The sequence below is a fragment of the Proteus vulgaris genome (genome assembly GCF_033708015.1).
GTDB lineage: Bacteria > Pseudomonadota > Gammaproteobacteria > Enterobacterales > Enterobacteriaceae > Proteus.
The window spans coordinates 1,499,456-1,557,126 of sequence record NZ_CP137920.1; the positions used below are offsets into that span (position 1 = coordinate 1,499,456).

The following is a 57,671-nucleotide window of genomic DNA, read 5'->3' on the forward strand; positions in this document are numbered from 1 at the left end:
ATTGATTTTGGGATAGATGAGTTTCCAGTGTTATCGGTAGATGACATAAGGATAGAGTAATGATTGATATTAGAGATACATTACTCAGCCAATATGCCAACTCCCCCAATATCCTCGCAATACTAAAATCAGCAAATCAATCCATCGACCCACGAAACCATGTAGAGGAATTCTACAATATGGCGGTGAACTTACATTCTGCTGTTGGGTTCGGACTGGATATATGGGGGAGAATAGTTGGCATTGGCAGAGGACTTTCAATTCCAGATCCTGACGATAACTACTTCGGGTTTGAAGGAACGGAAAAATTTAGCCCTTTTGGACAAGCGCCTTTTTTCGGAGGTAATCCGGGCGATGTGACTTATGAAATGTCTGATGACACTTATCGTGAGGTTATCATCATAAAAGCCTATTCAAATATCCTTTATGCAACGGCACCAAATATTAACGCTTTTCTTAAAGCCTCATTTTCGAGAGGAAAAGCCTATTACCTAATCACTGGTCACATGCAAGCAAGATATGTATTTGAGTACCGGTTATCAGAATTCGAAAAAAACTTAATATTTCATCACAACATTTTACCTCGACCATCAGGTGTTGATGTCGGCGTAAATGAGCTTCCTACAAATGAATATTTTGGATTCTACGGCAGTGGATTCCAACCATTCAACCAAGCTCCTTTCACTAAATAGGTAAGAAATGAAAAATCCAAAATTAATATCTAAGCCTTTCGCACAGAACGGGCAGAAAAACGTCATCCCTGAAAAATACGAAACTAGCATGGAAAGCAACCAAGCGACATGGGATCAGGGGTTTGGTCAGATAACCATGCTGCCAGTTAGTGCAGGTGGCTTACCTCCTAAAGGGCAAGATTTTAATGGCATACTAAACCAGATGTGTGAAACCATCGTTCACATCTCAAAAGGTGGTGTTTTTAAATTCTCTGCTGATTATGCAGCAGCTATTAATGGCTATCCCAAAGGGGCAATTCTTCAATCAGAAGATGAGAAAAAATACTACCAGAGTTTGATTGATAACAATAAAGTCAATTTCAACACTGCAAGCCAAGATCAAGTAAAAGCATCTTGGAAGCTGGTAATGACGGATGACGTACTTGATCAGTTATCAAAAAAACTAGAATCAACAGCAATAGTACAATCCACAGGAACTTCAACAACAAGCGTAATGAGTCAGAAGGCATCTACTGATGCATTCCAACCCAAGGGCACATACCCAACAACATCAGAGATGAATGTTGAGCTTAACAAGAAGGTTGATAAAGCTAACATCTCTCAGCAATTAGCAAATGATGTTAATAAAGTGCCGAGCTTGGATTTAGTAACTAAAGAATTAGGGAAAAAACAACAGACAGGAGATTATGCAACAAGTACAGCACTGAAAAACGGGCTAGAAGGTAAATTAGACAAGTCATCAGTAGCTCAAACTACGGGCACATCAACAACAAGCGTAATGAGCCAAGATGCCGCTACAAAAGAATTTATGAAATTTGGTGATTATGGGTGGGCCGGGACGAAGGGGGTGAATGCTAGTTATAGTGATACTAATAGTTTCCTGAGTTATTTAAAAACGGCAACAACAAAAACTCAAGTAATGAGGAATGAAACACCAACTGGTGTTTCTGCAGGATCATCCCCAGTGGCTTATTTTCGTACTGGCGATACATTTATGGCTTTAACTGCGGCATTTTTTGGTAGTAGCGTGAGGGTTATTGCGGGAAATAATGAGAGCCAATTTGTACATGAGATTTATACAGACAGGAATACATCAAAAGATAAGAATGGATTCATTCGCGCTTCTGGTAGTGCTGATACATTAACTACTGGTAACGTGGTTCAATTCGCGGGTGCGTCAACAGAGAATGTAATGAGCCAGAAAGCCTGTGTTGATTACTTTCAGAAAAAAGGAGACTACCAACCTGCTGGAAATTATGCGCTAAAATCAGAACTTAATGATATTGAGCTAGTTCCTCACCCTATCCCATGGTCACTGACCACGGCACCTGCTGGCTATCTAATTTGCCAAGGGCAGACATTCAACAAAGCGACATATCCTAAACTAGCTATTGCATATCCATCTGGAAGACTTCCTGACTTACGTAGTGAATTTATCAGAGGTGCGGATGCAGGGAGAGGGATTGATACGGGGCGCGAGGTGCTATCTTCCCAATCAGGAAATAGCTTATTAAGCGCTAGAGGAATGGGGGGAAACAGTGAGTTTTCTTTAAAAATGAGTGCTGGTTCTGTTGGTACCGATAATCAGGGGCAACGTGAAATTTATCAACAAATCGAAGGGCAGAACGGTAACGAAACTCGTCCACGTAACATCGCATTTTTATACATAGTGAGAGCAGCATAATGAACAAATATAATTTAGATATTCAAAATGGAAAAATTGGTGAGAATGGTTTAGCGGAAGTTGCTGGTTGGATAAAATGTTATTTATCACACCCTCAGACTCGTGAATACATGGGCGCAACAATGGAAAACGTTATGTTTGATGTTTCTCTTCAATCGGGTGCGTACCTAGATGAACCTAAGTTGCCAAAAAAAGAAAATCAGGCAATAAGACGCAAGATTGATGGTAGCGCATGGGAAGTTGTCGATGACTATCGCGGACTTGTTGCATATCACATACAAACAAAGCAACCAGTAAACATTGATTTTATCGGATCATTACCTGAAACGTTAACACTATTACAGCCGGTCGGTGAGTTCGATAAGTGGAATGGTGAAAGCTGGGTTGCTGATGAGCAAGCTATTAAAGAAGCACAAATTAACTCAGCTAAGAAACAAAAAATAGAGTTATCACAAGAAGCTGAAAATCGCATTGTGCAATTAGAGCGGAAAATCAAATTAGAAATGGCAAATGACGCAGAAGTTGGGTTGCTGAAATCATGGGAAATTTACACAGTCAAGCTTGATGATGTAAATCCAGAATTAGCGCCAGACATTGAGTGGCCACAAAAACCCGAGTGATCACTCCGCTTTCAAATACTGCACCGAGCTCCCATCTGGCAACTTCTTACTTCTCTCACGATAAAACGCTAGTCGTTCATTAAAGTACGCTCTCAAATGTGCTGGCTGTTGTCGTTCAACTTCGGACGCGACACCTGAAGCTACTAAATCGACATTAATCTTGTCTTTTTCTTCTTGAGTTAAGTTTGCGAGGTTCATAGTAGATCCAGTTAGTTTTTGGAGAGTTTGGAGAGTATAGCAGGGTGTGGAATTAAAAAATCAGAGGTGGTATAAAAGTATCACCTTTCTTTTTTCTGCATTCATATCTTATCAAAAAATAACCTCTAAAAATCCAAAAGGGGTATTTATGGGGGTATTAAAATTTATTTGTATATTTATTTCTATATAAATCATTGTGTTAATCTCTTTGTTTTATTCTCTCCTCCTCCGCCACTTCAATGTCTCCTAACATCTCTTAAAGTCTACTTATCCCAGTAAAATCAAATCTTCTCATTTAATCATTGTCTCCTAAAGTCTCTTAACGTCTCTTGAAAGCGCTATCATTTGTTGGGTAGTTTTTTGCCTTTAAATGGAATTCTAAGGGTTTAATAAATTTTGTATTAATGTTGGTGTACCAGTGAAGAGAACCATAATCGCTCCGATTGATAAGTTATTTGATTGGAAGTGGCTGGCTGGCTTTTTTCTAGGAATATTACTTATAGTAGTTATATGACTTGATGGATATTCTATAAAAAATCAATAATTGAGATCATGAAAATGAGTACACTTTCTCGAATATGCAATTTATCGTTAGTAATTATAGGGTTATCGGTGATATCTGTTTCTTATGCGGATCCAAATAATGGACATGGAAGGGGACAAAATAAAGGCTTCCAAGGGGAAAAACCAAATAAATGGCATAATAAATCACAGAATAATCACTTAGGTAATGAAGCGCTTTTCTCTGTTTCTTTATCTTATAATGAAGCGAGAGCGTTTGCGTTGGAAGGCGGATTTACGGGATATTCATCGCTCCCCCCGGGTATTGCTAAAAACCTAGTAAGAGGGAAACCATTACCTCCAGGTATTGCAAAAAAAGCGGTTCCTGAAAAAATGCTTAGACAATTGCCTTATTATCCAGGTTATGAATGGCGGATTGTTGGTAATGATTTGGTATTAATTGCATTAAGCACCGCAATAGTAACTTCCATTATTAATAATGTTTTTGACTAATAAAGAGATAAATATATTGTATATCTGACATGAATAAGCATGTTTTTTTTGTAATTGGATACTTAACTGTCCACTTGATAAATATCAACAAAAATATGTGGTACTCGTAATTGGCTTATGTAGGTTTTAGCTGAAGTTATTATAAATTTATTTGCTATTATTTAGCTTCGTTAGAATTTAAATAATTGGTAACTTAGTTTTCATCAGTGAGGGTAATTATATTATGGTCAACTTTAGTCTATTTTATTACGAAAATAAATTAAATTAAAGTAATTGGCTTAATAAAGTTAAAATAAGGAAAATATCAGCAATAACAAGTAATACGCCAATAAGTGTTCTTGCTAAAAGACATGAAAGTGTTGTAGGCGGAGCTTTAGGAAATAATGCAGAAAAACTCCAATAGGCTAATATAGTGGTCAAAAAAATTGCAAAAAATATAGAACTAATAAAAAAGATCATTTATTGATACTCTTTTTATATAATTGATAAATAATAGTTCGGTTATCACTTTATTGTTAAACATCTACGAAAATTATCGTTCTACACTGTTTTATTAATATTTTCCAATACGCATTAAAGCATCTTCAACATCTTCATCATGATCAATGGTAAAAGCAATAAAATCTTCAGTTTTTGGGATTTTTTTGTAAGTCTCTGTTTGCTTAAACAGAGTTAAACATTCTGAAAATATTTGAATAATTCTTGTTAAAACATGAGGGTAAGAACCGTCTTCATAAGATTTTTGATAAAGTTGTTCTAAGTATGTTTCATTGATGGGGTAAATGGTGCCAAAACATTGATATTCCCAATCACCAGTATTGTACTTTAAGCTATTTATCTCGTCTTGTGAATGATAATTGTTACCACCAGATTTATTTTGATAGTAATTTAATGTTTTTTGAAAATATTCTTCTGTGTTTAAACAAAGATTTATTTCTCCATATGCGGCGTTTAAATCAAACGCAAAGGCATAAAAGACTTCGCTACATTTATCTGTTAAAAATTTTTCTGTCTCTGTTATCGCAAAAGAAACAATATCATTTTTTATTTTTTCAATAACTTCATCATTTAATGTCATAGTTAACTCATAATTCAATTAAATATATTGATAATACTCTTATTAAGATAGTATTCGGAATGTAATCATAAAAATTTCTCTGTATGAAAATAATAATAGCATTATATTAATATTATATACCTAATGATATGAAATAATGCTCTTTACTTTTGAATAGTGATAGAAAACACCTAATGATGGTTCAAAAGGTGTTTTCGCATAGTGGTTAACGCGAGATAACTCGTTTACCTTTATAATTAAACCAATTTTCACGTAATTTATCGTAACTAAGATTAAATGCATAGGTATAGAAAAGAAAAAAGGCAAAAAAGCCGACTTCTAATAAGAATGCATTCCACAGTGACATATTTAATAAAAATGCCAATATCGGTAAACCAATGATTACAAAACTTAATTCAAATCCAATAGTATGCATGATTCGTACTTTTGTTGGTCTTGGACCTTTGATTAAGGGCCAATAGCGGTCAAAAATCATGTTGTAAAATAAATTCAATAACATAGCTAATGTTGATAAAACAATAGCTACGGTTCCCATTTGAAAAATTGAGCGACCCAAAATCCATGCACTAAGTGGCGCTGTTATTGTGATGGCTATTATTTCAAATGAAACAGCGTGAAAAACGCGCTCAGTAAATGTTTTTTGATATTGGCTCATACCCCACCTCAAATTAATTATTTAGCAAAAACGAGTGCAATTATTGATAATATTTTGTATATATACAAAATAGGAGCCATCGAAAAAGCCGATACTATAATGAACTATTCCATAGAAACTTTGCGTACATTTATTGAAGCAGCTTCGTTAAAATCATTTTCTGCCGCTGCGCGAAAATTAAATAAAAGCCAATCTACTGTCAGTAGTACGATCAGTGGATTTGAAGATGATATGGGTTTTGAACTATTTGAACGTAAAGGAAGAGAATCAACGCTGACTTTTGCAGGGCAAAAGGTATTAAGTTTAGTTGAAGACATATTAGCGGCGGATGAACGTTTACAAGCACTAAGAATAGAACTATCTCCAGAAATGGAGCCCCGTCTAAGCTGTGTTTTTTCGGATATGTATCAACCCCCTCATTCTGAGCAACTTTTAAAACTTCTAGATAAAGAATTTCCTCATATTGAATTTGAATTTCTTGTTGCTGAAAACGATGATGTCATCAATATGCTACAAAATAATCAGGCGCATATTGGTATGATGGAATCACGAATAGAGTACCCCGTTGATATCGCTTTTGCCCGTTTACCTGTTAGTGGTGAATTAGGATTATATGCACATAAAAATCATCCTCTTGCGAAAGAAATTAAAATTAACTATCAGCATTTAACGATGCATCGTCAACTAAGGCTAAGTAGCCGTGCTCAATTTATTATTAATAGTGAAAAAAATTGGTTGGCACCTAACTATTTGTTACTGCTTGAAATGGCGGAGCAAGAAATGGGATGGGCAATATTACCCACTTGGCTCGTCGAGCAATTTGGGCATGAGTTATTAGTTAGCCTTAATTACGATCAGTTTCCGAAAAAAATTGATATTGATTTAGTGTGGTCTAGAAATAATCCACCAGGAAAAGCGGGATATTGGATGATAGATAATCTTTTGAAAAACAACATTCCGCATTCTATTTAGTTAAAAAGAAAAACCATCATTAACAATGCAATAATTGATTGTATTGTTGAATAAAATCTACCTCTTTTAATAGGGTGTTTAAAATGCACCTTTTTAAAAAAAGGGGATAATGGAGCTTTCGGTTGATTAATATCTTGCTTTTTGATTCAACTTTTTTAATTGAAGGTTATTTTTTAGGCATTTGGTTGGTGTTATTATAGAACTTTTACTCATCAACATAATTTCTTTGTTCTATAATTAATCAAGTCTAGGGTATTAATATTTAATTCATTATTTAACATAATTGAGATGTCACTATGGAATTAAAGGATTACTACGCCATAATGGGTGTCAAACCCACTGATGATACTAAAACGATTAAAACTGCTTATCGTCGTTTAGCAAAAAAATATCATCCAGATGTCAGTAAAGAGCCAAATGCTGAAGAGCGCTTTAAAGAAATTGCTCAAGCATGGGAAATATTAGGTGATGAACAACGTAGAGCCGAATATGATGAACTTTGGGCTCATCGTAACGATCCTAAATTTAGGCAATTTACACAACAACATTCAAATAAGGAGCAAGGAAGTTTTAGCCAAGAAGATTTTGATGATTTTTACGCTTCATTTTTTGGTCAACATTCGCCATTTGAAGGGCGTCGATCTCGGCAGGCACCTAAACAGCGTGGGCATGATTTAGAAATAGAATTAGCTGTTTTTCTGGAAGAATCACTGGAAGAGCATAAGCGTACGATTAGTTATCACTTACCTGTTTATAATGTTTTCGGAGTTTTGGAAAAAGAGATCCCTAAAACTTTGAATGTGAAAATTCCAGCCGGTGTTATTGATGGGCAACGTATCCGTTTAAAAGGTCAGGGAACAACAGGTGAAAATGGTGGAGAGAATGGTGATTTATGGTTAACAATTCGTATTGCACCTCATCCCCTATTTGATATTAAAGGTCACGATTTAGAAATAGTCGTCCCAGTAGCTCCTTGGGAAGCTGCATTAGGTGCAAAAATTCCTATACCTACAATAAAAGAAAAAATATTGTTAACGATCCCTGCTGGAAGTCAAGCAGGACAAAAGTTACGTATTAAAGGAAAAGGGTTAGTTAGTAAAGGGGTTAGCGGTGATTTATATGCAATTTTAAAAATTGTGATGCCACCTAAACCTGATGAAAATATACGAGAATTATGGCAACAAATTGCAGATAGCCAGACCGATTATAATCCACGTAAAGACTGGGAGAATAAATAATGGGTCAATTAACAACAACCGTATTTACTGTCACTGAGTTTTGTCATCATACTGGAATATCAAATGATGAACTCAACGAGTTTGTAGCGCTTGGTATGATAGAACCGCTAGAAATTGAAACTCAGGAGTGGTTTTTCGATGATAACGCTATTGTGGTGACTCATCGTGCATTAAAACTTCATAAAGAGCTTGCATTAGATTGGCATGGTATCGCTATTGCACTGACTTTATTAGATGAAAATGAGCAGTTAAAACAAGAAAATAAGCAATTACGGCAGCAGTTAATGCGTTTTATAGATGAATAAAAATTAATAAAATAGCCACTAAAGCAGTAAATAAATTCAGTGGCTATTTTTATACCTAAAAATTTATTTTTTTACTTTGTTTATCTGTTTTGTTTTTAATTTAGAGTGCAGTGAAGGTTTATTTAATAATAATTTATAAAATTTATTTAATAAGTGGTTCTTGATCATTTTATTTGTAAAATACAGTTTTCTAAATTTAGGAAAATATAATTATATAATCACTCCAATAAGAGTCGTTAAATTAAAAGAAGAGTTTTAACAACTGGTTGAAATTATAAAATAAAAAATAAACTTATGGTTTCTGATAAAAATCTCTAGAAAATAAAATTAAAACGTTTTTTAGAACGGTACAATAAAATTAACATAAGTTATTATTAAATTTATTGTATCGTTATCATCTTTAACATTAACAGTCATTTATATAAATGACATTGCTATTAATTACATGAAAATAATGTCAATAACAAATCTCATCTTGATTTATTTGTCTTTCAAATATGTTTTCTCATGAAATCATCTAATATTAATATGATGTGTATAATTAATGTTTTTATTTTAAAATATAATAATCATTGAGATGTAAATCACGGAAATCTATACTTTTTCATTGCTAATATTCCGCATCAAATTATCTATCTGGTTTTTTTATTTTAATTCTAAAAAGAGACTTAATTGTTTTATAAATTATAAATAACAAGCAAATGGAGAGTTTTATGTCTTTATTTAAAAAGGGTATTATTGCCTTATCTATTAATATTGCATTAGTATCTTCAGCTTTAGCCTGTACAACGTTATTAGCGGGAAGTGAAGCAACAAATGATGGTTCGTTGATTATTGCTCGTAGCGCAGATAGCGATGCATTAAAAGCACAACATTTTGTTATTCATCCAGCTAAAACGAATCAAACGGGTATTTACAGTACCAAAGAGCATAACGGTGCTAATAATTTTACATATCCATTGCCTAAGAATTCATTACGCTATACCACTGTACCGAATTGGAAAACGCAACTCCATGGTGCCACAGGGTTTAATGAATTAGGTGTGGGTGTCAGTGGCACTGAATCTATTTTTGCTTCACCTAAGGCACTCGCTTTTGATCCCTATGTTGAAGAGACTGGAATTACTGAAGATGATATTCCAGATGTACTACTTTCAAGAGCAAAAACAGCTCGTGAAGCAGTGGAATTATTAGGAAGCATTATTGAAAAACAAGGTGCCGGTGAAGGATTTGGTGTTGCTGTTGTTGATAAAAATGAGCTTTGGTATTTAGAAACTGGAACAGGGCATCATTGGATTGCACAAAAATTACCTAAAGATAAATACTTTGCAACAGGAAACCAAGGGCGACTACAACACTATGATACTAACAGTAATGATGTATTAGGATCTAAAAATCTAGTGGAATTTGCTGTTGAGAAAGGGCTTTATAATCCTAAAAAAGAAGGCGAGTTTAATTTTTCAAAAGCATATACTCGGGATGACGAACGAGATCGTACTTATAATGATCCGCGAGTATGGGTTATTCAGCAGCAATTTAATCCATCATTAAAACAGGCTGTGGATGATGGTCGCAATTTTGCACCTTTATTAACACCAGAAAAAAAAGTCTCTGTTGAAGAAGCTAAAGCGATGTTACGCAATCACTTTGAAGGAACAGAGCATGATCCATATAGCAATGGAGTAAATGGCAAAGAACCATGGCGCCCAATTAGCGTATTTAGAACTTATGAAGCCCATGTGATGCAAGTCCGCCCTGAACTGCCTCAAGAAATAGGTGAAGTCACTTATGTCGGATTAGGTATGGCGGATTTAACTGCATTTGTTCCCTATTACAGTGGATTGAAAACTTATCCGCAACACTATGGGATCGGTACGAATAACGCAGATAGTGATTCTATTTATTGGAAATATCGTAAATTACAGACATTAGTGATGACAGACTATCCAAAACTTGCACCAATAGTGAAGAAGGCCTATCAAGAATGGGAAGATAAAACCGCATTAGAGCAAAAAGAAATGGAAGCTAACTATCTCAAAATGGTGCAAACAGATAAAGTTGGTGCAGATAAAATGCTTAACGAGTTTAATCTACGAGTCATGGCTGATGCTGAAAAATTAACTGAAAATTTAATGAATGAAGTGTTTACAATAAGAACAAAAGATATTCAAGACGATATTTTCTTTGCAAATAAATCTAAAAAAGACTAGTTGAAACTTCTTATTTGAAATACAACTTAAATAAAAGATCCCAGTTCATTTTTTGGGATCTTTTCAATTTGGGTTAATTAAAGAACAGGAATGTAGTAACTTATTTGTTTTAAGTATTGTTCACTTTGCTCAAGTAATTTATCGTAACTTACCGATTGTTTTAGTGTATATTGTTCAATATCAGGACCGGGTCTACGTAATAAATTCATTTTAGGTAATACTTTAGTATATACGGTGTAAATAATGTCATCGTAACCAGTTAGTGAGCCTAAAATTTCATCCATATGAAAAGTAATTGCTAAATATTTACCACTCGGTAATTCTAATTGTGACATTGCTGATAGATTAGATGTTGTTGATAATTTTTCTTTATCAACAGCGGTACTATAAATGTACATTGTATCTTCTAATGTACTCGCAGATGCTCGATGCATTGCATATAGTTCTGTGGGTATTGTATTCACATCCTTCAAAAATTTACGCCAAAATTCTTTTCTAAATTTTTTCTTGTCTGAATTCCACGTTGAAACGGGTTTGTTGTATTGATGAGACATACCCGCTAATTTTAGGGAAGGAAAGGTAATTATTTCATATTTAGCGCTCAGTTCGACAGTTTCTAGAGCTGGAAAAATCAGTTCACTAATATCCCAACCTGGCTTTTTTCTGTATTCGGAAGGCGTGATATTAAACTGTTTTTTAAATGCGCGGCAAAATGTTTGTTGAGAATCAAACCGATATTTCAATGAGATATCCAGCAGGCTACAACGTGTTATGCGTAAAGCGTAAGCACCACAAGATAAACGGCGGGCGAGTATGTATTTTCCTAAAGATATTCCTGTATATGCTTTAAATAAGCGCTGAAAGTGCCATTTTGTATAGCCTGATTTTTCAGCAACAATATCTAGTGATAAGTGTGAATCAAGATTTTGCTCAATCCAAACAATAATATCTTTAACAACATTCTCTTGGAGCATGAAAATTCCTATTATTTTTCTTTATCGATATTTTTCAACAAGATCGACTTTATTTATTGAACTACAATAAATTTATAGGTACTAGGATAATAGCATATCGTATAGTGATAATTACATTGAATAAAGTAAAATAGGCAGGCAATAATGTAAAGTTATGTATTGCAATTTATTTGAATTTAACTAAAAACTGTATTTTGACTCAACCATCAATGATTGATTATTTTTTATTAAAACATTCATATATGTTTTTAGACTTAAGAAAATGCGGAGATATCCTATTTTATCTTTAAAAGATAAAATCTAGTCTAATTTTATTAGTAAAATCTTATTTGGCTATTTTAGGAGATGTAAATGAATAAGTTATTTTCTATTTCTGCTATTGCTTTAGTTTCTTTATTAATAACAGCTCCTGCTTTGGCGGCTAAAACGGATACTTATAACTGTGAAGGTCAAAAAATTAGAGTTTCTTTTCCTACTGAACAACTCGCTGTTATGTATTACAACAATGAAATTATTGTTTTAAAAGAAGCCATTGCGGCTAGTGGCGCTCGTTATGTCGGTGAGAATTTTCAAATTTGGGGTAAAGGAAAAGGTGAGTTTAATTTAGCTACAATTTCAGAAGATGATGCAGTTAATGGACGTTTTGCTGAAGATAAAGGGCGCACTTGTGAATTAGTAAAATAAGGTAAAACTTAGTCATAAATAAAGAAGAGGACAATTTATTGTCCTTTTTTATAAGAAAAAGATTAAGTAAATATAATAATTTAAAGTAACAATAACGAGTATAGAAAAAATAATAACACATTTTTTATCACATAAATTAGATGGTCATAAAAAAATAAATCAGTTATAAATAGAGTCTTATTGTGATTTTTAAAGGTTTTTTATGATTATTGAATATACATCTAAACATACTTGTCACTTATCTAAAATAGAGAAAGAAATACTGTATTCCTTATTAACAGAAAGTTTTGGTGGTGATTTTTCATTAGACGATTTTCAACACGCATTAGGTGGCATGCATATATTTGCTTATGATCAAGAAAAGATAGTAGGGCATGTTGCTGTAGTTCAAAGAAATATGGCGATTGATAATAATCCTATTGTAGTGGGATATGTTGAGGCAATGGCTGTTTTGAAGGATTATCGTCGACAAGGAATAGGTAAAGAGTTAATGATCCAAGCAAATGGTATTATCAAATCGTGTTATCAGCTTGGACTACTCTCTGCTTCAGAAGAGGGTGTACCACTATATTCTCTATTAGGATGGCATAAATGGAAAGGTAAGCTCTTTGAATTAAATCAAGGTGTTTATAAACAAACAGAAGGAGATGATGAAGGAATTATGGCATTAAGCATTCTAAATGAAATAGATTTAACTTCGTCACTATATTGTGATTTTCGTTGTGGGGATCAATGGTAGGTCTCTTACTTATTATGACAAATTCGATTATACTCATAGAAAGTCGTGTGAAATTTATTTATTTTTAAAAACAAAAATAAATTTTAGTTTATTTATCTGTAACGAAAAAATTATTGCGAGTTTATATGAAATCTTACCCTTAGCTTGTCTTAACATTAGTTTTTAAAAGCAAAATTTAGAAATAATAGACATTGCTATCTAAATTGGCAGGCAATGTATTATCAAAAATTAATAAAAGACAAAACCTAATGAAAATTAAAAACTCAAGAAAATATAATGTATCATTACCAGATAATAGAATTTTAACGTGGTATGAATCAGGTCCAGAACAAGGTAAACCCGTATTATTTTGTACTGGTGCTGGTATGAGTGGTTTATTAGGCGTAAATATTGACCTTTTAAATAAGCTGAATATTCGGTTGATTATCCCCAGTCGTCCAGGGTTAGGCGATTCCACTTTTGATCCTCAAAAGTCGTTAAAATCTTTTTCTAAAGATATTTCATTTTTATTAGACCATCTTCGTATTAAAAGTATTAATGTAATGGGGTTTTCACAAGGCGCTGTTTTTGCTATGGCCCTTTGTGTTTATTGTCATGTTGATAAATTACTTATTGTCGCAGGACAAGATCAATTCGATTACCCAGCTACACAAAATAAGCTACCAGATGATGTTGTTAATATGCAACGTCAAGCTGTGGGTTCACCTGATTCTTTAGCCAGTTGGATTAAGCAAAATATAACAGCAAAGTGGTTAATGGATTTTATTCTAAATTACAGTGCTGATGTTGATTTGGCTATTTATAAATCAATTGATTTTCTGCCAGTTTATCAAGAATGTATGGCTGAAGCTTTTAAACAAGGCAATGAGGGATACACTCAAGATTTGCTGATTGCGATGCAACCTTGGGGATTTTCACCTGAAGAAATAAAGACACCAACAACCTTATGGTATGGAATGAAAGATACCAGTACAGTTCATTCTCCAGACTTTGGGGATTTATTGTTTCAACGCTTTCCTAACGCTGAACGGCGTTTATGGCCAGAAGAAGGTGGTTCACTTCTATGGGCGAAAACAGAAGAAATTTTATCAGAACTCGCTGATTAAGATGATGTAGTACATTAATGATAAAGTAGATACTGTTTATCTTAAAAAATAACAGTATCTGCTTTTTTATTCATGTTCTTAAATTAAAATAATGGGATAGGTAAAATAGATAATTATTTTTATCTTATAATTATTTTCTAATTTGGTATTCGAAAAAAATTATTCAAAATAAAAATGAAAATAATTTGCTATAAAATGAATTATATGACTTAATAGCGCTACTGGTTTGGAAGTACAGACCTATTTATGTTAGTGCAGTTTTAAGTAGTTCACCGTTTAGCGTTATCCCTGATACCTCTTCGTTGCGAATTCCTTCAAATAGTTACCATAAGTAAAAATCCGAAATCAAACCGCAAACTATGCCTTATGGCTAAATAATTAATTAAAGGAAATCTTATGTCTAATACAATGACTGGTACAGTAAAATGGTTTAACGATGATAAAGGTTTTGGCTTTATCACTCCTAAAGACGGTAGCAAAGACGTATTCGTACACTTTTCAGCGATCCAAAGCGATAGCTTCAAATCACTGAAAGAAGGTCAAGAAGTTTCATTTTCTATCGAAAATGGCGCTAAAGGCCCAGCAGCAGCGAATGTAATCGCTCTGTAATTTACTGAGCTATTATTACTGTATACATTTTGCTTATTGCAATATCAATATAAGTAATCGTGAAAAAACCTCACTTCGGTGGGGTTTTTTTATAGAGATTTCTAGTGCTGTTTAAAATTGAAGCCTATTTATTAAAGTGTATAAAAATAGGTTTATTAAAGTTATGTAAGTTTTTAATCTAATTTATCCTAAATTTTAGAAAGCTATTTGCTTTAATACTTAATAATTTTTACAAGAAAATAAATTAATAGATAAATAAGTTATTATAATGGCAGAATAAAGGCATCAAGATATTGCCTTCTCGATCAAAAGAAAGAAAAAAAATTTATTAAAATGAAAAGATATCAGATAAATCATAAAAATAATTTAAGATAAAAATTAAATTAATAATTAATGACTTATTCTAAATAATTACTGTCTAATTCAATATGACTTAAATGCTTTTAGTTCCTAAAGGACAAACTTGTGTACGCTAAAAATGTTTTTACATTACATCTATTACATCCAAAATATTTTTTAACTTGGTTTGGTATTTTTATTCTCTTTTTATTAGTACAACTCCCTTATTCTTGGTTGCTTTTTTTAGGTAAACATCTTGGGTTGTTATCTCGTTTCTTTGTCAAAAGAAGAGTCTCGATAATAAAGAAAAATTTAGAATTATGTTTCCCTAATAAAGATAAAAATGAAATTAACAAGCTTGTTATGGATAATTTATCATCACTCGGTGTTGCATTATTTGAAACAGGCATGGCGTGGTTTTGGAGTGATCGCCGATTAAAAAATCTCTTTGAAGTACAGGGGATTTCCAATTTTACTGACGCAAATGATAAAAATGCTGGAATTTTATTAATTGGTATACACACTATGTCACTAGAGTTGGGTGGACGCATTATGGGACTTTGTTTTCCTGTGAATGCGATGTATAGGCCACATAATAATAAAGCGATGGAGTTTATCCAAACTAAAGCAAGATGCCGATCAGATAAAGGTATGATAGATAGACGTAACTTAAAGTTTATGGTGATGGAGTTAAAAAAAGGGAAAGCAATTTGGTTTGCGCCTGACCAAGACTTTGGTTTAAAAGGTACAACATTTTCTCCATTTTTTTCTGTTGAAAAAACATCAACCTCAAAAGGTGTTGCTATATTAGCAAAATTATCAGGAGCACCTTCTTTGACTGTTACTTTGGTTAGAAATGAAAATCAAAACAACAAAAAATACAGTTTAATTATTGGTAAAGAACTGAATAATTATCCTTCTGAAGATATTCAAAATGACACGGATAGGATGAATAAATTAATAGAAACAGAAATTATGCGAGCTCCAGATCAATATCTATGGGCTCACCGTCGTTTTAAAACTCGACCAGCAGGTGAAGCCAGTTTTTATAATTAATTATTAATGTATTGTATAAAAAAGACCAATACATGATGTATTGGTCACAGTAAATACTGGAAGCAATGTGAGCAATGTCGTTGTGAAAAGCCAAGTAAAATACTTAACTACTCACAATGTAAAGGATAATCATTATCATTTAACTTGTCAACCTCAAGATTTGTATGGAATTAGAAAAAAGAATAGAGGGACAAAGTAAAGATAATAAGATAAAAAGATAAAAATTTTAATAAATAAGTTAAAAATAGAGTTAGCAGATATAGAAGTAAACTATATCTGCTTAATATATTATAACCATAATAGAAAGTATCATTTATATAGTAATGAATTCTAATTTTTGGAAAATATATACTCGTTATTTAATTGAGATTAATCTTTATTAAAAAATTAATATTTTAAAGTTATGATATTAATTATACATAATATCCATTATTCCTACATTTTCTTTGATCCAATTTATGCTCATTGAGCCTTTATTTTTACTCAATTGAGTATTGAATATTTTATTGGGTTCAATTTTATGTAAAGTTTCTTCCATTTCAGTACCATTCCAACAATTTGTTTTAAAAGTATTGTCTACTGAGTTGGTGATACAATTTCCATCTACAATTGAACCTGTAAATGTAATTGTTCCTGAGCCGATTACTTTATTATTATTTGCCATGGTTGGAGCTGATAATAAAAATGATAAACACATTCCGATAATTAAAAATTTTTTCATTCTATATTCCTAAAATATTTTTTATTTGATTGAATTTTTGATTTGATATTTTTGTACAATGAATAAATATCTTCGTATCGAGTTGATGAAAGGAATATTAGAGGAAAAAAATATATCAATCTGTAAAAAATATTGATGGTTAATGACAGTTATATAAAGGTTTATGAATGATTTCATGGTTTTCTTATTGTCGTACTGTTAATTTAAATTGATTGATTTGTTTGTATTTATTTGAAATAAAACAAATAAATACATCTTTGATTATTTTTGTTAATAAGTTAATGTTTTTTGATATTAGTTAAATTACTTAATTTTGTAATGATACATTTTGTCGTTAAAATAGAAAACTGATGAAATGAGTAATTTCAGAGTTCCAAAAATCTTGTCAAAGTATTACTAAGAAACAGCGATTAAGAAGAAAAAAACATCTTTATTTGATGATTTTGAGTGGATAAGCTAGGGCGCTGAAATAGCGAACATTTAGTGATGAGAAAGAATAATGTAAAAAAATCCCCGCACGGGGCGGGGGAAATTAAATATCTATCAGTGATGAAATACTGAAACCAATAATAAGGGAAAAAAATATATCAATCTGTAACAAACTTTTTAAAAAAATAATAAGAATAAGTTCAGTATTAGCGTGGCTTTCTAAATAAGTACATAAATTACTATTTGAGTTTTTATTTAGCTATTTGATTTTATTTGATTTTTAATTTAACAAAGAGAGTAAATAATCCAAACTAAAGTTATCATTAGTCTAATGATAACGTGGTTGTTTTAAGATCTTTGATAGTGATAGCTAGATACAACATTATTATCTTGCGTTAAATTCACTATAAACTATTTTGGCTTCAATAAGATGATAGTGTTTTGAAGGAAGCTATATTCTTCACTCACTTAGCGAAAAACGCCGTAAACCCTCGCCCAGTGCGGGTGGGGATATAAGGTGAAAAGCCCGCAGGGCTTTAAAGATCAATCAGGCGTTGACTGGCTCTGAACGTAGGCTCTGAGTGTTTCAATCGTTGCCCCTCCAGAGCTACAGACAAAGTACGACCTTGACCACAAAAGTCCTGTTTTACTTTGCGTCCGTAAATGTGTGTTTTGCTGGCGCAGCAGGCGCGACGATACTGATTTCAGATTGTTGACCATCACACTGACCGCCAGTTTTGGCGGGTAAGCAACCAGCAGATGCACATGGTCAGGCTCTCCGTCCATCTCAATAATTTCGCATTCAAGTTTTGCCGCAGCGGAGTCAAATGCATCACGCAGTTGAGCGAGCATCAGTCCGTCAAATAGCTTACGTCGATACTTTGTCGTAAAGATCAGATGCACGACCAGTTTACTGACACTGTGCCGCTTTCTGAGGGATCCCGCCAGTAAATCATCATGATTACTCAATTGATATATTGCCCTAACATGTTAAAATAAAAACATTATATCAATGAGCGCTGATGATGTTAAGAGCAACAAAAGTACGCATCTACCCAACACCAGAACAGGCTGAATATCTCAACGCTCAGTTCGGTGCGGTTCGTTTTGCGTACAACAAAGCGCTGCACATCAAGAAAGACGCTTACCAGCGGCACGGCGTAAATTTAAACCCGCGTAAAGACCTTAAACCGCTGCTTGCAGTGGCGAAAAAATCCCGCAGATATGGGTGGCTTAAAGAATATGACTCCATAGCATTGCAGCAGGCGGTGATTAACCTTGACGTGGCTTTCTCCAACTTTTTTAATCCGAAACTAAAAGCCCGTTTTCCCACGTTTAAAAGTAAGCATGGCAGACAATCTAGCTATCATTGTGTCGGGATCAAAGTCATTGATGGCGCGATAAAAATCCCGAAAATCGCACCGATTGAAGCGCGTTTACATCGTGAAATTACGGGGGCGCTGAAAAGTATCACACTGAGCCGCAGCGCAACCGGAAAATACTATGCGTCACTACTCTGTGATGACGGGGTAGAAGCACCGGCAAAGCCAACATTGATATCAAATATCACGGGGCTTGATGTGGGGCTGAGTCATTACGCCATCAAATCAGACGGCAATAAGATTGCTAATCCGCGCCACCTTATCAATGCCAGCCGTCACCTACGTCGAAAACAAAAAGCCTTATCTCGCAAGCAAAAAGGGAGTGCTAATCGCCGTAAAGCCCGAATACAGCTTGCAGGTGTACACGAACGGGTAGCCAATGCCCGTGCTGATTTTCAACACAAACTCTCTCGTGCAATTGTTGACGAAAACCAAGCGGTAATTGTCGAGACACTGAAATCGGCGAATATGATGAAAAACCACTGTCTGGCTCGCGCTATCGGTGATGCAGGCTGGCATGGTTTTATCACAAAGCTGGAATATAAAGCCGCAGAAAAAGGCGTCCATCTGGTAAAACTGGATCAATGGTTTGCCAGTTCGAAAACCTGTCATTGCTGCGGTCATAAAATGTCAGAAATGCCACTACATAAGCGTATCTGGCAATGCCCTGAATGTGGAGTTGAACATGACCGAGATATCAATGCGGCAATCAATATCCGACACAAGGGCATATTGGAATTACACGCGGCGGGACTCGTCGTTTCAGCCCATGGAGACCCGCGTAAATGCGTCGTACAGAGGGTTGCGGTCTGAGAAGTGGGAAGCCTCGCCGTTTACGGCGGGGAGCAGTCACGATGAAATCGAATATGGAATAGTATAGATAAAAAAAGACCAACGCTAGGAGAGTTGGTCAATAAATACTAGAAGCAATGTGAGCAATGTCGTTGTGAAAAACCGAGTAAAACACTCAACTATTCACAAGTTAAAAGATAATCATTATCATTTGTTGTGTCAACCCTACAAAGATTACGGTTACTCTTTATTCACACTAAGGGTCAATAAATAATTCTATTTTACAGAGACTAAAATTAAAATTTTATTATTAATAACAATAAGATCCTGCTTTCTAATTTAGTATTTATTGTATTTTTAACAGTATTTATTTTTTATTTTATTGACTAAATTTTTAAAATACTGGAACGCAAATGTATCGTTTTCTTAACCATAAGTTTTCTCCTTATTAGTGGTAGTTCTAACAATAATAATGACCCTCCTTAATTGCAATCGATAATCATTATTATTTGTGTGGGCGAACAATAAAGTGCTAATAGCTGGTAAATGCTACGATTTATCTGTATTTTTTGTATAAATTTTCTTATCTTCACCCTTTTAAAAAAGTGATAATATGAGCAATAAAAGAAACTGACAGGGAATTCTGGCGATGGCTTATGATTTAACGAAGAGATTAGTCTTAGGACTCTCCTCTAGTGCATTATTTGATTTAGAAGAATCAGATAATATTTTTCGCACGCAAGGGGAGGAAGCTTATCGGAAATATCAGCATAAAATGCAGGATGAGCCTTTGAATAAAGGCGTTGCATTTCCTTTTATTCGTCGGCTTTTGAAGTTAAATAATATTAGACCAGATGATCCGCTCGTTGAAGTTATTTTATTATCCAGAAATGATCCCGATACTGGATTAAGAGTGATGAATTCTATTGAACATTATAAGCTAGGGATCACTCGAGCTGTATTCCTTCAAGGGAAATCGCCTCATATTTATATTCCAGCATTTGATATTGAGTTATTTTTATCAGCTGACCATGACGATGTTTTACAAGCAATTCAGGCAAATTATCCAGCAGGGCAGATATTAGCAGGTCATGTTAATGATGATGATGCCGATGAATTAAGAATTGCGTTCGACTTTGATGGTGTGATTGCTGATGATGAAGCTGAAATTATTTATAAAACTTCAGGTGAGTTGTCTCAATTTCATCATCATGAAGCGAAAATGGTTGATGTACCTCATAATCCTGGACCATTAAAAAAGTTCTTACTGCGTATTTCTGATATTCAAAAATTGGAGTTAGAAAAATTAAAACAAGATCCTACATATATTCCATTACTTAAAATCTCTATTGTTACTGCACGTAATGCACCCTCTCATAAGCGTGTTATTAATACGATGAGAGCATGGGGAATTTCTGTTAATGAAGCCTTTTTTATGGGAGGCGTAGAGAAATCGAATGTATTAAAAATTTTACAACCACATATATTCTTTGACGACCAAAAATTACATTTAAAATCTTCATCTGAATTACCTTCTGTGCATATTCCATTTGGAATAGCGAATAGTAAAATAGATAATAAATAAATTATGTATAATAAACAGGATGCGCGATATTTATATCATACACCTGTTTTTTATTTTGTCTAATATTGCCTTTATTTGAGGTTTTTAATTATTTTATTTATTTTTCATAAAAATAAGAACAAAGTTGGATCTATTTTTATAGAAGTAGTATGGTGTTAGGTGATTTATATATATTATAAATTAATAACATTTTATTTATAATTTATTTCAAGAGCTTATTTAATTAATAAAAAGTAAATGAGGGAAGAAATGGATAATAACCATAGATTTTTTTCTGATGAAGTATGTCCTAAAACTGCATTATATGGTCAATTTTATGGTGATAATCAATATGCTGGACGGGATTATGAAAGAAAAATATATAACGGAAATAAATTTCCAAAAACTAAAAAAGGATTTTATTTTAAAAAGTTAATGAATTTTAAATAACAAAACAACAAGCAAATAATATAGAGTCATTTTAACTAAAAAATAAAGTTGATGATTGCATGGTGATTGTATTTAACTTATTGAAAATAATGGTTTTTTAAATTCAAATACTAATAAGTTAATATTATTATCATAAAGTTTTGAGGTTTTTACTAATGATATTTTGTATTAATCAAATATTATATAAATAATTGATTAAAAATATGCAATCATCAACATTTTATATTATATGCCGTTATCTATTTGCCTCCTGTAAAGTTTCCTACTTATGATAATGAAAGTTGTACCTAGGAATATTATAAATATAATAAGTAAGTTAAATATGGAATAATTATTATCCATAGACAATAAAATCATAAATGAAGGTAATAGGGAGATTAAAAAGAAAATTTTATTATTTTTAACTATTATATATATAATTGAGATAATCAATGATATAAATAAAAAAATAAAGTAAGCAGTGAATAAAGCAACCAAATGCCAACTATTAAGAAAATGAGATGGGACACCTTCTTGATAAAATATCATTATAGATACGATTATCGTCGCTAGAAAACTCGTATAAGTAAATACAACAAGGACAAAGAGATTTGTTTCTATAAAGAATAGATATCTAAGATAGATAACCCTTATAATAATTTCTGTGGTAGAAGAAAAAATTAATATACTTAGAAAAAAGATCAAAAAAGAAAGAAGTGAGAAAGAAATATTTTGAGAATCAATAAGTATAGTCATACTAAGATATAAGGCAACCAGTACAGATAAAAGTGGAGATATAAAAGTCAGTAATTTTTTATCTTTCTTCGTTTTGACTATCATTAATTTAACCTTATTATACTTTTCCTTAAAAGGTTTAGCATATCATTAATACAGTAGTAAGATCTCAATTGGATACGCTCTATTAAGTAATTGAAGTAAAATTGTATCGTAGGCATAAGGCGAGAATTGGACTTTACACAAGGTAAACCTGATGTGAGTTTTACCCCACGTAAATTCCAGACATAAAAAAATCAATCCTAAGCGGTTGGTTTTCTTAATTAAAAATGGTCAGCATGATAGGATTTGAACCTACGACCCCTGACACTCCCATGAAACCGGCTTTCACGCTTCACCTAAATCGTGGCAAGAAATTCATGGTACCGAGATTGAGTTATTAGAGTAAGTTGCCATTTTAGTAATTTCACCAACTAACCCAGCCAATGTGCTGGGTTTTCTGTTTTTATCTACAGATAAAACTTATACTTAAGTAAACTACAATTTTAATATCTTACTTGAGGGTAAGTTAATGTCAGACTGTGTTTATAGTTACACAGCACTCATGAACAAGATAGAGCATATCATCAATAGCAACAGCCTCTAGGGTGATCGGTGCGGAGTTAGAAACTAAGCGATTTGATAAGGCTGGTAAATTAAAAATAAGGAATTACTTGGTGATTAACAATACTATTAAACTATCAATGATATTCGCGGTTATTTTTTCCGTTTCATCCTATGCAGAACCAATCAAAATTGAATGTGAAAGATCGCAGAAGGTGCCGGATGTAGAAGTAGATAAGAAAAAAAGTTTATGGTCGCTAGATTTCGATAATGCAACTTCTGAAGTTGATGATAAAAAGATATTCGTAATAAAATCAGGATCTATTACATGGACGGACCCTTGGGGAAGTGAATACACCTATTTTATTGATGATAATGTTCCGCGTATGAAAGGGTATAGAATAATGCAGACTTATAGTAAAAATGAAAGTAATATTGAGCGTGGCATTAGTTATTTTGAAGAAAAAAAAGTGCTACGAGAAAGCTATCATTACAATGGTGAAGATTTCGCAATCTGGCGCACAGGGTGTGAAATATTTGATCCAGAAATAGATTAGGTGTTTCTTCACATTTCACATAAAGCTAAATAAGATTAACCTTTTCTGTATACCAAACAACTGATTTTAAGAGGTCGCCTAGTGCGGCCTTTTTCTTTATCTAAACACAAGGATCTATTATGCCAAGTACCGCGACTGGTGCCACAGTCGCTGTTATTGCCTCTAAAGATAACAATAAGAAAAAGCTTCTATTATTTATTCTCTCATTTATTACTAGGGCTTTAGTTACTGAGCCTATAGATCAATTAATAAAGCAAAAACTTGATTATGAATTGGGTGGCACTTTAACGGTCATTCTAGTTTCTGCTCTATTTATCTCCGCATTACTGATCATTGCCAAGAGTGAAAGCCTCACTAAAGCAATTTCATGGTTTTCAAAACTGATAGAAAAAAACTTTACCACGATTATCGATGTTTTATCGGGAAAAGGGCGGGATAAGAAATGATCTACCTCTTGGCAATTTGGAACGATAAACAGCTTTTATTGAATTGGGCTAATGTTGTGATCATCACGGCAATAGTGGTTCGATTGTTTTTTGTCAGTACAAATCTAATAGAGATTCATGGGTTGGTACCGTATTGATCATTCTTTGTGTGTGGAAATATCTGAGCTTTTATCGGCTAAATCTATGGCAGGGTTATCGAGTATAGCGAGCAATTTATTTTTATGTGCATTAGTGATTGCCGCTAAAGGTAATGTGATGCAGGTATTTAAGAAGGTAAAACAATGAGGTAAGAATTTTATCCAAAGTAACAGAACTCGAATGCGAAATGGTTTGGCACCAAGGGCTAGATATAAAGATCGTGTTGGAGGGATACGTTCCTTTTAGCTTCACCATATTAAGCCTATTATTGAAGATGGTGGAGTTTATGATATGGATAATATCCGCATTGTTACCCCTAAACGACACATTGATATTCATAGAGGAAAATAATCATGGAACTGAAAAATAGTATCAGTGATTATACTGAAGCTGAGTTTTTAGCTTTTGTAAAAAAATATTTAATGTTGAAAATACATCAGAAAAAGAAGATATAAAAAATATTCTTTTATTTAAGAAATTGACAGAACATCCTGATGGTTCGGATTTAATTTATTACCCTAATGATAATCGAGAAGATAGCCCTGAAGGGGTTGTAAAAGAAGTTAAAGAATGGCGGGCTAAAAATGGTAAGCCTGGATTTAAAAAAGGTTAGTCATTACTCTTGTTAAATTAATCGAGGCCTCTTAACGGAGGCTTTTTATTCCAAATAGGACCTAGAAAAAATTAGAGAGTTAATCAATCTTAACACACTCGCCTTCAATAAAACTCTCTCCATCGAATGACCTCAAAACATGAGTAATCACTCTGTTTTCAAATACTGTACTGAATTTCCATCCGGCAACTTCTTACTTCTCTCGCGATAAAACGCTAGTCGTTCATTAAAGTGCTCGCGTAAATGTGTTGGTTGTTGTCGTTCAACTTCTGAGGCAACAACTGGCATATTGAGGCGTTCTTTATATGCGACACCACTTGCTGCCAAATCGACATTAATCTTGTCTTTTTTTTCTTGAGTTAGTTCAGCAAGATTTTTCATTTGATAAGCTCTATTAATGAAATGGAGGGTAATTATAGCATAAGCATAGGGCGAGGATTGGAACTTAAACAAGGTAAATCTGATGTGGGTTTTACACCAGTATTACACCAGTTTTACACCAAGCAAATTCCAAACATAAAAAAACCAACCGTAATTGGTTGGTTTTCTTAATTAAAAATGGTCGGCATGATAGGATTTGAACCTACGACCCCTGACACCCCATGACAGTGCGCTACCAGGCTGCGCTACATGCCGTTTGTGCCTTGTATATTACTGTTTTTGACTGCTAAAGCAACCCTTTGTTAATTAAGTGGTGTAATTTTATACGTTATTTAATAGTGCTAGCGTTCAATGAAACGCTTTTGCTCAGCCAGAACTTGCAGCAATAATTTTAAATCCGGTTTTGCTGAGCTAATCTCTTGCCCTGATTTATCAAATAAAGCGTACCGACCATGCTTATCTATCAATAAGGTATTATCGGGTAAAAAGACGACAAATGCCTCGTCATCACCTGTAAAAATCCATGGATGATTACGGGTGCTTGCGAATAAATCTTCACCTTGTGAATAGTTATCTGCTGGACTAATGACATGTAAAACATGCTGCATCAAGGTTGTCATAATATCTTGATGGCTTGTCATTCGCTCAATAACCTGTGGCGTCATATTTGGCCAATGTATTATCAATGGTACTTGTGACTGGCTTAAATTAAAGGTGGTCTTATTTGAAAGCCACTGATTAACTTGCTTCTTATTATTGTCTTGATGATAGCTAGAAGTGACAACCACAACCGTATTATCGAGCACTTTGGTTTCTTGTAATGTCTTAAATATTGTCTCTAATTGGTCATTTAATGTGGTGCGTTGCGATGCATTATTGGTATGACCATTAATTTGTAAGAAAGAGAACCAAGGAGCTATTTGGCTGTTTTGGACCAACCAACGATCCCAACTATCAATTGTGGCATTGTTATCACCACTACGTGATGTTGGGAGTGAGAAATCGGATAGCACAGCTTGTTTAAACAATGGTGTTTGAAAACCATTAGTGGAAAACATGGCTAATTGGTAGTTTCGATAACTTAACGCATCGAAAAGTGCAGAGTTTTTTCTGCTACTTAATACACTGTCTAAATAAGACGGTGAAATACCATAAAATAAGCCAAATAATGCTGTATCATTATTAATACCTGATGAATAATGCCTTGAGAAATAAAGATTATCTTGTGCAAATTTTTGCAGACTTGGTAGTTCAGACACTTCTTCGTTACCTAACCCATCAATGACAACCACCAGCAAGTTATAAGAATAGGTATCCTTGGCATAGATTAATGGAGCAAGAGGATAGGTGATACCTTGTGCTGCTGGGTTACCTTCACTGATAACGCGTTGCTCATATTCTGATTGATTAATAAAGCCATGGCGCTCAAGGAATTTACGTGCTGTCATTGGATACGATAATGGTAAATTAGCACGTTGCATGGTGATTGGGCGGTAGAAGTTAGCATCAGCCCAAATAGACATAGAGTGAGATAATATAAAGCAAGTAATAAAGACACCAGCTAATGGTTTACCCCAACGCTGGCGATTTAAGCTGCGTAATTTTTGCCAGCTCCATGTTGCAAAAAGCATTTCAATAAGAAAGATGATGGGAATGCCAATAAAGATAAGTTGCCATTCACGTGCCATTTCGCCTTCATCTGGATTAATTACAAGATCCCAAACAAGTTGAGTCAAATGGAGCTGAAATTGCTGGTAAACGGCGATATCAAAAATAAGGATAGTTAATCCAGCACTGGCAAGGGCGCAGGAGATAACTCTAAGTAGCCGTTGAGAAATTGCTATAAAGGTGAGGGGAAAAAGGATGAGTATATAGATAGCAAAGACAATAAAACTAAAATGTCCCATCCAACTCACAATAGCGTAAAAACGACCAGCAAAAGTTGCAGGCCAATCAGAAATAAACAGGTAACGGCTCCCAAGCAGTAAGCTTAGAATAATATTAAATAGCGCAAACCAGTGACCCCAACTGATCATTTGGGATACTTTTTCACGATAGGACTGAGGTCTCGTTACCATGTCTATAAATAATTTTTCTATGTTTATTAGTGAATATTGCCTTCATCAATTGAAGCACGTAATGCGTGAACAAAAGAATCAGCAATCAGCATCCGTTGAGCAGGGGCAATACTTGTATTAATTAAGTTTGTCACCATGTTCCCCAACACCATCAAAGAAAGATCTGTAGGAGTATGATGTTTTTCAAGAACGCTGACAAGTTCTGCAAGTAATTGCTCAACTTGTTCATCACTATAACGGGATTTTTGTGGCATAAAATCTGAATTCCTACTAAATGTATAAAACGCTATATGTTACCGTATTACTAGGTCTTTTTCCGCTATTAAATTAATTAATTTTCCCTTGATACTGAAAGTAGGGAGTGTTTGAATACGCGCACGGAAAGAGACGCAATAGAAGAGGACGACCATGAGTCTAGATATTAACCAATTAGTTTTGCATCAACTTATTAAGCGAGATGAGCAGACATTAGAAGTTGTGCTACGTGATTCACTCTTAGAAATTGAACCGGTTGTTCAGGAGATGGTTGAAGAGTTGCATCGCGTATATAGTGCAAAAAGTAAAGCTTATGGTCTGTTTAATGAAGAAAGCGAATTAGCAGAAGCGTTACGTTTACAACGTAAAGGTGAAGAGAACTTTTTAGGGTTTTCACGAGCTGCAACTGTGAGACTAAAAGATGAATTGGCAAAATATCCTTTTGCAGAAGGTGGTACGGTTCTATTCTGTCACTATCGCTATTTAGCTGTGGATTACCTTTTAATTGCTGTATTGAGTAGTTGTAACAGTATGTGGGTAAATGACAGCCTTGATGTATCATCGACACGCTATTTAGATATTCCTCATGCAGACATTATTGCTCGTATTGATTTAACTGAGTGGGAAACGGCGCCTGATTCTTTACGTTATTTAACGTTTTTAAAAGGTCGTGTTGGACGTAAGGTCTCTGATTTCTTTATGGATTTTTTAGGTGCTCAAGAAGGTTTAAACGCTAAAATTCAAAATAAAGGTCTCTTACAAGCGGTTGACGATTTTTGTGAAGCATCAGAAATGGGCAAGCAAGAGCGTCAAACTTGTCGTGAGCAAGTATATAGCTACTGTAACGAGCAATTACAATCGGGCGAAGAAATTGCCTTAACAGAGCTTGCTGCAGAATTACCGTCTTTGGGTGATCAAAACTTTGCTCAATTTACGGAAGAGAAGGGTTATGAATTAGCTGAAACATTCCCAGCAGATCGCAGCACGTTGCGTCAACTGATGAAGTACTCAGGAAGTGGTGGTGGATTAACCGTGAATTTTGATGCGAAATTATTAGGAGAGAGAATATTCTGGGATCCAGCAACAGATACGCTCACGATTAAAGGTACTCCGCCTAATTTACGTGATCAGTTACAACGTAGAGCATCAGAAAAATAATTAAGTAGTAGAAACAAATAACGCCACATTAAGTGGCGTTACATGCTCGGCGTCCCGAAAATAAAGCTCGAAGGGTGGCTTATTAAGCGCGCAGGAAGTCGATGTGAGTAATTTTTGGCTTATACTCGTGACGTTGCACTGCTTTAACTTTAACTTTAGTTTCTTTGCCATCGATAACCAGGTTTACGAAATCTGAATAGAATTCTGATTTGTGTTCTTGGTTGATAACTTCGTTGTGATCTAAATCGATAGCGATTGGCTCTTCATTTCCGCCATAAACGATAGCAGGAAAACGGTTAGCCACACGCAGGCGGCGGCTCGCACCCTTACCCTGCTCTTTACGTACAGTTGCATTAATAGTTAACATCTTTTTTCTCTTATAAAAAAGAAAGAAAATACATACTTGTTACAGGCGACCCAGCAACAAGCTCGAGATTTGGTTTATCTAAAAATAGATAAAGCGGGGCGCATTTTAACGAAAAAGTCCCTTAACAGCAAATATAAATCCAGATTAATACAGGGTATTTGCTTTTCGGTAGCGACCGGCATAGTCAAAAATCTTATTTCTTATTTTCCAGAAGTTCTCTTTTTTACCTTTATGAGCCACAATAAAGTCAGGATGACGCAACAAATCGAACTGTTTAATGATGTCGTTGGCATTATGCCAAACGAAAGGAACGCCCGGTGCGCGTTGATGTTCACGTAAAAATTTTACTTCAAAGACTTTTCGTTGAGCTGGTGTTGTTAGTCGAAAACGTTCAGAGACAGAAGTGCCTTCTTCATCGTAATAATTAATTTCTAACCATTCACCTTTAACATCATTTCCTGATTTAAATTGCATCCCACCACAACGCAGAACTAATGCCCCTTTGAGTTTTAATGCCGCTTTGAGCATATCATCAGGATCAACTAAGATCTCATCACAATGAATACAGCGACGTGCTGCAATATCATTTTCTTCATTACAGTGGGGGCATAACTTAAAGCGGAATCGAAATTCACATTGTTGTTTTTGCCCTTTTTTATTGAGTTCCCAGCCTTGGCAACGGCGGCCATAGTGTTCAATGATGTCTCCATCAGTATCTACAATACCCCAAAAGGTATTGGCAAATTGGCAAATTGGGCAAAAAACTTGTACAGGCTGACTATTTGGATTGGGTTTTTTAGTACCGACTTCGGGTAGATAGAGATCATGAGGATTACCAGCATAATCTAAAATGAGACATTCTGTTTTTCCTGCAAATAATCTTAATCCTCGTCCTACAATTTGTTGGTATAAACTCACAGATTCAGTAGGGCGTAAGATAGCAATTAAATCGACATGAGGTGCATCAAAACCGGTTGTTAGTACGGCAACATTAACCATATAACGTAATTTTTGTTGCTTAAAACGGGAAATAAGATCATCACGTTCATAAGATGGTGTATCCGCACTGACTAATGCCGCTTCATCTTGTGGTAAAAGAGAAAGGATCTCTTTTGCATGTTCAACCGTTGCCGCAAATATCATTACACCTCGGCAATTTTTTGCATATTCAACAATTTGAGCAACAATATGAGGTGTAATACGTTTTTGCCTTTTTATTTCACGGTTTAGATCTTCTTCATTAAATATTCCATTTTGACTTGCTCTGACTTGGCTAAAATCATATTGCAATATAGGCATATCTAGACGAGTTGGCGGAACTAAAAAATGATTGCTTATCATATAGCGCAAAGGTAATTCATAGATACAATCACGGAAAAAGCAGTTTTCATCGCCTCTGATCATACCGTGATAATGATATTGATAAATCCAACCCGTCGGTAAACGATAAGGTGTTGCCGTTAATCCTAAGATCCGTAATTGGGGATTAATGGATTGCAATTGCTTAATGACTTGCTGATATTGGCTATCTTCAGACAAACTAATGCGATGGCATTCATCAATAATAAGAAGAGAAAAAGTATCACTAAACTGCGATAAATTACGGGCAACAGATTGCACACTACCAAAAACAACTTTTCTGCTACTCTCTTTTTGTTGCAATCCCGCCGCAAAAATATCCGCAGATAGACCATAGGCCTCATATTTGCTATGGTTCTGTTCTACTAATTCTTTTACGTGTGCTAGCACCAATACACGTCCGCGCGCTCTTTTAGCGAGTTCTGCAATGACTAAACTTTTTCCTGCGCCAGTAGGTAATACAATTACCGCAGGTGTATTGTGTTGGCGAAAATAAGAGATTGTCGCATTAACTGCGTCAAGTTGATAAGGTCTGAGTGTAAAAGCCATAACTTTATATAAGAAATCAAACGGACGGTCAGCGTAACATTTTTTTATGGGGAGCGCGAACAAGGGGGAGTTAAGCGCGTGATAGTTTATTTATAAATTAATTAGTTGTTTTATTGTTAATATTCATTTTTAATAGATGCCTCATATCAGATGGTATTCTTCCATTTTTCAGAGAAATTCATGCGATTAGATAAATTTTTATCCCAGCAATTGGGTATTAGCCGTAGCTTGATCCTTCGTGAATTAAGAGCAGGGCTTGTAACAATTGATGGCGAAATAGTGAAAAGCGGCTCAACCAAAATTGCACCAGAGCAAGAAGTCGCGTATGACGGCAATGTCTTAACTCAAATTTTGGGGCCTCGTTACTTTATGTTGAATAAGCCAATCGGCTATGTCTGTTCAACTGACGATCCTGTTAATCCAACAATTCTCTATTTTATTGATGAACCTTTGGCACATAAGTTACATGCTGCTGGGCGTTTAGATATTGATACAACAGGGCTTGTTTTATTAACGGATAATGGTCAATGGTCACATCGTATTACGGCACCTAAACATCATTGTGAGAAAACCTATCGAGTTACGTTAGAAGAGCCGATTGGAGAGTCTGTTGCCGAACAATTTCAAAAAGGTGTTCAACTCAATGGTGAAAAAAATCTAACAAAACCCGCTATGTTAGAAATTATTACCCCCACAGAAGTCAAACTTACTATTAGTGAAGGCAAATATCACCAAGTAAAACGTATGTTTGCCGCTGTGGGTAATCATGTCAGTGCATTACATCGTGAGCGTATTGGGGATATCACATTAGATGAGACTTTAGCTGAGGGCGAATATCGTCCATTAACAGAAGAAGAGATCAACAGCATTCACCTACCTCAATAATTATTATTTATCCTGTCGTTTTTGGGAGTTTATCTGCGTGCAACAGCAACGTTCGTCGTACCTTAGTCTCATTTTAATACTGGGACTTATTTCCATGCTTATGCCATTGGCTATAGATATGTATTTGCCAAGTTTACCCACGATTGCGCAAGATTTTGGTGTGCCTAGTGGCAAAGTGCAAATGACATTAAGTATCTATATTTTTGGTTTTGCTATTGGGCAATTAGTTTATGGTCCTATGGCTGATAGCTTGGGTCGTAAGCCTGTCATTTTGGGCGGCGTAATTGTTTTTGCTTTTGCCTCTAGTGCATGTGCATTATCTGAATCAATAGATGTGCTAATTGGAATGCGTTTTTTACATGGTTTTGCTGCAGCTGCGGCAAGTGTTGTTATTAATGCATTGATGCGAGATATGTTTTCTAGAGATGACTTCTCTAGAAGTATGTCTTTTGTTGCGCTTGTTATGACGATTGCACCTTTATTAGCGCCACTATTAGGTGCTTGGGTAATGAATTGGTTTTCATGGCATGCTATTTTCTGGAGTATCGCGATAGCTGCAGTAATTGCATCTGCATTAATTGCTTTTTATATTCCAGAAACGTTACCCAAAGAGCGTCGGCAACGCTTTAGTTTAAGAGTGACATTTAGCCAATTTATTAGTCTGTTTAGAACACGTCGTGTCCTTTGCTATATTTTGGCTTCAGGTTTTTCTTTTGCGGGAATGTTTTCATTCCTTAGCGCTGGCCCTTTTGTCTACATCGAACTACATGGTATTCCATTTGATCAATTTGGATTATATTTTGGTTTTAATATCATATTCTTAATTGTGATGACAAGCATTAATGGGCGATATGTTCGTCGATTTGGTGCGTTGAATATGTTACGCCTAGGATTAACGATCCAGTGTTTTATGGGGCTCTTTTTATTGCTGGTGGTCGCGCTTAATCTACATTTCTATTTCCTTGTTGTGGGCGTAGCAATGTATGTGGGAGGGATCGCGATGATCACATCGAATGCGATGGCTGTTATTCTTGATGATTATCCTCATATGGCAGGGACGGTTTCTTCTCTCGCGGGAACCGTGCGTTTTGGTGTTGGTGCGTTAGTTGGAACGGCTATTGCTCTACTACCTGCAAAATCAGAATGGCCAATGGTGAGTTCTATGGCATTCTGTGTACTGTTTGCTATGGGATTTATTTTGCTTGCTCGTCGTTATAAATAAGAATATCACGCTATAAATAGCAGAAATTTATAGCGTGCTCCTCTTTTCCTGTCTTTATTTCCCCTAAAAATGCCATATTTTCCTCTGCTGTATTTCATGAATCGTTTCAAATAAGTGTGATTTTTTGATTTGAATCAATACTTGATGTTGTTATTTTGTTAAATTAAGTAAAATTTATTTTAATAATCATCTGTTGTTGTTTTGTTGATATGAAGTATCGTGATAAAAATTGATGGATTGTTCTACTTGAATGCGTAATATTTTATACAATTATTTTATATGGTTGATAAAATGTTAAATAAATGAAAGAATAATTGAAGAGATTGAGTATTGCAGGCATGAATATCTGCATACACTAAGCTAAATGAATACTTTAATGCGTCTTTTCGCTTTTTTGTAAAGCAATTGTAATATTCATGTTCTACAATTAACAAAGTTTTAATATGCGTGTGAGCAAGTCAGTTCAAACTCGTATTGATGATGTATTAAATTAACGTGTTGATGAAACAGGATTGATTTGTGGATAATGTACAACTTTCGGTAGTTCACAAGCTGCCGCTGAGTTATCGGTGGCTAGCGGGCTTTGCGGGCACAAGAGTAGAAATACTGCCTGAAAATGATGCTGGAAAGCAAAATACGTTGATTGGCTTAAAACTATTAAGTCATGATGGTATGACACTGGATGAAGCAATACAGAATTTGCGTCAGTATCTGAGTAATCTCCATATTGATAGCGTTGTGATTGAATGGGATGGTACGCCTTGTCTTTTCCTTCATAGCGATGATGAATGTGCTGCATTATGTTGCTTAAAAAACGCGGGTGTCGCTATTGCGGAGCCATTTCCAACGGCATATTCTTATTTATAACAGCAAGTTAATGTTACAAACTTAACATAGTTACTGTACGGTTTTATCCAGATCGAGAATATAAAAAAAGCCTCATTTATTAAAATGAGGTTTTTTTTTGCAATAAGATATAAGGGAATTAATTATCTTAATACATTTTTCGAAAGGTTGTTTTCAACAAGTGTTGTGTCATTTTTATCAATAACGCGTCTTGCTGCATAAAAACGTTTATTCCAGTAGGTATTAGACATTTCTGACACGGTTACACCATTGCTGGTGGATGCATGTACAAATTTATCATTACCGATGTAAATTCCAACATGGCGCATAGTACGTCCTGTTTTAAACAGAACGAGATCACCTGCTTGTAATTTTGATTTATTAACCTGAGTACCAGAGAACTGTTGATCTGAGGTTGAGCGAGGGAGTTCTACACCGAATTGGTCAAGAAAGGTTCTTTGTACAAAGGCTGAACAATCGATGCCTTTTTTAGTATCTCCGCCTAGACGATAAGCGACACCTTTCCAGTCTGCATATTGGTCAAGTATCTTAGATTTTATATCGAGATTCTTCACCAATGATTCAAATTCATCTTGTGATGCTTGGGAAATAGATGTGCTTGATGATGTATTAAGTGGGGTAGTGCTTGAATTCGCTAAGCGTGAATTTGCGTTCTGTGAGCTACATGCTGATAGCGTAGCTACAACAATGAACGCCGGTATGAGCTTAAGCATTCTCATATACGGTTTTGTTCTCATTGTGACAGATTTCCCTTACATCCTTACGTGCAGAAGTGCACATGAATCATTCACCAAATAACCAGAGAATATAGTGTAATTTAGCTCTGGCAACCCTATTTCGCGAAAAACGTGCTCTAAAGCACGTAAATATCCACATTAAACAATAAATAATGAGGAAACTAGAAAAGTGTACAGAAAGAGAGACTAAATGGCGAGAGGAAAGATGCTTAATTTACAAAACATTAGATAATAAGGTGCTAATACTTAAAATAGATCTCATTTTGTCATAATAATATCATTTAACTGTTAAAAACTGACCAAAAGAATAAGTGCAATATTACACTTATTCTTTTTTAAAAATGAGTGTGTTTCTCTTTTATTTTTTAAAAGGAAGATATTTTTCTAATTGTCTGACAATAATATCTGATAATGGTGTGATTAATAACCAACTCGTGGTGATTAAAGTTAAAGAAATAGAACCTACTAATACATCTGATGCCCAGTGAGCGCCAGCCATAATCCTTGGTAAGGAAAATACAACCGTAATAATAAGAGCACATAAAAACGAACGAAACGAGAGGTAACGTAATATAAAGCTACAAAAGATGAGTAGCATTAAACCATGATCGCCAGGGAAGCTATCACCTGAGGCATCTTTTGTGGGGATACCTGTTACATCACCGACTCTATGCGCATCTTGAAAATAAAGTGTCGGGCTTGCTCTTTCAATGGGAATATTTTGTCCAATTTGATTAATAAGTACCGCACTTATTACCATCACTAATCCTACAATTATAAGATGGCGTTTACCCATATAATCTTTTTTACGGAATGTATTGTAATAAAGTGCGCCCATCGCGAGCAAAATGACCAAATCGAACTTTCTATTATTGGTATAAGCCACAAAAGAGGCAAAAAAAGTATCAGGTAAAATATGCTGATTAAAAAAATAAAAAATATGGCTGTCAATTGATAGCCAATATCCATGTTGTGCTGGAAGATACCAAGAGAAAAAAATAATTAGACCTGCAAGATTGAGTAAAAAAATAGCCAGTGCTTTTTGGTGAAAATTAGAAAGTTTCATAGTAATAAAATGATAAGTTTGTGTGCATTTAGTGATCTAGATCACAATAATTTTAAATTTGATTATAGGACTATAACCAAAATAAAAAAATAGATCTTTGCAATTTACTGCTCATGCAAATGTTATTCTTTAGTTTCATTTCTGTTAGATTTTTTCATATCCACTTAACTCAAATTTAGAATATTTTTTTTTGATGCTCTTAATTTGAGTATTATATAATTTTTTTCTATTCTTTAATTAAAGATAAAAATTAAATAAATAAAGTAACAGGCCGATATTAGTTAGGACTTTAATAACATATTGGCTTGTGGAATTCACACACCCAATAATCAGAGGAGATTAATTTTGAATAAGTTCTGTATTGCAGCTACCTGCCTGACTTTATTATTAAGTACATCTAGTTTTGCCGAGGAAAATAAAGTCATTGGTTCTGGGATTATAACTTTTGTTGGTACAATTGTTGAGGGTAATTGTCAAATGAATACGGAGAAAAATACTTTTAAAACAAGTTGTTGGAATGGACGTGAGATGCAAGAGTCTCAATATCAATTAGAAAGTAATCAGCAATTTAACTCTAAATTGATTAACAATAAAGGTTCTATGGATATTAAATGGATTAATGACAAATTAGCAGTAATGAACATTGTTTATAATTAATTTTCCATAGATTCAATAATAAAAATAATTGTATTAATTAAATAATATTTTAATACTTTTATTGAACTGTTATTAAAGTTAAAAATATTTGACTTAAGTTTGATCAACGTTGATTTCTTATTTATAAATATCGAACACTTATATTTGATAGACATCAAATATTCTTCTTATGTCTATATAAATGTCATCTTTTATTGCTATGATAAAAACATGTCGGGTAGGTGTGATCCCCATACCTGCTAGCGCAAACAAGAAGTGAGGTCGTTATGAGAAAATATCTGACCGTAGTATGCAGTCTTCTCGTTTCCAGTTCGATATCATTAGCTTGGGCATCTGATCCCATGCAAACAACAGGACAGATTTATCTACGGGGTGCGATTGTAGATCCTGCATGTGAGATGAATTTCACATTTGATAAAGCTGAATACCAATGTTACAAACACAACAAAGTGTTTACATCTACTCAATCTATTGTTCCCGCATCTTTTGATAAATCCCAACAAACTATTATTTTACCTCAAGATATGGGTAAAGCTGAGATCCGTTGGATGGATAATACCCAAAAGAATGGTGTTATTGACGTTCAATATTTTTAAGGTGTTTGTGGATAAAAAGAGGTAGGTAGCAAAAGATAAACAAGTCAAATAATCGTTTGTCACATTGGGTTTCTTACGATTATCTGACCTATTTAAAGCAACATTAGTGATACGCTAATGAGTCGGGTTTTTGACTGTTGATTAGTCAGCTCGCCCCATATAGCGACGTTCGGCAATATGAATACGAATTTTATCGCCAGTAGAAAGGTATTCAGGAACCTGAATAACTAACCCTGTTGGCAATGTTGCTGGTTTAGTACGAGCACTTGCAGAAGCACCTTTAATACCTGGAACAGTTTCAACAATTTCCATATCAACAGTTTGTGGCAGCTCTAATGCTAAAACTTGCCCCTCCATTGTTAATACTTGCATGCCCGCTAAGCCTTCTTCAGGAATAAACAGCAATTCATCTTCAATTTGATCTTTTTTGAAGGTATAGGGTGTGTAATCTTCATTATCCATAAAGATATATTCATCACCATCAATGTAAGAAAAGCTAACAGCACGACGCGTTAAGCTGATGGTATCAATCATATCATCGCCTTTAAAACGCTCTTCTACTTTCTGGCCTGTACGGATATCAGTAAAACGCATTTTGTACAGGGTACTTGCTCCACGAGCACTTGGTGCTTGGATATCGATATCTTTTACCAGTAATAACTTATTGTTATAATTAACAGCCATACCACGTTTAATTTCATTGGCTTTTGCCATATAAAACCTTCCATTAAATAACATTGACGATAATGGCGACAAAATTACTCGCAGTGCAGAAACTTGGCAAGTTATTCACACATTTTTTTATAAAATTTGATGAAAAATAAAGCCAGCGCAATAATAGGCTGGCTTTTAGATGCTGGTTTATTAGCAAAGAAGTTAACGGTAGATAGGAAGAAGATTAAAGTTCGCTAAAATATGTGCAGTCGCATTGATAACACCAAATAATATGACGAAACCAATCATAAACATACCACCAGGCGCTTTAAAGCGTTGACTTTGATTACGCTCACGACTTGCTTTTGCCATTAATGCTGGAATAATTGCGGCCCAAATTGTTGCCGCCAGTCCTGCAAAACCAATGGCATATAAGAAACCATCAGGAAAAATAATTGCCAAAATAGTCGGTGGTATAAACGTGACTAACGCAGATTTAAATCGACCGCTTCCTGTATTTGAAAACTTAAAGAAGTCGGCGATGTAATCAAATAATCCTAATGATACCCCTAAGAATGAACTTGCTAATGCCATATAAGAGAATAAGTCTAGTAACATTGATACAGAGGCATTGGCGGTTGTTGAACGCATTTGCGCTAATAAATTACCAATATTCCCACCATCAGCAATGACTTGCTTAAAACCTTCGCGAGGAATATTACCTTGTACAACAAACTGCCATAAAATATAAATCGCCAGTGAAATCAATGTACCAATAAGCAAGCTTTTCATGACAGCTTTGCCATCTTTACGATAATACGTCACTAGGCCTGGAATATTGCCGTGATAACCAAATGAAGTCAGTAAGTAAGGTAATGCAGCTAAAGCATAAGGTAAGTAACTTGCATTGCTTTCATTGGTATTAAATAACACGGGCATTTTTACTTCTGTAAATAGACCGCCAATTGCCAACACAAAGGCTATTACCATACCCCCAATCAAAATAGTGCTTAATCTATCCACTGCGCGAGTGGATAACCAAACAAAGAAGGCAACAATTAATGCAAAGACTAAACCTGCAATAGCTTGAGGTACACTGATCACCGTTGCAAAATTTTGCACAATAATGGAGCTACCTGCAGAAATATAAGCATACGTTAAAATATAAAGAACAAACGCAATCGATAGTCCATTAATAGTACTCCAGCCTTTACCTAACAAGTCTTTGGTGATGGTATGAAAGCTTGAGCCTAAAGGATAATGAAGGTTTACTTCTAAAATCATTAACCCAGACATAAATAAACAAAACCAAGTGTAGATCAGAAGAAAAATAGAACCGGTAAACCAGACACCGGAAGTCACAATAGGAATAGAAAACATGCCTGCACCCACAGCGGTGCCAGCAATGATCATTGCACCACCAAGTATCGATGGGCGCTTTGTTATTGGTGTGACTTCTGACATAGGATGTCCTTATAAAATTGACTCAATGTACTAGCTTGATGGTGTAAAGAATACACGTTTGCAATAAAGGTGTAAATAGAGGTTATTGTGCTTTATAAAGAAAAAAGTGAGTAAAAATAATACAGTAGAAAAAGGGAGGTATATAAATCAATAGATTAGTATGAGGATTATTAGAAATGATAAAGAAATACCATTATCAATAAGTGAGATTTTGCGTAAAAATAGACAATCCGAACATTATTCTGAACAAAAAACATCCAGAATAATGAAAGTGATAGGGCGATTTTAATTAGCTTTGATAAAACTGCTTACTTTTCCATAATGCAATGGCGTTGCGACTTGCTTCGAAGTGTGGCTCAGGTAAATTATCTGGAGAGCACCAGCGAAGTTCAGAACATTTATCTGGCTCCATCAATTTAGGTTCGTCACCTTGATGTTGTGCGATCATACAAATAGAGACTGTGTGTTTACCTTCTAATTGGTAAGTTTCTAGATTATTACTAAGACCAATCACTTGTGGTTCGGTGATTGCAATACCAATTTCTTCTTTTATTTCTCGAATAGCACATTGCTCAAAAGTTTCACCCTCATCAACATGCCCACCAAAAATTGACCAATAAGGGGCGTGTTTTCCACAACGTTTTCCTAATAATACTTCACCATTTTCATTGGTGATAATGACGCCAACGCCGACTACGACTGACATTTGAGACTCCTTTTTTCTTTTTTATATAGTTAATGTATAAAATAAGTCGTTTTCTACGGACGATATTCTCCATTCACGATAGATAGAGTGCAAGGAGAACAAGTGCAATTTCACTGAATAAAAGATTAATTGATGCTATATATAGCACCCTAAATATTCATAATAAAAAATGATTGGGGAGTGAAGGCATGAGCCGCCGTGTCGCTACGATCACCTTAAATCCTGCTTATGATCTTGTTGGTGCTTGCCCAGCGATTGATGTAGGTGGGGTTAATTTAGTCCGAACAGCTGGACTTAATCCCGCGGGTAAAGGCAATAATGTCGCGAAAGTCTTACGTGATTTAGGTATCGATATTACTGTTAGTGGGTTTATGGGGCGTGAAAATCAAGAAGAGTTTCAGCACTTCTTCAGTGAAAATGGAATGGCAAACCGTTTTTATCTCGTGTCAGGACGAACTCGTATTAATGTGAAGTTAACGGAGAGAGAAGGGTTAGTCACTGATTTTAATTTTTCAGGATTTACCGTATCACCGCAAGATTGGCAGCGTTTTTCAACGGATTCACTGAATTGGCTTGGTCATTTCGATATGGTGGTTGTTAGTGGCAGTTTACCTAATGGTGTTGATCTTGATGCGTTTGCTCAGTGGATGATTAAGTTAAGAAGATTATGCCCATGCATTATTTTTGACAGCAGTCGGGATGCTTTAGTCGCAGGGTTAAAAGCGGCACCTTGGTTAATAAAGCCTAATCATCGTGAATTAGAAGCATGGGTTGGACATTCATTAGCTGAAATGACAGATATTATTAAAGCGGCTCATCAATTGCGAGATAAAGGCATTGCACATGTCGTTATTTCACTGGGTGAGAGAGGGGCTTTATGGGTAAATGCATCGGGGGCATGGCTTGCAAAACCACCACATTGTGATGTGATAAGTACCGTGGGTGCAGGAGATTCAATGGTTGCGGGATTAGTATATGGCTTATTAATGAGCCAAACGAGTGAGCATACATTGCGCCTTGCAACCGCTATTTCTGCATTATCAGTCAGTCAGCCTGATGTAGGTATAAAAGACAGGAGCCAGCTTGCTGAAATGATGACTAGGATTGAGCTAACGCCGATTAAATAAACTTATTTGCGGTTTATTGTTATAAAACGAAAATTGTATAAACCGCAAATCTTATGACTGTTAGTTTTGTTGTGATTTCAACCAAGCAATTTCGTCAGGCCAAATATCAGGATTAATGGTTTCTAAAATCAGTGGAATACCATCAAAACGTTTATCCTGCATAATGTAACTAAACGGCACTTTACCAATATTACCTTCACCTAAACTATGGTGGCGGTCTACACGACTGGCTAATTCGCTTTTTGCATCATTAAGGTGCATTGCTTTTAGGTATTGAAAGCCGACAATCTTTCCAAATTCAGCGAATGTTTTTTCACAATCTTCAATCGTTCTTAAATCATAACCTGCTGCAAAAGTGTGGCAAGTATCAATGCAAACACCGACACGAGATTTATCTTCTACACCATCAATAATGGCGGCGAGGTGTTCAAAACGATAACCTAAATTTGTCCCTTGTCCTGCTGTATTTTCAATTACAGCAGTAACATTCTTCGTTTTTTCTAAAGTGATGTTAATTGATTGGGCAATTTTTTGTAGGCACTGATCAACATCAATTTTATTTAAATGACTTCCTGGATGGAAATTCAGTAACTCAATACCCAGTTGCTCACAGCGCTGCATTTCATCTAGAAATGCGTCTCTTGATTTGTTGAGAGCATCTTCTTCAGGATGACCTAAATTAATGAGATAGCTGTCATGGGGTAAAATTTGAGAAGGGCTATAATTATAAAGTTCACAGTTCTTTTTAAATTTATCAATAACTTCTGTGGATAATGGTGCCGCTTTCCACTGGCGCTGATTTTTCGTAAAAAGGGCAAACGCAGTCGCTTTTATTTCATGTGCGCGTAATACCGCCTGATCGACGCCACCAGCAGCACTGACATGTGCGCCAACAAATTTCATGATTTCTCTCCTTAGATTTATTTCACACCATGATAACAAACATTCAGCGTATAACATCATATTGAGGTGATAAAAGCAAAAAAGCGCAACTAAAAAGAGTTGCGCAATTGAAAAGTACTTCTCAAGGCGAAATTTTAAAGGGGATTAATTTTTATCAATCTTCCTATTAAGACATCAACACAGTTTGAATAAAGATATTAATTATCGCACCACCAAGGGTTAACCAGAAAAATAAGAATAATGCTAACAATAATGGTTTGACGCCAGCTTGTCGGATAGCACTAATATGCGTTGTTAAACCTAATGCCACCATGGCCATTGCTAATAGAATGGTATCGATAGTCACAATATAATTAACAATAGACGCTGGAATTAAATTTAAAGAGTTAAAGCCCGCCATTACAATAAAGAATACGGCAAACCAAGGAATAGTAATTGGGCTTTTCTCCGTCGCTTGTGCACCATTGTTTGCCTTGCTTTTCTTTTTACTTAAATAAGTTGAAAGAATAATTAAGAACGGCGCTAGCATCATTACGCGGATCATTTTACTAATAACCGCCGCATTTTCAGCATCAGGGCTAATTGAGTGTCCTACGGCAACAACCTGGGCCACTTCGTGAATTGTTGAACCTGAGAAAATACCAAAGGTTTCTTCTGTAAATGGTAGCCAGCCTGCAAACGCATTTAAGTGATAGAACCAAGGATAAAGGAAAATACCAATAGTACCAAAAATCACAACAGTAGAAACAGCAACAGCCACTTGGCTTGCTTGTGCTTTAACAACGGGCTCTGTTGCCATTACAGCGGCCGCACCACAAATACTGCTACCTGCGCCAATTAAAATTACCGTCTGTTCATCTAAGCCAAAATATTTTCGACCAATCCACATTGCAATAAGAAAAGTCGATATCAACATAATGGCGTCTATAATTAAACCTGTTGCGCCTACATCTGCAATTTGCTGAAAAGTCAGTCTAAAACCGTACAGAATAATACCTGTACGTAATAAATAGTGTTTAGCGAATTTGACACCTTCGTCACTATAAGGCTTTGCAATAGGATAAAAGGTATTACCCACAATAATACCGAATAGGATCGCCAACGTTAATGCGCCTAAACCCATGCTAGAAAACCAAGGAATATCACCAATATAAATAGCAAGCGCAGTTAATACGCCTGTTAGGAGTAAACCAGGAAGCCAGCGATAGACTGGAGTAAAACATTTTTTCGCCAATGTAATAGGTTGACTTTGCTCTGACATAGAAAAACCTTGCTTATATGAATTTTGCATAAGCATATAACAAGGAAACTTATTTATTAAATTCATTATTTTTATAATAATTACCAATAAAACTAATATAGGTGTATTTTCTTAAATGTACTTGGTATGTTACTGGTTTGTGGATAGTATGTTATTACAATGACAGCTCAAAGGTGGAATGGATATGCGAATTACGTTGCGGCAACTGGAAGTCTTCACTGAAGTTCTCAAGAGTGGTTCTACAACGCAAGCATCACAACAGCTTGCTTTATCTCAATCTGCTGTCAGTGCATCTTTAACTGATCTCGAAAGCCAACTAGGCGTACAGCTTTTCGATCGCGTGGGGAAACGGCTTGTCACAAATGAACATGGGCGATTACTTTACCCCAAAGCACTCTCTTTACTTGAACGAGCAACCGAGGTGGAGCAGTTATTCCAAGCAGGAAATGGTGCTTTACGCATCGCTGCAAGTACAACAATAGGTAATTATATTTTGCCTCAAATGCTGGGAAATTTTCATCGCAATTATCCCGAGATCCCGCTAGAAATGAGTATCGGAAATACCGAAGAAGTCGTTAAATTAGTAAGCGAATTCCGTGTTGATTTAGGGTTAATAGAAGGTGCTTGTCAAAGCTCTGAATTGATTAGCCAAAAATGGCTATTAGATGAAATGGTCGTTTTTTGCTCGCCCGATCATCCGTTAGCTAAAACACCAAAAGTGACTTTAACTGATTTACAATCGGCGCCTTGGATTTTACGAGAAAATGGTTCGGGAACTCGAGATGTACTTAACCATCTTTTATTCGCTTCTTTACCAGGCTATCGCATTGAAATGGAATTAGGTAACTCAGAAGCAATAAAACACGCCGTGATGTATGAAATGGGGATCAGTTGTTTATCTCGCCGAGTGATTGAAGAGCAGATTAATAACGGCTCATTAAAAGAGATAAAAGTAGAAGGATTGACCTTACAACGTACCCTATATCTTGTTTATCATCGTCAAAAACATGTCTCTGATGCACTGAAAAAACTGCTGATGTATTGCAACGCTGAACACTTAATCGGCAATTTCTCATAAATTGCTAATAATTGACGCCCGATCATGAAGGTATCTTATAATCCTTGATCCTTGCTATTCACGAACGACAGATTTGCTACAATCCTCGTTAGGAAAGTGAATATAAAAGTGGAATGTTATGTCAGAACAACAAAATAGTACTGCTGGTTCGGGCGCAGTACGCACTTTGCGCAGAGAGTTAAAAGCGCGACATTTAGCGATGATCGCTATTGGTGGTTCAATTGGTACAGGGCTTTTTGTCGCATCAGGTGCCACTGTTGCTCAAGCAGGTCCAGGTGGGGCATTACTCTCTTATGCTTTAATTGGATTAATGGTCTATTTTCTAATGACAAGCCTTGGGGAATTAGCGGCATTTATGCCTGTTTCTGGCTCATTCTCAACCTACGGCTCTAAGTATGTAGAAGAAGGTTTTGGTTTCGCATTAGGCTGGAACTATTGGTATAACTGGGCAGTTACCATTGCTGTTGACCTTGTTGCTGCGCAATTAGTGATGCTTTATTGGTTCCCTGATGTTGATGGTTGGATCTGGAGTGCTTTATTCCTTGGGGTTATTTTCTTACTCAACTATATCTCTGTAAAAGGATTTGGTGAGGCAGAATATTGGTTCTCATTAATCAAAGTTTCCACAGTAATTATCTTCATTATTGTGGGTATTGCCATGATCACTGGCATTATGAAAGGTGCCGAAAACGCAGGTTGGCATAATTGGGAAATTGGTGATGCACCTTTTGCGGGTGGCTTCGCTGCCATGATTGGTGTTGCCATGATTGTTGGCTTTTCATTCCAAGGTACAGAGCTAATTGGTATTGCGGCGGGGGAATCTAAAGATCCGGCTAAAAATATTCCAAAAGCGGTGCGTAAAGTCTTCTGGCGTATCTTATTATTTTATATCTTCGCGATTTTAATTATTAGCTTAATTATCCCTTACACTGATCCTAATTTATTGCGTAATGATGTGGGTGATATTAGCGTTAGTCCATTCACGCTAGTCTTTAAAAATGCGGGATTATTATCTGCGGCAGCCATCATGAATGCGGTTATCTTAACGGCGGTACTTTCTGCGGGTAACTCAGGCATGTATGCATCAACGCGTATGCTGTTTACATTAGCAAGAGAAGGCAAAGCACCAAAATGCTTTGGTAAATTATCTAAAAACGGTGTGCCACGTAATGCGCTTTATGCGACAACAGTAGTTGCTGGTCTATGCTTTTTAAGCTCAATGTACGGAAACCAAACTGTCTACTTATGGTTATTAAATACCTCGGGAATGACGGGTTTTATAGCATGGTTGGGTATTGCGATTAGTCACTATCGTTTCCGTAAGGGGTATGTTGCACAAGGTCGTGATTTAAATGACTTACCTTATCGCTCGGGGTTCTTCCCAATTGGTCCTATTTTTGCCTTTATATTGTGTTTAATTATTACATTAGGTCAAAATTACCAAGCTTTCCTAGAAGATAAGATTGATTGGTATGGTGCAATTGCAACCTATATTGGGATCCCATTATTCTTATTAATTTGGTTTACTTATAAGATTGTAAAGAAAACCCGTTTTATTCGTTATAACGAAATGGAATTTCCAACACATACTGCGAATAAAAAATAACCCATAATTTAATATAAAAAAACGCTCGTTTTGTGACTTACGTCACATTAAAACGGGCGTTTTTTTATTTTTCAATTTAATCATTTTAGAAAACATACAAAAAACCTAATTATATTAGAAATCGCATTGATAATTATTATTATTTGCTTTATTGTTGGCGCGTAATTTATTTGTTAACGAATAAAATCACAGCTATTGGCTTGATTAAGTAAATCATTAGGTGTCCTTTGTTTAGATAGTAACCCTCTGGCTTCGATAAACTTCGGCAACGCGCCCAAAATGTAGTCTATTTGTCATAAATATTGCCAACGGGTGTTTATTCAGATGTTTTAGGAACCATGACGGTGATGCAGTGTGTTTCTTCTTTATTATTGGACAAGCCATTAAACGCATTAGATCTTAATGACCAATAACATTCAATGGATTTAGTGGGTAAAAGAGAAAAGAAGTAAATATAGGAATGCAGTAAATAGGGATATAAAAAATAATATTAAAATAACTAAGGGGAACCAAATTTATGCCCCTAATTTCTGAGCAACTGTCGATATATCCATCTATATAAAACTTAAAGAATATATATTCTTGGAGAATCGGGAATGGTAGTGTTAAATAAAAATAAAATCGCGCTTGGCGTTGTTGCTGCTATTGCATCAAGTTTTGTTATGACTGCATCAGCAGAAAATGTAGAAAAATTACTTGTAACAACTGCTTCAGGGTTTAAACAAACTGTTGAAGATGCGCCTGCGTCGGTTTCTGTTGTCACTCGTGAGCAGCTTGAGACCAAATCTTACCGTGATGTCACGGATGCACTAAAAGATGTACCGGGTGTATTAGTCACCGGCGGTGGAAGTAGTTCTGATATCAGTATTCGTGGTATGGATGCAAAATATACCATGATCTTGGTTGATGGTAAGCGTGTTGCCTCGCGTGAAACGCGCCCTAATAGTGATAACGCAGGTATTGAACAAGGTTGGTTACCCCCTTTACCTGCCATTGAACGCATTGAAGTTGTGCGTGGTCCAATGTCTTCTTTATATGGTTCGGATGCCATGGGTGGGGTGATCAATATTATTACCCGTAAAGCGCAAAAAGAGTGGAATGTAAGTTTACGCGCTGATAGCACGCTGACAGAACGTCAAAACTCAGGAAATACTGAACAAGGCAGTTTTTATGCCGCGGGTCCATTGATTGATAATTTGCTGGGTTTGAAAGTTCAAGGTCAATATTCGCATCGTAGTGAAGACAAATTTGTGAATGGCTATAATCGTCAAATTACCGCAAGTGGTGGTGGGACATTAAGCTGGACACCTGATGACAAAAATACGGTTGAATTTGAATTTAAAAAAGACAGCCAACATCGTGATGCTCGTTGGGAATATTCAGCATCTGAGCGTTCTCGTAAATCTAAGAATAGTGATTTCAGTAAATATGAGTTAACACAATATGCATTGACTCATGATGGTATTTATGACTTTGGTACGATGAATACGTATATCCAACGTGATGAAAATAATAACCCAAGTCGTAAAATGAAATACAACGATACTACTGTACGTAATCAAACGGTATTTATGTTAGATGCGCATACATTAAGTGTTGGTGCTCAATATCGTTACGAAGAGTTAAAAGATGAAGGTAATAAACTTAAAGATAGCAATAAATTAGACCGTTACAGCTGGGCACTCTTTGCTGAGGACGAATGGGCGATGACCAATGACTTCGCTTTAACGGGCGGTCTGCGTATGGATAAAGATGAAAACTACGGTACGCATTGGACACCTCGAGTCTACGGTGTTTGGCATATGGCCGATGAATGGACGTTAAAAGGGGGTGTTTCTACCGGTTACCGTTCACCAGATTTACGCCAAGCAACAAAAACATGGGGACAAGCAACAGGTGGCTCAGGGGGAAATGCTGTTATTTACGGTAACCCAGATCTGAAACCTGAAAAGTCAGTAACGGAAGAAATTGGTATTATTTGGGATAACCGTGATAACTTAACGGCAAGTGTGACTATTTATAATACTGATTTTAAAGACAAAATTACTGAACGTCGTATTTGTGATGATAAAGGTGTGTTACCTACGTGTACCAAAGAGCAAGGATATGGTCACCAATATGACTTTATCAGTACGCGCGAAAACGTAGATAAAGCTAATATGCGTGGTATTGAGGTTACTGGTAACTGGGTAATTTCACCAGAATGGAACTTAGCCGCTAACTATACCTTTACCGATTCAGAACAGAAGAGTGGTGCATTTAGTGGTAAACCACTGAATAAACAACCACGCCATATGGCGAATGCAACCTTAAACTGGGAAACCACGCCAGAAATGGAAACATGGGCACGAATTAATTTCCGTGGTAAAACCTCTGATTACTTATCACGTACATCGATGTCACATGGTACTCCTTCTTATGCGTTTGTTGATATTGGTACCAGTTATAGTTTAACCAAACAGCTTAATGTGATTGGTGGTGTTTATAATGTACTTGATCGTCGCATCAACTATGAAAACTTTAATACCACATTAGAAGGTCGTCGTTACAACATTGGTTTGAACTATAACTTCTAATTTATTACCCTCAGTTTGTGTCATTAAGACTCCACTTGTGGAGTCTTTTTTTATCTCTGATTTTCTTTTATTTGCTCAAAATTAATACTGGAAAGTTTTAAGATTGAGGTTTATATTTAGCTCAATAACTCATCTTATCAATTGCTCTATTCTGACTACTCTATTGTTATTTTTACGTATTTTGTTTGTTTTTTCCTTAATGTGTTTTCTTACATTTTTATTGTGTGAAAGAGGTCTATAAAAAATAGATATTTTTTATCAAAAGACGTTTTTTAGAAAAATAGAAATGGTTTTTAACAATTTCATAGCATTAATCTTATTAATGTATTTTAAATGCTTTATTTTGATGGTTTTATATTGATATTTAATTTAAATTATTTTTAAATCTTTATTTATCAATTGGTTATATGTTTTTTATTTGAACTCCATTCTGTTTTTCTGAAAATTTATACCTTAACGCGTGTGATAAAATTACAATTATTGTTAATTAAATGTGATTTTATATGTTGACTTAGTTTGCGAATTGAAAAGATCGTAAAAAAAGGGGGTTTTTTGATGAAAATGTATTGCTATTTAAGTCTGAGACGTGCAAAATGCGCCCACTAAAAATATGACTGATGCGTTTAAAGTGCATCGGTTTTTTTTTGCATTTTTACTTATTACTACACCAAGAGGTCAGATTCATTTGAGTCTGAATAGATAACATAATTTGATTAGCAGCCAGCCCCTTAGAGAAAGGGTTGTCATGATAGAGGAATGCTAATATGGTACAATTATTCTCTTTCGCAGTCGGGCCTAGCGGCACTGCGGGCAATGATGACTACGGAGCACGGCGTCTCCTAAACACATACACATCCTTAAAAACTTCATTCTATTCTGTTTATAGGCAGATGCGAAGTCTTCCCAGTAACTGTCGGTTGAGTTTATCTAATACTCAAACCGAAGTTATGGGAGGGTTCGCTAATGTCAGATAACGTCATCTCCTCTATCGGCACTAACCAAACTGGTGCTAACAATCGAGTTCAATTACGTAAAACCTTGACGCTAATGCAAGTAGTCATGATGGGGCTTGCTTTTTTACAGCCTATGACTATTTTCGATACATTTGGTATCGTTTCTGGCATTACGAATGGTCACGTAGCAACCTCGTATGCGATTGCGTTAATTGCAATTTTATTTACAGCGGTGAGCTATGGAAAATTAGTTAAGCGTTTTCCTTCAGCAGGCTCTGCGTATACTTATGCTCAAAAATCCATGAGTCCTTATGTTGGCTTTATGGTGGGATGGTCATCTTTACTCGACTATTTATTTATGCCAATGATCAATATCTTATTGGCGAAAATCTATTTACAAGCAATATTCCCGGGCGTTGAACCGTGGATCTTTGTATTTGCTTTAGTGGCTTTAATGACGTTCTTTAACCTACGTGGTATTAACGTTGTTGCTAACTTAAATACAGCAATTGTTATTGTGCAAGTTGCAGTAATGGTTGTGTTTGTTGGATTACTTATTCACGGTGTTTATAACGGTGAAGGTGTAGGGGAGTTATGGACCTTTAGACCGTTTGCATCCGTTGATGCTGAATTGATACCTATGATCACAGGAGCGACAATACTCTGTTTCTCATTCTTAGGATTTGATGGTATCAGCACATTGTCTGAAGAGACGCCAAATGCAGGTAAAGTGATCCCTAAAGCGATTTTCTTAACCGCGTTGATTGGTGGGATCATCTTTATTGCCGTTTCTTACTTTTTACAATTGTATTTCCCAGATATTTCACGATTCAAAAATCCAGAAGAGTCACAACCTGAAATAATGCTGTATGTTGCGGGTGCTTTATTCCAGTCTATTATTTTAGTGTTCTCATGTGTGACGGTATTAGCATCTGGTATGGCGGCTCACGCAGGTGTTGCTCGCTTACTTTATGTTATGGGTCGCGATGGCGTATTCCCAGAGAAGACATTTGGTTACGTACATCCTAAATGGCGTACACCTGCATTTAACGTGCTATTAGTGGGTTTCTTAGCCTTAGGTGCGGTGTTCTTTGATTTAGTGACGGCAACAGCATTAATTAACTTTGGTGCATTAGTTGCGTTTACTTTCGTGAATCTGTCTGTTATTTCACAATTCTATATTCGTGAGCGTCGTAATAAAGGATTAATGGATCACATTAATTACCTGATATTACCTATCATTGGTGCTGCGACAATGGGGGTATTGTGGATAAACCTTGAACCAGGGTCTATGGAGTTAGGTCTTGTTTGGGGCGCCATTGGTTTACTCTATATGGTGTGGATCACACGTCGATTCCGTCGACCGATGCCACAAATGCCAGAAAAGTAATGCTATAAAAATTGTCATAAAAAATAAGTATAGAAATGGCTTCAGTAATGAAGCCATTTTTTTTGCCTATGTGAAATTATCAGTATTAAATTAGTAGTATTAAATCGCAATTGAATAATAAAAGATAAATATAGTAGTTTACACATCGAATAAATATTTCAAAAACAAATAAATTATTTTAATTTTGGTTATTTAAAGTAAATAAATAACCTTAATTTTAAATGTAATTTATTTTATAATTTATTAAAGTAAATATTAATAAGTTTATTAAGTGATTTTTATTATTATATAAGGCTGTTTTTTTAACATAGGTTAATTTTTTTAATCTTTATATTATTAAATTAATGGTATTTTATTTGTTATTCAACTTTTGATATTTACTTTACATATTTTAATATTAATAATATTAAAGATTAGATATATCCTAAATAAATACAATTAAAATCACAGACTTTATTTATTATATAATATGAAAAAAATCATACTTTTTTTAAAGTTATGGGTGTTTTTTACACTCTTTAATATTCCCATATCTTTAGTAAATGCTTCTGAAAAAGCGACAGAAATATTTAACCAACAACAACAGCATAATCAAAGCCAACAAGAAGCGCTTTACCAGCAATTAACACCTGAAACACCTAATATCTATTTTGATATTAGCCAATATGAAGAAAAAGAGAGTGGAACGGAAGAAAAACACTGTTTTAAAATCGAACATATTGAAATAACCAATGCAGAGGTTATTCCTCATTGGGTTAATTTATCTCGTTTTAAAACAGAATTTATAGGGAAATGTTTAGGTATAAAAGGAATAAATACCGTTGTGACTCGTATGCAAAATCGGCTATTAACGCATGGATGGATCACTACGCGTATTGTTGTACCTGAACAAGATATTAGTCGTGGAACATTATATTTAACAATAGTCCCAGGTATTATTCGTAATGTTAAATTTACTGATGACTCTGATAAATACGCTTTGTTGTATACCAGTATGCCTGCGCATAAAAAACAATTACTTGATTTACGAGATATTGAACAAGGGCTAGAAAACCTGCAGCGATTACCGGTTGTGAGCGCTGAAATGGAAATTAAGCCAGGGAAAAATGCAGGAGAAAGCGATATTGTGATAAAACGAAAACAATCTCGTTTCTGGCATACATCATTATGGATAAATGATGCTGGATCACCCGCAACAGGGCGTTATCAAGGTGGTTTAATGTTAGCACTAGATAATCCTTTCGCACTGAGTGATTTGTTCTATTTATCAACAGAACGTGATTTAGACTTTGCGGGTAATAAAAATAATCAAAATATGATGGCGCATTATTCAGTCCCTTTTGGTTATTGGCTATTTGATATTAACGCCTCTAAATATGATTATTCCCAAACAGTTGCAGGTCATATCAAAGATATTCTTTATTCAGGAGAAAGTGACAGTATTAATGCAGGTGTGTCATATATCCTTTTTCGTAATCAAAGCAGTAAAACGACATTACGTTATGGTATTCAAGCTAAAGTTTTACGAAATTATGTTGATAATACTGAAATTGAAATCCAACGCCGACGTGTTAGCCATTGGCTAATGAATCTTTCACATCGCCAATATTTTAGTTTTGGAACTTTGGAAGGCAGCATTAATTACCAAAAAGGAACACGTTGGTTTGGTTCAGTTGCAGCCTATGAAGAACAATATCGTGATAATTACTATGCAACAGATAAAGCGGATATTCTAACATGGCGTGCTGAATTAGATATTCCTATCTCTATTGCTCAGCAGCAATTTAAATATCAACTACATTATCGTAAACAAATGACACACGATGCATTAACACCCATTGATCAGTTTGCAATAGGTAATCGTTGGACTATTCGTGGATTTGATGGTGAAAGAACACTGAGTGCTAATGAAGGTTGGTTTGTACAAAATACGTTAAGTTGGCGATATCCTGCATCAGAACAATTTATTTATCTTGGTGCAGATTATGGCGAATTAAAAACAAATACAGATAATCCTCGATTATTAGGTAAACATCTTGCTGGTGGTGTCGTGGGTATAAAAGGTTCGTTATTTTCATCCACAATAAAATATGATTCGTTTATTGGCACACCATTATCTAAACCAGATGGCTTTAAAACAGATCATGTTAATTTGGGGTTTAGCATTAATTTTAATTATTAAAATAAAGAATTAACTCAAATATTAAATAAAAAATAATAACTAAATAAAATTTATATTGTCTTTTTGGCAAGGATCCTACTTATGAATAAATTATGTTATCGCGTTATTTATAATCGTACTCGACAATTAATGGTTGTTGTTTCTGAATTAACGAAATCTTGTGGTGAAAATAATAAGCGCAATACTCTTTTCTCATCACCCATTAAAAGTTCGCTAAATCGTGTGGCATTTCTTTTATTATTGATGCAAGGCATGGTGAGTTTTTCTGTGCAAGCCAGCCAAATCATCGCAGATCAGCACGCGCCAAACAACCAACAAGCAACGGTATTACAAACCAGCAATGGGTTGGCTCAAGTTAATATCCAGCAACCTAATCAACATGGTGTATCACGTAACCAATTTACGCAATTTGATATTGATAATAAAGGGGCGATCCTTAATAACAGTCTACAAGATACACAAACTCAATTAGCGGGCATGGTAACAGGAAATCCATGGCTGGTTAAAGGCGAAGCGAATGTTATTTTAAATGAAATTAATAGCCAAAATCCTAGCCAACTCAATGGATTTATTGAAGTTGCTGGAAAACGAGCGGAAATTATTATCGCTAACCCTGCGGGTATTAGTTGTCAAGGATGTGGCTTTATTAATGCGGTAAATACCACGTTAGTTGCTGGTAATGCATTAACACAAGAAGGTGCAATTTCTGGTTATGAAATTAATAACGGAAAAATAGTGATTTCTGGCAGTGGTTTAAATGATAGCCAAAGTGATTACACTCGTATCTTAGCGCGTGCCGTAGACGTTAATTCACGTATTCAAGCTAATAAATTAGAAATTACAACAGGTAAAAATACCTTAGATAATGATGGCAATGTGATCAGCCAAGATAATTCGGCAGCTAAACAAAATGATTATGCCATTGACGTGGCACTGGTTGGTGGTATGTATGCCAACAAAATTAAATTGGTGGGTACAGAACATGGTGTTGGTGTACGCAATGCCGGTGAAATTGGGGCTGAAGCGGGGGGATTAACACTCAATGAGAATGGTCAGCTAATAAATACGGGGCTAATTCAATCTCAAACACAACTACAAGTTGACACGGCAAGTGTCAATAACCAAGGGGTGATCACGGGAGATAAGGATCTAGCGCTAAATACCACGGGTGATCTTGTTAATAGTGGCATGCTGCAAGCTAAAAATAATATCCAGCTAAAAGCAACAGAAAACGTTTCTCAAGCCGCATCAGGAAAAATATTAGCCCAAGAAAATATTCAAATTGATGCTAAAGGTTATTTGGCTGCACAAAAGAGCCAATTAGGTGCTGGTGTTGATAATAGCGGTAATGCAGTTCATCCTGCCTCGCTAACTTTGAATATAGCGGATGACATTATTTCTGCAGGTCAGCATTTAAGTGGCGATAAAATTAATTTAACGGCTAAAAATGTTGATATTTCAAACAGCAAAACACAAAGTAAAGATCTACAAATTACGACATCCGTAGGGCAAATTAAAACAGAGCTTGCTCAAGTTAATGCCAATACAGTAATGCTTAATGCGAAAACAGCGATTATTAATCGTAAAGGTGAGATCAGTGGTGATAAACTTCAACTTATTGCGCCTAACTTGATTGATAATAATGAAGGTAAATTAAGCCAACTAGGTAGCCATGATTTAAAACTCAATTCCATTACACTCAATAACCAAAAAGGAGAGATTAACACCGTCGGAAATCTCTCTTTACATCATAAAAATTTGAATAATCAACGTGGTGATATTCAAAGTCTTGGTCGCCAATTGATCATTAAAACAACGGAACTGAATAATCAACAAGGTACAATATCACTGCCTCAACAAGGTGCTATTACCCTAAAAACCGAAACGCTATTAGGTAAAGAAGGCTCCCTCTTAACAACAGGGCAGTTTTCTCTACAAGGGCAATATTTAGATTTAGAAAAAGCCACAACCCAAGCGAAAAAAATAGAGATTAGTGCTGTTAATCTTAATCATAATGACGCTAATTTAAAGCAAACGGGTACTGAACTAACATCCATTAACGTAGAAAAAACACTTAGTAACCAACGCGGTAATATTCAGACGCAAGGTGCATTAACACTCAATGTCCAAGAGATAGATAATACACAAGGTGAGGTAAGAACTTTAAACCAAAGCCGCCTAGATATAACCGCCAAAGAAGCCATTACTAACAATAAAGGTACATTGATATCTGCGGACACTCTTAAACTTAATGCCAATATATTAACTAACCAGCAAGGCAATATCCATGCCGATAAAACTAGTGATCTCACCCTGAACAATAAGCTTGATAATACGACAGGGAAAATCGTCAGTAAAAGTAATAGCGAAATAAAAGCGGGTACATTAAATAACGCTAAAGGCGAAATTGGCGCTAATGGATTAAATATCACTTTAACGGGAAATGCAGATAACCAACAAGGTGCAATAGTTTCGCAAGATAGACTAGGATTAACAGCAAATAATGTTGATAACAGCCAAGGGGTTATTCAATCAGAAAAATCCGCGTGGTTGGCAACTCAAGGTGGTGAGTTAAATAATCAAAATACGCATCAATCTGGCGGTATTGTTAGTCGAGGAGAATTGCATTTAGACGTTGGTGACATTAACAATAGCCAAGGGATTATCAATGCTAAAAACAGTCTTGATCTGCAAAGTAAAACGGTTAATAGCCAACAGGGTAAAATCGTTACACAAGGCGATTTTACGGCGAATACGCAAGGATGGAATAATACATCAGGGTTAATACAGGCAGTTAATATCACTATTAACTCAAATAACCAGCCGATAATTAATCGTGATACACAAAAAGATCAAGGCATTCAGGCAATACAAAACTTACTACTGAATACGGGATCATTAGATAATAGCCAAGGTGATATCAGCGCGAGTCAATTACAATTAAATACAGCCAAAGCCGATTTTATCAACCAATTTGGGCGATTAATCTTATCAGATAGTGCAGCGTTAAAAACAGGTGCGATAAATAATCATGCTGGACTGATTATGACTGGCAAAGATCTCATTATTGATAGCCACCAGCACAAAATAACGAACAGTGACACACAAAAAAGTGGCGGAATAGTTAGTCAAGGTGGATTAAATATTCACAGTGGTGATCTTAATAATCAACAAGGACAACTTCTAGCTAAGCAGCAAGTTGATTTACAAACGAATATCGTGACTAACCAATCAGGTCAAATCCTTAGCGAATTAGCCAATTTAACATTAAAAGGAATATCGCTAAATAATAGCCAAGGGCATCTGTTTTCTCCTCAACAATTACAATTAACTTTGCGTGATAACCTGATTAATCGTCAAACAATTGATGGTAATAAGGGGATCGAAACAAAAGGGACATTGACTATCAATAGTGGGGATATTGATAGCACACAAGGCCGTATTGTTTCTGCTGATCAGTTAACTATTCAAAGTGGCAACGTAATCAATCAACAAGGCATATTAGGTAGTCTAAATAGCGATTTATCATTTAAGACTAAACAACTGGTTAATGATGATGGCTCAATAAGTGCCAATAACATCACCATTAATACACAAGGTGAGCGTTTAAGTAACCAAAGTACTAAAACCCATAGTCAGATATTGAGTAAAAATGCACTCAACATTACAACCGGTGAATTAGATAACACCAAAGGAAAGTTAATTAGTCATGCTTCAGTTAATATTTTAACGCATGGCGAATTAAACAATACCAAAGGAGAAATAAGTGGTCATGAGACGTTAGAAATAAAAGCAAAAAAAGCGTTAGATAATACGCAAGGATCGCTTATTTCTAATAAATTAATGACGCTTATAATGGGAAGCGAGCTAAATAATACTAAAGGAAAAATCACTAGCCACGATACATTATCCATTGAAACTCAAGCAAAATTAGATAACACGGTCGGTAAAATAATTGCACGCAACAGTGCGAATATTTTATCTTATGGCGATTTAATTAACTATCAAGGTCGTTTAGGAAGTGAGAAGTCATCATTGACTTTAAATACACATCAAATTGACAACCGTAGCGGTGTTATTTCTGCTCAAGGTGATCTGCAATTAGATTCAAATAAATATGCTATTGATAACTCGCAATCCTTGAAAAGTGGTGGAATTGTTAGCCAAAAAAATATCACTATTGATAGTGGCGAACTCAACAATCAAGATGGTCAGTTAATTGCAAAATACAATTCAATACTCAATACTCATCAACAACAAATCGTTAATAATAAAGGTATTATTTCCGCTGATAATGGCACTATTTCTATTGACTCTGCATCAATCAACAATATTTCTGGGTTAATTTACTCTCTAAAAGAGATGGTAATTAACACCTACGGAAATGCTATTGATAATAGTAATAGCCAAAACAAGGGGGGGATTTTAACCAAAGCTAATCTTACTCTTAATGCGGGTGATATTAATAATAATAAAGGTAATTTAACAGCTGAGAATGGTAGCAAAATCACCTTCAATCAGTTAAATAACCAACAAGGCAAACTGGCAAGTCTTAAGCAAAATTTAGTATTAGAAGGCAGTAAACTTGATAATGATGAAGGATTGATTTATTCATCAGAAAAACTACAAATAGCACTATCTGATCAGTTTAATAATAACAATACGTTAGATGATATTGGTGTGATCGGTCATAGTGATATTGAAATAACAGCCAAGTCATTAAATAATCAGCATGGTCGCATTATTGCGAAGCAAAAAAATAAGCTAACATTAGGCGAAATTAATAATAACCACGGTACACTAGCAAGCCAAGCTGGAAACCTGCTAATAGAAAGCGCTCAGTTACTTAATCAATCAGGATTAATTACAGCCAAAGCAGAATTAAATATTAATACCAATAGACAGCAACTCGATAATACGCAAGGTGTATTAGCAAGCCAAACAGACAAGTTAATTATTGCCAGCCATGAATTGTTAAATCATGCAGGGCTGATCACGGCGAATACCGCATT

At 35.2% G+C, this 57,671-nt stretch carries 54 protein-coding genes, 1 tRNA gene and 1 pseudogene (2 of these 56 running past the window's edge); 36 read left to right on the forward strand and 20 right to left on the reverse strand.

What is annotated here, in order from left to right; genetic code table 11:
* The 4 genes in view from SB028_RS07105 to SB028_RS07120 are tightly spaced (at most 7 nt apart) and all read left to right on the forward strand, a layout consistent with a single transcriptional unit that may run on beyond the window.
* Positions 1-60, forward strand: the final stretch of a protein-coding gene (locus SB028_RS07105) for a baseplate J/gp47 family protein (protein ID WP_318860026.1). 1,131 nt of this gene lie to the left of the window's left edge; only the last 60 of its 1,191 coding nucleotides appear in the window; its start codon lies off the left edge, out of view; the stop codon is at positions 58-60.
* Complete coding sequence (locus SB028_RS07110; protein ID WP_318860027.1) at positions 60-692, forward strand: DUF2612 domain-containing protein; 633 nt, start codon at positions 60-62, stop codon at positions 690-692. The genes SB028_RS07105 and SB028_RS07110 overlap by 1 nt, the downstream gene beginning before the upstream one ends.
* A 7-nt stretch (positions 693-699) precedes the next feature.
* Complete coding sequence (locus SB028_RS07115) at positions 700-2,376, forward strand: phage tail protein (protein WP_318860028.1); 1,677 nt, start codon at positions 700-702, stop codon at positions 2,374-2,376.
* Positions 2,376-2,996 carry a tail fiber assembly protein gene (locus SB028_RS07120; protein WP_318860029.1) on the forward strand — a complete coding sequence of 207 codons (621 nt, stop codon included), beginning with the start codon at positions 2,376-2,378 and terminating at the stop codon, positions 2,994-2,996. Before SB028_RS07115 ends, SB028_RS07120 begins: the two co-directional genes overlap by 1 nt.
* Here the strand turns inward: SB028_RS07120 and SB028_RS07125 are convergent, their stop codons facing one another.
* The gene (locus tag SB028_RS07125) at positions 2,997-3,194 is read right to left on the reverse strand and encodes a DNA polymerase III subunit theta (RefSeq protein ID WP_318860030.1); all 198 of its coding nucleotides are present in this window, start codon (positions 3,192-3,194) and stop codon (positions 2,997-2,999) included.
* Positions 3,195-3,752: 558 nt separating this feature from the next.
* Here SB028_RS07125 and SB028_RS07130 point away from each other — a divergent pair.
* Positions 3,753-4,208, forward strand: a complete 456-nt coding sequence (locus SB028_RS07130; protein ID WP_069368773.1) for an anti-virulence regulator CigR family protein — start codon at positions 3,753-3,755, stop codon at positions 4,206-4,208.
* 264 nt (positions 4,209-4,472) lie between these two features.
* On the opposite strand, the gene SB028_RS07135 is transcribed toward SB028_RS07130, so the two are convergent.
* From SB028_RS07135 to SB028_RS07145, 3 genes are all read right to left on the reverse strand, one after another.
* On the reverse strand, positions 4,473-4,628 hold the full coding sequence (locus SB028_RS07135; RefSeq protein WP_171729934.1) for a hypothetical protein: 156 nt from the start codon (positions 4,626-4,628) through the stop codon (positions 4,473-4,475).
* Between the two features lie 133 nt (positions 4,629-4,761).
* The gene (locus tag SB028_RS07140; RefSeq protein WP_069368771.1) at positions 4,762-5,286 is read right to left on the reverse strand and encodes a DUF4303 domain-containing protein; all 525 of its coding nucleotides are present in this window, start codon (positions 5,284-5,286) and stop codon (positions 4,762-4,764) included.
* A 205-nt stretch (positions 5,287-5,491) separates the two neighbouring features.
* Positions 5,492-5,941, reverse strand: a complete 450-nt coding sequence (locus SB028_RS07145; protein ID WP_069368770.1) for a multidrug/biocide efflux PACE transporter — start codon at positions 5,939-5,941, stop codon at positions 5,492-5,494.
* Between the two features lie 99 nt (positions 5,942-6,040).
* On the opposite strand from SB028_RS07145, the gene SB028_RS07150 reads away from it, so the two are divergent.
* The 4 genes from SB028_RS07150 to SB028_RS07165 all read left to right on the forward strand — a co-directional run bounded on the left by SB028_RS07150 (position 6,041) and on the right by SB028_RS07165 (position 10,666).
* Positions 6,041-6,913, forward strand: a complete 873-nt coding sequence (locus SB028_RS07150; protein ID WP_069368769.1) for a LysR family transcriptional regulator — start codon at positions 6,041-6,043, stop codon at positions 6,911-6,913.
* Positions 6,914-7,209: 296 nt separating this feature from the next.
* The gene (gene cbpA / locus SB028_RS07155; protein WP_069368768.1) at positions 7,210-8,151 is read left to right on the forward strand and encodes a curved DNA-binding protein; all 942 of its coding nucleotides are present in this window, start codon (positions 7,210-7,212) and stop codon (positions 8,149-8,151) included.
* Positions 8,151-8,456, forward strand: coding sequence for a chaperone modulator CbpM (cbpM, locus tag SB028_RS07160; protein WP_069368767.1), 306 nt, complete (start codon positions 8,151-8,153; stop codon positions 8,454-8,456). The genes cbpA and cbpM overlap by 1 nt, the downstream gene beginning before the upstream one ends.
* Positions 8,457-9,169: 713 nt before the next feature.
* Complete coding sequence (locus tag SB028_RS07165) at positions 9,170-10,666, forward strand: C69 family dipeptidase (protein WP_069368766.1); 1,497 nt, start codon at positions 9,170-9,172, stop codon at positions 10,664-10,666.
* Between the two features lie 77 nt (positions 10,667-10,743).
* Here the strand turns inward: SB028_RS07165 and SB028_RS07170 are convergent, their stop codons facing one another.
* A complete protein-coding gene (locus tag SB028_RS07170; RefSeq protein WP_069368765.1) occupies positions 10,744-11,640 on the reverse strand; it encodes a helix-turn-helix domain-containing protein in 897 nt (298 codons plus the stop codon).
* 351 nt (positions 11,641-11,991) lie between these two features.
* Between SB028_RS07170 and SB028_RS07175 the strand changes: the two genes are divergently transcribed.
* The 5 genes from SB028_RS07175 (at position 11,992) to lpxL (ending at position 16,173) form a co-directional block, all read left to right on the forward strand.
* Positions 11,992-12,324 carry an MliC family protein gene (locus tag SB028_RS07175; RefSeq protein ID WP_069368764.1) on the forward strand — a complete coding sequence of 111 codons (333 nt, stop codon included), beginning with the start codon at positions 11,992-11,994 and terminating at the stop codon, positions 12,322-12,324.
* Between the two features lie 202 nt (positions 12,325-12,526).
* The gene (locus tag SB028_RS07180; protein WP_069368763.1) at positions 12,527-13,063 is read left to right on the forward strand and encodes a GNAT family N-acetyltransferase; all 537 of its coding nucleotides are present in this window, start codon (positions 12,527-12,529) and stop codon (positions 13,061-13,063) included.
* 248 nt (positions 13,064-13,311) lie between these two features.
* On the forward strand, positions 13,312-14,169 hold the full coding sequence (locus SB028_RS07185; protein ID WP_069368762.1) for an alpha/beta fold hydrolase: 858 nt from the start codon (positions 13,312-13,314) through the stop codon (positions 14,167-14,169).
* Positions 14,170-14,565: 396 nt separating this feature from the next.
* Positions 14,566-14,778 (forward strand): RNA chaperone/antiterminator CspA, encoded by a 213-nt coding sequence (gene cspA, locus SB028_RS07190; protein WP_006537332.1) that lies wholly within the window; start codon positions 14,566-14,568, stop codon positions 14,776-14,778.
* 465 nt (positions 14,779-15,243) lie between these two features.
* A complete protein-coding gene (gene lpxL / locus SB028_RS07195; RefSeq protein ID WP_069368761.1) occupies positions 15,244-16,173 on the forward strand; it encodes an LpxL/LpxP family Kdo(2)-lipid IV(A) lauroyl/palmitoleoyl acyltransferase in 930 nt (309 codons plus the stop codon).
* A gap of 409 nt (positions 16,174-16,582) precedes the next feature.
* On the opposite strand, the gene SB028_RS07200 is transcribed toward lpxL, so the two are convergent.
* Both SB028_RS07200 and tnpA read right to left on the reverse strand, forming a co-directional pair.
* Positions 16,583-16,894, reverse strand: a complete 312-nt coding sequence (locus SB028_RS07200) for a hypothetical protein (RefSeq protein ID WP_069368760.1) — start codon at positions 16,892-16,894, stop codon at positions 16,583-16,585.
* 972 nt (positions 16,895-17,866) lie between these two features.
* The gene (gene tnpA / locus SB028_RS07205) at positions 17,867-18,292 is read right to left on the reverse strand and encodes an IS200/IS605 family transposase (protein ID WP_318860032.1); all 426 of its coding nucleotides are present in this window, start codon (positions 18,290-18,292) and stop codon (positions 17,867-17,869) included.
* A 56-nt stretch (positions 18,293-18,348) separates the two neighbouring features.
* Here tnpA and SB028_RS07210 point away from each other — a divergent pair, with 56 nt between their 5' ends.
* From SB028_RS07210 to SB028_RS07240, 8 genes and pseudogenes are all read left to right on the forward strand, one after another.
* On the forward strand, positions 18,349-19,518 hold the full coding sequence (locus SB028_RS07210; protein WP_318860139.1) for an RNA-guided endonuclease TnpB family protein: 1,170 nt from the start codon (positions 18,349-18,351) through the stop codon (positions 19,516-19,518).
* Between the two features lie 628 nt (positions 19,519-20,146).
* Positions 20,147-21,082 carry a 5'-nucleotidase gene (locus SB028_RS07215; RefSeq protein ID WP_069368272.1) on the forward strand — a complete coding sequence of 312 codons (936 nt, stop codon included), beginning with the start codon at positions 20,147-20,149 and terminating at the stop codon, positions 21,080-21,082.
* Positions 21,083-21,331: 249 nt separating this feature from the next.
* Positions 21,332-21,511, forward strand: a complete 180-nt coding sequence (locus SB028_RS07220; RefSeq protein ID WP_069368273.1) for a hypothetical protein — start codon at positions 21,332-21,334, stop codon at positions 21,509-21,511.
* A gap of 1,361 nt (positions 21,512-22,872) precedes the next feature.
* Positions 22,873-23,385: a hypothetical protein gene (locus SB028_RS07225; RefSeq protein WP_069368275.1), complete on the forward strand. Its 513-nt coding sequence runs from the start codon at positions 22,873-22,875 to the stop codon at positions 23,383-23,385.
* Between the two features lie 119 nt (positions 23,386-23,504).
* Positions 23,505-23,831 (forward strand): hypothetical protein, encoded by a 327-nt coding sequence (locus SB028_RS07230; RefSeq protein WP_069368276.1) that lies wholly within the window; start codon positions 23,505-23,507, stop codon positions 23,829-23,831.
* A 117-nt stretch (positions 23,832-23,948) separates the two neighbouring features.
* Positions 23,949-24,116 (forward strand): phage holin family protein, encoded by a 168-nt coding sequence (locus SB028_RS07235; RefSeq protein WP_139151983.1) that lies wholly within the window; start codon positions 23,949-23,951, stop codon positions 24,114-24,116.
* Between the two features lie 108 nt (positions 24,117-24,224).
* On the forward strand, positions 24,225-24,320 hold the full coding sequence (locus SB028_RS20725) for a hypothetical protein (RefSeq protein WP_353612773.1): 96 nt from the start codon (positions 24,225-24,227) through the stop codon (positions 24,318-24,320).
* A 2-nt stretch (positions 24,321-24,322) separates the two neighbouring features.
* Positions 24,323-24,582: pseudogene (locus SB028_RS07240) on the forward strand (bacteriocin immunity protein).
* 147 nt (positions 24,583-24,729) lie between these two features.
* Here the strand turns inward: SB028_RS07240 and SB028_RS07245 are convergent.
* The 4 genes from SB028_RS07245 to SB028_RS07260 form a co-directional block, all read right to left on the reverse strand.
* Positions 24,730-24,963 (reverse strand): DNA polymerase III subunit theta, encoded by a 234-nt coding sequence (locus SB028_RS07245; RefSeq protein ID WP_069368278.1) that lies wholly within the window; start codon positions 24,961-24,963, stop codon positions 24,730-24,732.
* A gap of 178 nt (positions 24,964-25,141) precedes the next feature.
* Positions 25,142-25,218, reverse strand: a tRNA-Pro gene (locus SB028_RS07250).
* A gap of 86 nt (positions 25,219-25,304) precedes the next feature.
* On the reverse strand, positions 25,305-27,041 hold the full coding sequence (gene yejM, locus SB028_RS07255) for an LPS biosynthesis-modulating metalloenzyme YejM (RefSeq protein ID WP_069368279.1): 1,737 nt from the start codon (positions 27,039-27,041) through the stop codon (positions 25,305-25,307).
* Between the two features lie 26 nt (positions 27,042-27,067).
* Positions 27,068-27,295 (reverse strand): YejL family protein, encoded by a 228-nt coding sequence (locus tag SB028_RS07260; protein ID WP_004247042.1) that lies wholly within the window; start codon positions 27,293-27,295, stop codon positions 27,068-27,070.
* 154 nt (positions 27,296-27,449) lie between these two features.
* Between SB028_RS07260 and yejK the strand changes: the two genes are divergently transcribed.
* Positions 27,450-28,454 carry a nucleoid-associated protein YejK gene (gene yejK / locus SB028_RS07265; protein WP_069368280.1) on the forward strand — a complete coding sequence of 335 codons (1,005 nt, stop codon included), beginning with the start codon at positions 27,450-27,452 and terminating at the stop codon, positions 28,452-28,454.
* A gap of 82 nt (positions 28,455-28,536) precedes the next feature.
* On the opposite strand, the gene rplY is transcribed toward yejK, so the two are convergent.
* A complete protein-coding gene (rplY, locus tag SB028_RS07270) occupies positions 28,537-28,821 on the reverse strand; it encodes a 50S ribosomal protein L25 (protein WP_006537318.1) in 285 nt (94 codons plus the stop codon).
* A gap of 144 nt (positions 28,822-28,965) precedes the next feature.
* The gene (locus tag SB028_RS07275; RefSeq protein ID WP_069368281.1) at positions 28,966-30,729 is read right to left on the reverse strand and encodes a DEAD/DEAH box helicase; all 1,764 of its coding nucleotides are present in this window, start codon (positions 30,727-30,729) and stop codon (positions 28,966-28,968) included.
* A 180-nt stretch (positions 30,730-30,909) separates the two neighbouring features.
* Between SB028_RS07275 and rsuA the strand changes: the two genes are divergently transcribed.
* The 3 genes from rsuA (at position 30,910) to SB028_RS07290 (ending at position 33,703) form a co-directional block, all read left to right on the forward strand.
* A complete protein-coding gene (gene rsuA / locus SB028_RS07280; RefSeq protein ID WP_069368282.1) occupies positions 30,910-31,614 on the forward strand; it encodes a 16S rRNA pseudouridine(516) synthase RsuA in 705 nt (234 codons plus the stop codon).
* A 37-nt stretch (positions 31,615-31,651) separates the two neighbouring features.
* The gene (locus tag SB028_RS07285) at positions 31,652-32,836 is read left to right on the forward strand and encodes a Bcr/CflA family multidrug efflux MFS transporter (protein ID WP_069368283.1); all 1,185 of its coding nucleotides are present in this window, start codon (positions 31,652-31,654) and stop codon (positions 32,834-32,836) included.
* Positions 32,837-33,355: 519 nt separating this feature from the next.
* Positions 33,356-33,703 carry a YejG family protein gene (locus tag SB028_RS07290; RefSeq protein WP_069368284.1) on the forward strand — a complete coding sequence of 116 codons (348 nt, stop codon included), beginning with the start codon at positions 33,356-33,358 and terminating at the stop codon, positions 33,701-33,703.
* A 122-nt stretch (positions 33,704-33,825) separates the two neighbouring features.
* Here the strand turns inward: SB028_RS07290 and mepS are convergent, their stop codons facing one another.
* Together mepS and SB028_RS07300 are read right to left on the reverse strand one after the other, a co-directional pair.
* Positions 33,826-34,440 (reverse strand): bifunctional murein DD-endopeptidase/murein LD-carboxypeptidase, encoded by a 615-nt coding sequence (gene mepS, locus SB028_RS07295; RefSeq protein WP_069368285.1) that lies wholly within the window; start codon positions 34,438-34,440, stop codon positions 33,826-33,828.
* Positions 34,441-34,798: 358 nt separating this feature from the next.
* Positions 34,799-35,506 (reverse strand): phosphatase PAP2 family protein, encoded by a 708-nt coding sequence (locus SB028_RS07300; RefSeq protein ID WP_069368286.1) that lies wholly within the window; start codon positions 35,504-35,506, stop codon positions 34,799-34,801.
* Between the two features lie 345 nt (positions 35,507-35,851).
* On the opposite strand from SB028_RS07300, the gene SB028_RS07305 reads away from it, so the two are divergent.
* Positions 35,852-36,163, forward strand: coding sequence for a hypothetical protein (locus SB028_RS07305; RefSeq protein ID WP_069368287.1), 312 nt, complete (start codon positions 35,852-35,854; stop codon positions 36,161-36,163).
* 266 nt (positions 36,164-36,429) lie between these two features.
* A complete protein-coding gene (locus SB028_RS07310) occupies positions 36,430-36,759 on the forward strand; it encodes a hypothetical protein (RefSeq protein ID WP_069368288.1) in 330 nt (109 codons plus the stop codon).
* A 141-nt stretch (positions 36,760-36,900) separates the two neighbouring features.
* Here SB028_RS07310 and yeiP read toward each other — a convergent pair whose 3' ends face one another.
* From yeiP to SB028_RS07325, 3 genes are all read right to left on the reverse strand, one after another.
* Complete coding sequence (yeiP, locus tag SB028_RS07315; RefSeq protein WP_069368289.1) at positions 36,901-37,473, reverse strand: elongation factor P-like protein YeiP; 573 nt, start codon at positions 37,471-37,473, stop codon at positions 36,901-36,903.
* Between the two features lie 162 nt (positions 37,474-37,635).
* Positions 37,636-38,877 (reverse strand): tryptophan permease, encoded by a 1,242-nt coding sequence (mtr, locus tag SB028_RS07320; RefSeq protein ID WP_069368290.1) that lies wholly within the window; start codon positions 38,875-38,877, stop codon positions 37,636-37,638.
* 289 nt (positions 38,878-39,166) lie between these two features.
* Positions 39,167-39,583, reverse strand: coding sequence for a nucleotide triphosphate diphosphatase NUDT15 (locus SB028_RS07325; protein ID WP_069368291.1), 417 nt, complete (start codon positions 39,581-39,583; stop codon positions 39,167-39,169).
* Between the two features lie 188 nt (positions 39,584-39,771).
* On the opposite strand from SB028_RS07325, the gene fruK reads away from it, so the two are divergent.
* A complete protein-coding gene (gene fruK, locus SB028_RS07330) occupies positions 39,772-40,710 on the forward strand; it encodes a 1-phosphofructokinase (protein WP_069368292.1) in 939 nt (312 codons plus the stop codon).
* A gap of 60 nt (positions 40,711-40,770) precedes the next feature.
* Here the strand turns inward: fruK and nfo are convergent, their stop codons facing one another.
* Positions 40,771-41,613 (reverse strand): deoxyribonuclease IV, encoded by an 843-nt coding sequence (nfo, locus tag SB028_RS07335; RefSeq protein WP_069368293.1) that lies wholly within the window; start codon positions 41,611-41,613, stop codon positions 40,771-40,773.
* A gap of 166 nt (positions 41,614-41,779) precedes the next feature.
* Positions 41,780-42,874, reverse strand: a complete 1,095-nt coding sequence (locus tag SB028_RS07340) for a YeiH family protein (RefSeq protein ID WP_171729924.1) — start codon at positions 42,872-42,874, stop codon at positions 41,780-41,782.
* Positions 42,875-43,058: 184 nt separating this feature from the next.
* On the opposite strand from SB028_RS07340, the gene yieE reads away from it, so the two are divergent.
* From yieE to SB028_RS07375, 7 genes are all read left to right on the forward strand, one after another.
* Positions 43,059-43,952, forward strand: coding sequence for a DNA-binding transcriptional regulator YeiE (yieE, locus tag SB028_RS07345; RefSeq protein WP_069368295.1), 894 nt, complete (start codon positions 43,059-43,061; stop codon positions 43,950-43,952).
* A 118-nt stretch (positions 43,953-44,070) separates the two neighbouring features.
* Positions 44,071-45,558, forward strand: coding sequence for an amino acid permease (locus tag SB028_RS07350; RefSeq protein ID WP_069368296.1), 1,488 nt, complete (start codon positions 44,071-44,073; stop codon positions 45,556-45,558).
* 596 nt (positions 45,559-46,154) lie between these two features.
* Positions 46,155-48,134: a ligand-gated channel protein gene (locus tag SB028_RS07355; protein WP_069368297.1), complete on the forward strand. Its 1,980-nt coding sequence runs from the start codon at positions 46,155-46,157 to the stop codon at positions 48,132-48,134.
* Positions 48,135-48,898: 764 nt separating this feature from the next.
* On the forward strand, positions 48,899-49,108 hold the full coding sequence (locus SB028_RS07360; RefSeq protein ID WP_074454084.1) for a hypothetical protein: 210 nt from the start codon (positions 48,899-48,901) through the stop codon (positions 49,106-49,108).
* A complete protein-coding gene (locus SB028_RS07365) occupies positions 49,098-50,477 on the forward strand; it encodes an APC family permease (RefSeq protein WP_069368298.1) in 1,380 nt (459 codons plus the stop codon). Before SB028_RS07360 ends, SB028_RS07365 begins: the two co-directional genes overlap by 11 nt.
* Positions 50,478-50,979: 502 nt before the next feature.
* On the forward strand, positions 50,980-52,659 hold the full coding sequence (locus tag SB028_RS07370) for a ShlB/FhaC/HecB family hemolysin secretion/activation protein (protein WP_286138882.1): 1,680 nt from the start codon (positions 50,980-50,982) through the stop codon (positions 52,657-52,659).
* A gap of 81 nt (positions 52,660-52,740) precedes the next feature.
* A protein-coding gene (locus SB028_RS07375; RefSeq protein ID WP_318860041.1) for a hemagglutinin repeat-containing protein crosses the window boundary here: on the forward strand, positions 52,741-57,671 show its start. Its footprint extends 8,350 nt past the window's final position; 4,931 of the gene's 13,281 nt are visible here — the first part of the coding sequence; its start codon is at positions 52,741-52,743; its stop codon lies beyond the right edge, outside the window.

Excerpts from the sequence above, each read along its gene's own strand:
- SB028_RS07110 (WP_318860027.1), top strand. The coding sequence starts at position 60 with ATGATTGATATTAGAGATACATTACTCAGCCAATATGCCAACTCCCCC.
- SB028_RS07115 (WP_318860028.1), top strand. The coding sequence starts at position 700 with ATGAAAAATCCAAAATTAATATCTAAGCCTTTCGCACAGAACGGGCAG.
- SB028_RS07120 (WP_318860029.1), top strand. The coding sequence starts at position 2,376 with ATGAACAAATATAATTTAGATATTCAAAATGGAAAAATTGGTGAGAAT.
- SB028_RS07125 (WP_318860030.1), bottom strand. The coding sequence starts at position 3,194 with ATGAACCTCGCAAACTTAACTCAAGAAGAAAAAGACAAGATTAATGTC.
- SB028_RS07130 (WP_069368773.1), top strand. The coding sequence starts at position 3,753 with ATGAGTACACTTTCTCGAATATGCAATTTATCGTTAGTAATTATAGGG.
- SB028_RS07140 (WP_069368771.1), bottom strand. The coding sequence starts at position 5,286 with ATGACATTAAATGATGAAGTTATTGAAAAAATAAAAAATGATATTGTT.
- SB028_RS07145 (WP_069368770.1), bottom strand. The coding sequence starts at position 5,941 with ATGAGCCAATATCAAAAAACATTTACTGAGCGCGTTTTTCACGCTGTT.
- SB028_RS07150 (WP_069368769.1), top strand. The coding sequence starts at position 6,041 with ATGAACTATTCCATAGAAACTTTGCGTACATTTATTGAAGCAGCTTCG.
- cbpA (WP_069368768.1), top strand. The coding sequence starts at position 7,210 with ATGGAATTAAAGGATTACTACGCCATAATGGGTGTCAAACCCACTGAT.
- cbpM (WP_069368767.1), top strand. The coding sequence starts at position 8,151 with ATGGGTCAATTAACAACAACCGTATTTACTGTCACTGAGTTTTGTCAT.
- SB028_RS07165 (WP_069368766.1), top strand. The coding sequence starts at position 9,170 with ATGTCTTTATTTAAAAAGGGTATTATTGCCTTATCTATTAATATTGCA.
- SB028_RS07170 (WP_069368765.1), bottom strand. The coding sequence starts at position 11,640 with ATGCTCCAAGAGAATGTTGTTAAAGATATTATTGTTTGGATTGAGCAA.
- SB028_RS07175 (WP_069368764.1), top strand. The coding sequence starts at position 11,992 with ATGAATAAGTTATTTTCTATTTCTGCTATTGCTTTAGTTTCTTTATTA.
- SB028_RS07180 (WP_069368763.1), top strand. The coding sequence starts at position 12,527 with ATGATTATTGAATATACATCTAAACATACTTGTCACTTATCTAAAATA.
- SB028_RS07185 (WP_069368762.1), top strand. The coding sequence starts at position 13,312 with ATGAAAATTAAAAACTCAAGAAAATATAATGTATCATTACCAGATAAT.
- cspA (WP_006537332.1), top strand. The coding sequence starts at position 14,566 with ATGTCTAATACAATGACTGGTACAGTAAAATGGTTTAACGATGATAAA.
- SB028_RS07200 (WP_069368760.1), bottom strand. The coding sequence starts at position 16,894 with ATGAAAAAATTTTTAATTATCGGAATGTGTTTATCATTTTTATTATCA.
- SB028_RS07210 (WP_318860139.1), top strand. The coding sequence starts at position 18,349 with ATGTTAAGAGCAACAAAAGTACGCATCTACCCAACACCAGAACAGGCT.
- SB028_RS07215 (WP_069368272.1), top strand. The coding sequence starts at position 20,147 with ATGGCTTATGATTTAACGAAGAGATTAGTCTTAGGACTCTCCTCTAGT.
- SB028_RS07220 (WP_069368273.1), top strand. The coding sequence starts at position 21,332 with ATGGATAATAACCATAGATTTTTTTCTGATGAAGTATGTCCTAAAACT.
- SB028_RS07230 (WP_069368276.1), top strand. The coding sequence starts at position 23,505 with ATGCCAAGTACCGCGACTGGTGCCACAGTCGCTGTTATTGCCTCTAAA.
- SB028_RS07235 (WP_139151983.1), top strand. The coding sequence starts at position 23,949 with ATGGGTTGGTACCGTATTGATCATTCTTTGTGTGTGGAAATATCTGAG.
- SB028_RS07245 (WP_069368278.1), bottom strand. The coding sequence starts at position 24,963 with ATGAAAAATCTTGCTGAACTAACTCAAGAAAAAAAAGACAAGATTAAT.
- yejM (WP_069368279.1), bottom strand. The coding sequence starts at position 27,041 with ATGGTAACGAGACCTCAGTCCTATCGTGAAAAAGTATCCCAAATGATC.
- SB028_RS07260 (WP_004247042.1), bottom strand. The coding sequence starts at position 27,295 with ATGCCACAAAAATCCCGTTATAGTGATGAACAAGTTGAGCAATTACTT.
- yejK (WP_069368280.1), top strand. The coding sequence starts at position 27,450 with ATGAGTCTAGATATTAACCAATTAGTTTTGCATCAACTTATTAAGCGA.
- rplY (WP_006537318.1), bottom strand. The coding sequence starts at position 28,821 with ATGTTAACTATTAATGCAACTGTACGTAAAGAGCAGGGTAAGGGTGCG.
- SB028_RS07275 (WP_069368281.1), bottom strand. The coding sequence starts at position 30,729 with ATGGCTTTTACACTCAGACCTTATCAACTTGACGCAGTTAATGCGACA.
- rsuA (WP_069368282.1), top strand. The coding sequence starts at position 30,910 with ATGCGATTAGATAAATTTTTATCCCAGCAATTGGGTATTAGCCGTAGC.
- mepS (WP_069368285.1), bottom strand. The coding sequence starts at position 34,440 with ATGAGAACAAAACCGTATATGAGAATGCTTAAGCTCATACCGGCGTTC.
- SB028_RS07300 (WP_069368286.1), bottom strand. The coding sequence starts at position 35,506 with ATGAAACTTTCTAATTTTCACCAAAAAGCACTGGCTATTTTTTTACTC.
- SB028_RS07310 (WP_069368288.1), top strand. The coding sequence starts at position 36,430 with ATGAGAAAATATCTGACCGTAGTATGCAGTCTTCTCGTTTCCAGTTCG.
- yeiP (WP_069368289.1), bottom strand. The coding sequence starts at position 37,473 with ATGGCAAAAGCCAATGAAATTAAACGTGGTATGGCTGTTAATTATAAC.
- mtr (WP_069368290.1), bottom strand. The coding sequence starts at position 38,877 with ATGTCAGAAGTCACACCAATAACAAAGCGCCCATCGATACTTGGTGGT.
- SB028_RS07325 (WP_069368291.1), bottom strand. The coding sequence starts at position 39,583 with ATGTCAGTCGTAGTCGGCGTTGGCGTCATTATCACCAATGAAAATGGT.
- fruK (WP_069368292.1), top strand. The coding sequence starts at position 39,772 with ATGAGCCGCCGTGTCGCTACGATCACCTTAAATCCTGCTTATGATCTT.
- nfo (WP_069368293.1), bottom strand. The coding sequence starts at position 41,613 with ATGAAATTTGTTGGCGCACATGTCAGTGCTGCTGGTGGCGTCGATCAG.
- SB028_RS07340 (WP_171729924.1), bottom strand. The coding sequence starts at position 42,874 with ATGTCAGAGCAAAGTCAACCTATTACATTGGCGAAAAAATGTTTTACT.
- yieE (WP_069368295.1), top strand. The coding sequence starts at position 43,059 with ATGCGAATTACGTTGCGGCAACTGGAAGTCTTCACTGAAGTTCTCAAG.
- SB028_RS07350 (WP_069368296.1), top strand. The coding sequence starts at position 44,071 with ATGTCAGAACAACAAAATAGTACTGCTGGTTCGGGCGCAGTACGCACT.
- SB028_RS07355 (WP_069368297.1), top strand. The coding sequence starts at position 46,155 with ATGGTAGTGTTAAATAAAAATAAAATCGCGCTTGGCGTTGTTGCTGCT.
- SB028_RS07360 (WP_074454084.1), top strand. The coding sequence starts at position 48,899 with ATGGTACAATTATTCTCTTTCGCAGTCGGGCCTAGCGGCACTGCGGGC.
- SB028_RS07365 (WP_069368298.1), top strand. The coding sequence starts at position 49,098 with ATGTCAGATAACGTCATCTCCTCTATCGGCACTAACCAAACTGGTGCT.